The organism is Bradyrhizobium sp. AS23.2, assembly GCF_001908185.1.
Lineage (GTDB): Bacteria > Pseudomonadota > Alphaproteobacteria > Rhizobiales > Xanthobacteraceae > Bradyrhizobium.
In genome coordinates, this window is record NZ_LGHM01000034.1 from 1 (window position 1) to 55625 (window position 55625).

57 protein-coding genes, 3 pseudogenes and 1 riboswitch (1 of these 61 running past the window's edge) are annotated in these 55625 nt (G+C 62.9%); of the genes and pseudogenes, 33 read left to right on the forward strand and 27 right to left on the reverse strand.

Annotation, left to right across the window (positions count from 1 at the left end):
* The 3 genes and pseudogenes from AC630_RS07340 to AC630_RS07350 all read left to right on the forward strand — a co-directional run.
* On the forward strand, positions 1 to 188 hold a 188-nt coding region (locus AC630_RS07340; protein ID WP_143197878.1), incomplete at its 5' end, for a GrpB family protein.
* A 194-nt stretch (positions 189 to 382) separates the two neighbouring features.
* A complete protein-coding gene (locus AC630_RS07345; RefSeq protein WP_074117890.1) occupies positions 383 to 832 on the forward strand; it encodes a GNAT family N-acetyltransferase in 450 nt (149 codons plus the stop codon).
* A gap of 507 nt (positions 833 to 1339) precedes the next feature.
* Positions 1340 to 2076 (forward strand): annotated as a pseudogene (locus tag AC630_RS07350) (DUF3363 domain-containing protein).
* A gap of 72 nt (positions 2077 to 2148) precedes the next feature.
* Here AC630_RS07350 and AC630_RS07355 read toward each other — a convergent pair.
* From AC630_RS07355 to AC630_RS07370, 4 genes are all read right to left on the reverse strand, one after another.
* A complete protein-coding gene (locus tag AC630_RS07355) occupies positions 2149 to 2463 on the reverse strand; it encodes a hypothetical protein (RefSeq protein ID WP_074117834.1) in 315 nt (104 codons plus the stop codon).
* Positions 2372 to 4747 carry a T6SS phospholipase effector Tle1-like catalytic domain-containing protein gene (locus tag AC630_RS07360; RefSeq protein ID WP_074117835.1) on the reverse strand — a complete coding sequence of 792 codons (2376 nt, stop codon included), beginning with the start codon at positions 4745 to 4747 and terminating at the stop codon, positions 2372 to 2374. The genes AC630_RS07355 and AC630_RS07360 overlap by 92 nt, the downstream gene beginning before the upstream one ends.
* An 86-nt stretch (positions 4748 to 4833) precedes the next feature.
* A complete protein-coding gene (locus tag AC630_RS07365) occupies positions 4834 to 5349 on the reverse strand; it encodes a hypothetical protein (RefSeq protein ID WP_074117836.1) in 516 nt (171 codons plus the stop codon).
* A gap of 244 nt (positions 5350 to 5593) precedes the next feature.
* Positions 5594 to 6991 carry a GSU2403 family nucleotidyltransferase fold protein gene (locus AC630_RS07370; protein ID WP_074117837.1) on the reverse strand — a complete coding sequence of 466 codons (1398 nt, stop codon included), beginning with the start codon at positions 6989 to 6991 and terminating at the stop codon, positions 5594 to 5596.
* A gap of 422 nt (positions 6992 to 7413) precedes the next feature.
* Between AC630_RS07370 and AC630_RS07375 the strand changes: the two are divergent.
* The 3 genes and pseudogenes from AC630_RS07375 to AC630_RS07385 all read left to right on the forward strand — a co-directional run.
* Positions 7414 to 8139, forward strand: a pseudogene (locus AC630_RS07375) (type IV secretory system conjugative DNA transfer family protein); the annotation flags it as partial.
* A 258-nt stretch (positions 8140 to 8397) separates the two neighbouring features.
* Positions 8398 to 9219 carry a helix-turn-helix domain-containing protein gene (locus tag AC630_RS07380; protein ID WP_074117838.1) on the forward strand — a complete coding sequence of 274 codons (822 nt, stop codon included), beginning with the start codon at positions 8398 to 8400 and terminating at the stop codon, positions 9217 to 9219.
* An 82-nt stretch (positions 9220 to 9301) separates the two neighbouring features.
* Positions 9302 to 9967, forward strand: a complete 666-nt coding sequence (locus tag AC630_RS07385) for a DsbA family oxidoreductase (RefSeq protein ID WP_074117891.1) — start codon at positions 9302 to 9304, stop codon at positions 9965 to 9967.
* Here AC630_RS07385 and AC630_RS07390 read toward each other — a convergent pair.
* Both AC630_RS07390 and AC630_RS07395 read right to left on the reverse strand, forming a co-directional pair.
* Positions 9945 to 11144, reverse strand: a complete 1200-nt coding sequence (locus AC630_RS07390; protein ID WP_074117839.1) for a GNAT family N-acetyltransferase — start codon at positions 11142 to 11144, stop codon at positions 9945 to 9947. The genes AC630_RS07385 and AC630_RS07390 overlap by 23 nt on opposite strands.
* Before the next feature lie 227 nt (positions 11145 to 11371).
* Entirely contained in the window at positions 11372 to 11692 is a 321-nt protein-coding gene (locus AC630_RS07395; RefSeq protein ID WP_074117840.1) for an ArsR/SmtB family transcription factor, read from the reverse strand.
* Between the two features lie 99 nt (positions 11693 to 11791).
* Between AC630_RS07395 and AC630_RS07400 the strand changes: the two genes are divergently transcribed.
* From AC630_RS07400 to AC630_RS07410, 3 genes are read left to right on the forward strand one after another with little or no spacing between them, the layout of a single operon-like run.
* On the forward strand, positions 11792 to 12220 hold the full coding sequence (locus AC630_RS07400) for a YeeE/YedE family protein (RefSeq protein ID WP_074117841.1): 429 nt from the start codon (positions 11792 to 11794) through the stop codon (positions 12218 to 12220).
* Positions 12221 to 12225: 5 nt separating this feature from the next.
* Positions 12226 to 12693: a YeeE/YedE family protein gene (locus AC630_RS07405; RefSeq protein WP_074117842.1), complete on the forward strand. Its 468-nt coding sequence runs from the start codon at positions 12226 to 12228 to the stop codon at positions 12691 to 12693.
* A 20-nt stretch (positions 12694 to 12713) separates the two neighbouring features.
* Positions 12714 to 13070: a carboxymuconolactone decarboxylase family protein gene (locus AC630_RS07410; protein WP_074117843.1), complete on the forward strand. Its 357-nt coding sequence runs from the start codon at positions 12714 to 12716 to the stop codon at positions 13068 to 13070.
* Positions 13071 to 13149: 79 nt separating this feature from the next.
* Here the strand turns inward: AC630_RS07410 and AC630_RS07415 are convergent, their stop codons facing one another.
* Together AC630_RS07415 and AC630_RS07420 are read right to left on the reverse strand one after the other, a co-directional pair.
* Positions 13150 to 13479, reverse strand: a complete 330-nt coding sequence (locus tag AC630_RS07415) for a hypothetical protein (RefSeq protein WP_074117844.1) — start codon at positions 13477 to 13479, stop codon at positions 13150 to 13152.
* A gap of 115 nt (positions 13480 to 13594) precedes the next feature.
* Complete coding sequence (locus AC630_RS07420; protein ID WP_074117845.1) at positions 13595 to 13999, reverse strand: hypothetical protein; 405 nt, start codon at positions 13997 to 13999, stop codon at positions 13595 to 13597.
* 151 nt (positions 14000 to 14150) lie between these two features.
* Between AC630_RS07420 and AC630_RS07425 the strand changes: the two genes are divergently transcribed.
* Complete coding sequence (locus AC630_RS07425; RefSeq protein ID WP_074117846.1) at positions 14151 to 14384, forward strand: hypothetical protein; 234 nt, start codon at positions 14151 to 14153, stop codon at positions 14382 to 14384.
* Positions 14385 to 14458: 74 nt separating this feature from the next.
* Positions 14459 to 16429: a pyrroloquinoline quinone-dependent dehydrogenase gene (locus tag AC630_RS07430; RefSeq protein ID WP_074117847.1), complete on the forward strand. Its 1971-nt coding sequence runs from the start codon at positions 14459 to 14461 to the stop codon at positions 16427 to 16429.
* A gap of 44 nt (positions 16430 to 16473) precedes the next feature.
* On the opposite strand, the gene AC630_RS07435 is transcribed toward AC630_RS07430, so the two are convergent.
* Positions 16474 to 16716 carry a PilZ domain-containing protein gene (locus tag AC630_RS07435; RefSeq protein ID WP_074117848.1) on the reverse strand — a complete coding sequence of 81 codons (243 nt, stop codon included), beginning with the start codon at positions 16714 to 16716 and terminating at the stop codon, positions 16474 to 16476.
* Positions 16717 to 16898: 182 nt separating this feature from the next.
* Between AC630_RS07435 and AC630_RS07440 the strand changes: the two genes are divergently transcribed.
* Complete coding sequence (locus AC630_RS07440; protein ID WP_074117892.1) at positions 16899 to 17192, forward strand: HdeA/HdeB family chaperone; 294 nt, start codon at positions 16899 to 16901, stop codon at positions 17190 to 17192.
* Positions 17193 to 17315: 123 nt separating this feature from the next.
* Here the strand turns inward: AC630_RS07440 and AC630_RS07445 are convergent, their stop codons facing one another.
* Positions 17316 to 17780 (reverse strand): PaaI family thioesterase, encoded by a 465-nt coding sequence (locus AC630_RS07445; RefSeq protein ID WP_074117849.1) that lies wholly within the window; start codon positions 17778 to 17780, stop codon positions 17316 to 17318.
* A gap of 364 nt (positions 17781 to 18144) precedes the next feature.
* Between AC630_RS07445 and AC630_RS07455 the strand changes: the two genes are divergently transcribed.
* Entirely contained in the window at positions 18145 to 18435 is a 291-nt protein-coding gene (locus AC630_RS07455) for a hypothetical protein (RefSeq protein ID WP_074117894.1), read from the forward strand.
* A 104-nt stretch (positions 18436 to 18539) separates the two neighbouring features.
* Positions 18540 to 18794 carry a hypothetical protein gene (locus AC630_RS07460; protein ID WP_074117850.1) on the forward strand — a complete coding sequence of 85 codons (255 nt, stop codon included), beginning with the start codon at positions 18540 to 18542 and terminating at the stop codon, positions 18792 to 18794.
* Positions 18795 to 18846: 52 nt separating this feature from the next.
* On the opposite strand, the gene AC630_RS07465 is transcribed toward AC630_RS07460, so the two are convergent.
* On the reverse strand, positions 18847 to 19032 hold the full coding sequence (locus AC630_RS07465; RefSeq protein ID WP_074117895.1) for a hypothetical protein: 186 nt from the start codon (positions 19030 to 19032) through the stop codon (positions 18847 to 18849).
* 393 nt (positions 19033 to 19425) lie between these two features.
* On the opposite strand from AC630_RS07465, the gene AC630_RS43525 reads away from it, so the two are divergent.
* Positions 19426 to 19677 (forward strand): hypothetical protein, encoded by a 252-nt coding sequence (locus AC630_RS43525; RefSeq protein ID WP_208866970.1) that lies wholly within the window; start codon positions 19426 to 19428, stop codon positions 19675 to 19677.
* 109 nt (positions 19678 to 19786) lie between these two features.
* Positions 19787 to 20095 carry a DUF2798 domain-containing protein gene (locus AC630_RS07475; RefSeq protein ID WP_074117852.1) on the forward strand — a complete coding sequence of 103 codons (309 nt, stop codon included), beginning with the start codon at positions 19787 to 19789 and terminating at the stop codon, positions 20093 to 20095.
* Positions 20096 to 20863: 768 nt separating this feature from the next.
* Here the strand turns inward: AC630_RS07475 and AC630_RS43530 are convergent.
* The 3 genes from AC630_RS43530 to AC630_RS46770 form a co-directional block, all read right to left on the reverse strand.
* Positions 20864 to 21025, reverse strand: coding sequence for a hypothetical protein (locus tag AC630_RS43530; RefSeq protein ID WP_143197881.1), 162 nt, complete (start codon positions 21023 to 21025; stop codon positions 20864 to 20866).
* A 2964-nt stretch (positions 21026 to 23989) separates the two neighbouring features.
* The gene (locus tag AC630_RS07495; protein ID WP_074117855.1) at positions 23990 to 24217 is read right to left on the reverse strand and encodes a hypothetical protein; all 228 of its coding nucleotides are present in this window, start codon (positions 24215 to 24217) and stop codon (positions 23990 to 23992) included.
* A gap of 199 nt (positions 24218 to 24416) precedes the next feature.
* Entirely contained in the window at positions 24417 to 24617 is a 201-nt protein-coding gene (locus AC630_RS46770; protein ID WP_074117856.1) for a hypothetical protein, read from the reverse strand.
* 274 nt (positions 24618 to 24891) lie between these two features.
* Here AC630_RS46770 and recA point away from each other — a divergent pair, with 274 nt between their 5' ends.
* The 4 genes from recA (at position 24892) to AC630_RS07520 (ending at position 29068) form a co-directional block, all read left to right on the forward strand.
* Positions 24892 to 25980, forward strand: a complete 1089-nt coding sequence (gene recA, locus AC630_RS07505) for a recombinase RecA (RefSeq protein ID WP_074117857.1) — start codon at positions 24892 to 24894, stop codon at positions 25978 to 25980.
* 106 nt (positions 25981 to 26086) lie between these two features.
* Positions 26087 to 27073: a hypothetical protein gene (locus AC630_RS07510; RefSeq protein WP_074117858.1), complete on the forward strand. Its 987-nt coding sequence runs from the start codon at positions 26087 to 26089 to the stop codon at positions 27071 to 27073.
* A 12-nt stretch (positions 27074 to 27085) separates the two neighbouring features.
* The gene (locus AC630_RS45270; protein WP_074117859.1) at positions 27086 to 28084 is read left to right on the forward strand and encodes a hypothetical protein; all 999 of its coding nucleotides are present in this window, start codon (positions 27086 to 27088) and stop codon (positions 28082 to 28084) included.
* Between the two features lie 57 nt (positions 28085 to 28141).
* The gene (locus tag AC630_RS07520) at positions 28142 to 29068 is read left to right on the forward strand and encodes a hypothetical protein (protein ID WP_245330297.1); all 927 of its coding nucleotides are present in this window, start codon (positions 28142 to 28144) and stop codon (positions 29066 to 29068) included.
* Between the two features lie 196 nt (positions 29069 to 29264).
* On the opposite strand, the gene gcvP is transcribed toward AC630_RS07520, so the two are convergent.
* From gcvP to gcvT, 3 genes are read right to left on the reverse strand one after another with little or no spacing between them, the layout of a single operon-like run.
* Positions 29265 to 32147, reverse strand: coding sequence for an aminomethyl-transferring glycine dehydrogenase (gcvP, locus tag AC630_RS07525; RefSeq protein WP_074117896.1), 2883 nt, complete (start codon positions 32145 to 32147; stop codon positions 29265 to 29267).
* Between the two features lie 19 nt (positions 32148 to 32166).
* Positions 32167 to 32535 (reverse strand): glycine cleavage system protein GcvH, encoded by a 369-nt coding sequence (gene gcvH / locus AC630_RS07530; protein WP_074117860.1) that lies wholly within the window; start codon positions 32533 to 32535, stop codon positions 32167 to 32169.
* Between the two features lie 10 nt (positions 32536 to 32545).
* Positions 32546 to 33694, reverse strand: coding sequence for a glycine cleavage system aminomethyltransferase GcvT (gcvT, locus tag AC630_RS07535; RefSeq protein WP_074117861.1), 1149 nt, complete (start codon positions 33692 to 33694; stop codon positions 32546 to 32548).
* Between the two features lie 146 nt (positions 33695 to 33840).
* Positions 33841 to 33929, reverse strand: a riboswitch (glycine riboswitch).
* A gap of 233 nt (positions 33930 to 34162) precedes the next feature.
* Between gcvT and alaS the strand changes: the two genes are divergently transcribed.
* Together alaS and AC630_RS07545 are read left to right on the forward strand one after the other, a co-directional pair.
* Positions 34163 to 36841 carry an alanine--tRNA ligase gene (alaS, locus tag AC630_RS07540; protein ID WP_074117897.1) on the forward strand — a complete coding sequence of 893 codons (2679 nt, stop codon included), beginning with the start codon at positions 34163 to 34165 and terminating at the stop codon, positions 36839 to 36841.
* A 6-nt stretch (positions 36842 to 36847) separates the two neighbouring features.
* Positions 36848 to 38079: pseudogene (locus tag AC630_RS07545) on the forward strand (cyclic nucleotide-gated ion channel).
* A gap of 138 nt (positions 38080 to 38217) precedes the next feature.
* On the opposite strand, the gene AC630_RS07550 reads toward AC630_RS07545, so the two are convergent.
* The 4 genes from AC630_RS07550 to AC630_RS07565 form a co-directional block, all read right to left on the reverse strand.
* Positions 38218 to 38799, reverse strand: coding sequence for a putative immunity protein (locus tag AC630_RS07550; protein WP_208866971.1), 582 nt, complete (start codon positions 38797 to 38799; stop codon positions 38218 to 38220).
* Between the two features lie 27 nt (positions 38800 to 38826).
* The gene (locus tag AC630_RS07555; RefSeq protein ID WP_074117863.1) at positions 38827 to 39111 is read right to left on the reverse strand and encodes a DUF3303 domain-containing protein; all 285 of its coding nucleotides are present in this window, start codon (positions 39109 to 39111) and stop codon (positions 38827 to 38829) included.
* A 38-nt stretch (positions 39112 to 39149) separates the two neighbouring features.
* Positions 39150 to 39668, reverse strand: a complete 519-nt coding sequence (locus tag AC630_RS07560) for a DUF3455 domain-containing protein (RefSeq protein ID WP_074117864.1) — start codon at positions 39666 to 39668, stop codon at positions 39150 to 39152.
* 97 nt (positions 39669 to 39765) lie between these two features.
* A complete protein-coding gene (locus AC630_RS07565; protein ID WP_074117865.1) occupies positions 39766 to 40980 on the reverse strand; it encodes an NADP-dependent isocitrate dehydrogenase in 1215 nt (404 codons plus the stop codon).
* 338 nt (positions 40981 to 41318) lie between these two features.
* Between AC630_RS07565 and AC630_RS07570 the strand changes: the two genes are divergently transcribed.
* Both AC630_RS07570 and cynS read left to right on the forward strand, forming a co-directional pair.
* Positions 41319 to 42518: a TrmJ/YjtD family RNA methyltransferase gene (locus AC630_RS07570; RefSeq protein ID WP_074117866.1), complete on the forward strand. Its 1200-nt coding sequence runs from the start codon at positions 41319 to 41321 to the stop codon at positions 42516 to 42518.
* Positions 42519 to 42841: 323 nt separating this feature from the next.
* The gene (gene cynS, locus AC630_RS07575; protein WP_074117867.1) at positions 42842 to 43330 is read left to right on the forward strand and encodes a cyanase; all 489 of its coding nucleotides are present in this window, start codon (positions 42842 to 42844) and stop codon (positions 43328 to 43330) included.
* Between the two features lie 134 nt (positions 43331 to 43464).
* Here cynS and AC630_RS07580 read toward each other — a convergent pair whose 3' ends face one another.
* Entirely contained in the window at positions 43465 to 43788 is a 324-nt protein-coding gene (locus AC630_RS07580) for a DUF1476 domain-containing protein (RefSeq protein WP_074117868.1), read from the reverse strand.
* A gap of 309 nt (positions 43789 to 44097) precedes the next feature.
* Between AC630_RS07580 and purC the strand changes: the two genes are divergently transcribed.
* Genes purC through AC630_RS07605 form a run of 5 tightly spaced genes read left to right on the forward strand, consistent with a single transcriptional unit; the run spans position 44098 to position 47057 of the window.
* Positions 44098 to 44865: a phosphoribosylaminoimidazolesuccinocarboxamide synthase gene (gene purC / locus AC630_RS07585; protein WP_208866972.1), complete on the forward strand. Its 768-nt coding sequence runs from the start codon at positions 44098 to 44100 to the stop codon at positions 44863 to 44865.
* Positions 44866 to 44879: 14 nt separating this feature from the next.
* Positions 44880 to 45122, forward strand: a complete 243-nt coding sequence (gene purS / locus AC630_RS07590; RefSeq protein ID WP_074117870.1) for a phosphoribosylformylglycinamidine synthase subunit PurS — start codon at positions 44880 to 44882, stop codon at positions 45120 to 45122.
* An 11-nt stretch (positions 45123 to 45133) separates the two neighbouring features.
* Entirely contained in the window at positions 45134 to 45388 is a 255-nt protein-coding gene (locus tag AC630_RS07595) for a hypothetical protein (protein ID WP_074117871.1), read from the forward strand.
* Entirely contained in the window at positions 45385 to 46086 is a 702-nt protein-coding gene (gene purQ / locus AC630_RS07600) for a phosphoribosylformylglycinamidine synthase subunit PurQ (RefSeq protein ID WP_074117872.1), read from the forward strand. Before AC630_RS07595 ends, purQ begins: the two co-directional genes overlap by 4 nt.
* Positions 46083 to 47057, forward strand: a complete 975-nt coding sequence (locus AC630_RS07605; protein WP_074117873.1) for a tripartite tricarboxylate transporter substrate binding protein BugD — start codon at positions 46083 to 46085, stop codon at positions 47055 to 47057. Before purQ ends, AC630_RS07605 begins: the two co-directional genes overlap by 4 nt.
* A 115-nt stretch (positions 47058 to 47172) precedes the next feature.
* Here AC630_RS07605 and AC630_RS07610 read toward each other — a convergent pair whose 3' ends face one another.
* Entirely contained in the window at positions 47173 to 48138 is a 966-nt protein-coding gene (locus tag AC630_RS07610; RefSeq protein WP_074117874.1) for a DMT family transporter, read from the reverse strand.
* 75 nt (positions 48139 to 48213) lie between these two features.
* A complete protein-coding gene (locus tag AC630_RS07615; RefSeq protein ID WP_074117875.1) occupies positions 48214 to 48693 on the reverse strand; it encodes a PaaI family thioesterase in 480 nt (159 codons plus the stop codon).
* A gap of 182 nt (positions 48694 to 48875) precedes the next feature.
* Here AC630_RS07615 and purL point away from each other — a divergent pair, with 182 nt between their 5' ends.
* Positions 48876 to 51086, forward strand: a complete 2211-nt coding sequence (purL, locus tag AC630_RS07620) for a phosphoribosylformylglycinamidine synthase subunit PurL (RefSeq protein ID WP_074117898.1) — start codon at positions 48876 to 48878, stop codon at positions 51084 to 51086.
* A gap of 90 nt (positions 51087 to 51176) precedes the next feature.
* On the opposite strand, the gene AC630_RS07625 is transcribed toward purL, so the two are convergent.
* Complete coding sequence (locus tag AC630_RS07625; protein WP_074117876.1) at positions 51177 to 52364, reverse strand: acyltransferase family protein; 1188 nt, start codon at positions 52362 to 52364, stop codon at positions 51177 to 51179.
* 178 nt (positions 52365 to 52542) lie between these two features.
* Here AC630_RS07625 and AC630_RS07630 point away from each other — a divergent pair, with 178 nt between their 5' ends.
* Complete coding sequence (locus tag AC630_RS07630) at positions 52543 to 52716, forward strand: DUF1328 domain-containing protein (protein WP_074117877.1); 174 nt, start codon at positions 52543 to 52545, stop codon at positions 52714 to 52716.
* A 50-nt stretch (positions 52717 to 52766) separates the two neighbouring features.
* Here AC630_RS07630 and AC630_RS07635 read toward each other — a convergent pair whose 3' ends face one another.
* Complete coding sequence (locus AC630_RS07635) at positions 52767 to 53834, reverse strand: alpha/beta fold hydrolase (protein ID WP_245330298.1); 1068 nt, start codon at positions 53832 to 53834, stop codon at positions 52767 to 52769.
* Between the two features lie 101 nt (positions 53835 to 53935).
* Positions 53936 to 54295: a DUF427 domain-containing protein gene (locus AC630_RS07640; RefSeq protein WP_074117879.1), complete on the reverse strand. Its 360-nt coding sequence runs from the start codon at positions 54293 to 54295 to the stop codon at positions 53936 to 53938.
* A 195-nt stretch (positions 54296 to 54490) separates the two neighbouring features.
* Between AC630_RS07640 and AC630_RS07645 the strand changes: the two genes are divergently transcribed.
* Together AC630_RS07645 and AC630_RS07650 are read left to right on the forward strand one after the other, a co-directional pair.
* On the forward strand, positions 54491 to 54727 hold the full coding sequence (locus AC630_RS07645; RefSeq protein ID WP_074117880.1) for a BolA/IbaG family iron-sulfur metabolism protein: 237 nt from the start codon (positions 54491 to 54493) through the stop codon (positions 54725 to 54727).
* A 26-nt stretch (positions 54728 to 54753) separates the two neighbouring features.
* On the forward strand, positions 54754 to 55625 hold the 5' portion of the coding sequence (locus AC630_RS07650; protein WP_074117881.1) for a low temperature requirement protein A. It continues 322 nt past the right edge of the window; 872 of the gene's 1194 nt are visible here — the first part of the coding sequence; the start codon lies at positions 54754 to 54756; its stop codon lies off the right edge, out of view.

Genomic DNA, 55625 nt, shown 5'->3' on the forward strand with positions numbered 1-55625 from the left:
TTTTTCGCGACTGGCTTCGCCAACATGCGGATGATCGTCAGCTCTACGCCGATGCCAAGCTCCGGGCCACGAGCGGCGTGAATACGGCTCAAGACTATAACAAAAACAAGCAGTCGGTGGTGCTCGACATTTATCGCAAGATATTCGTCTCTTGGTTGGGTGAAGCTGGCCAACGAAGGAAACAATAATCATTGAAAGGGTAGAGCACCGACATCTCCCTCGGCTTCGTGATTGCTTTCCTTCGAGTGCGACGATATCTAATGCGAAATCTGTAGAAGGAGATTTATGCGCAGAAGCTGAAATTCGGACCGCATTTCGCGGCATTGTCGCCGGCTCCTGTGGCCGTGCGCTATCTGTGCATATTCAACACTACGGAACTATCTTGAAGAATTCGGAAGTCATTATCCGTGCCTACGAGGCATCGGATCTTCACGCACTTTCAACGATCTGGTTTGAAGCCTCTCGGCGCGTTCACTCGTTTCTGGGAGACGACCGTCTGCGGAATCAAAGAAAGTTGGTAGAATCTGTCTACCTACCAGAGTCCGAAACTTGGGTGGCAACTTGTAACGGCGCGCCCGTTGGGTTCATCGGACTGATCGACGCCTTCATTGGCGCCCTGTTTGTCTCAACGGAGCTTCAAGGCGGCGGGATTGGCCGCGCCCTTGTCGCTCATGCCCTGCAGCTCAAGCGTGAGCTCGAGCTCGAAGTTTATACGGCCAACGAAAGTGCTCGCTCATTCTACGAACGGCTCGGGTTTGTCGAGGTTTCTCGCACCGCTGAAGACGCCGAAGGCTTGCCGTTCGAAGTCGTTCGCATGCGGCTGATGCGCTGAACGCCAAGCGGCTAGTGCGCGCGCAATCCATCAACGACCTCGAATCAAAGAACGCTGGACGCGCGAATCCAGAAAAATCAACACTTAGAAGGTGTGTCTGCGTTCGGGGCGCCAGGATCAAATCGCAACCTGAACCGAATGTCGGTATCGGTGGTTGCGTCTCCAGGATTTGAACGTATTCGGGGACCATTTCTGATCAGCTCGCATTCGGCAGCAAGCGACACAAATCGTCAAGCTTTGCTTGGAGAGCGGGCATCGCGGGGCGTCCCTGACCACTGTTACTGGAGAGGGGCCACCAGAGTACTCCTTTGAACACGTCTCGGGGAGCATTGTTCTCGAATAGTTTGTTGGACAGATTGGGAGCAAGAGGCGGCCCTGGAACGAGTGGAGGCGAAGCTATGCACCGGATCTCAAGCGGCGTTTCCCGGTCCGGATCGGGGCTAGACAAAAGGAGGAGGTCACCTAAAGATCATACTTGGCGCGTCGTAGGGCGGGCTCTCGTGAACCGTGCCGCTTCGCGTCGCCGCCGTCCACGACGGCATCTACGGCGAGCGTCTGCATCGGGAATTCGACCCGCAAGCATCGGGCGAATTTGTCGGAACCCACGTCCGCCGTCTGGAGGCGATGCGACGGGAAGGCTGGTAAGCCGTCTTGCCGACGGTAGTTGGAGAGTGGGGCGGGATTATCTGGACCGGGCGCTTCGATACGAGAAACTCCAGCAATCGCGCAATCCGGTGCGGGTCGCGGTGCTGTCATGGCAAAGGCTTGAAGACCTCCCGCAGGCACTGGGTGCAACCTGGCTTGATCGTAAGCTCATTGGGAAGGAGCCTGATGAGCTTGCGTCAACAGGCTTTGGCGCGGACGTCGAAACCGCGTTGGGAGCGAGACGGCAGTGGCTGATCGAGCAGGGGATGGCGCGAGAGGAAGGTGGCCAGATGCGGTTTGCGCGGAACATGCTCGAGACGCTCGAGACGCGTGAACTGACGCGGACCGCCGCGGAGATATCCACCCGCACTGGACTTGAACACGTCGATGCCAAGTTCGGCGACAAGATCGACGGCGTTTACCGGCGCATGCTGACGCTGAACAGCGGACGCTTCGCTCTGATCGAGCGATCCCGCGAGTTCGTGCTGGTGCCCTGGCGGCCGGTGCTGGAGCGAGCGCGCGGGCAATTGGTCACCGGCAGTGTTGGCGGGGAGGGGATATCCTGGTCGATTGGCCTCAAGCGCGGCATCGGCCGGTGAGGCCGAGGCTGGGCTCTCTGGTACAGAGCATCCCTTCCGGGCGCGGTGCGGCAGAGTCTTCACCGCTTCAACTTATCGGCTTTCCACCGTGATCCTGGCCTTGCCGGTGCTGCCGATCCAGTCGGCAAGGTGAGATTCATAGCTCCACCAGCCGAGCATTGGCTTGTTCAGATAGACGAAGAGTTCGCCGTCGCGCTTTGGCGTGAGAACCTCGGCAAGCTGCTCAGGATCATCGGGAATAGCATACTCAACGTCGTTGACCCGAACGTCATCGTTCTGGTTGGGTGGCGCGCGGTCAAGGAAATCCTCCTCGTTGCCCCTCGCGCCGATGCGAAAGATGATGCTTCCCCATGGGCGGTCGAACGTGTGGCGGAACGGATAGAGCAAGGCCAGCGTCGCTGCCTTGAAGAATGGCAGGCGGCCTATCGGCTGTCCCCCCCATGTAGGACTCTTCGCCGAAGAAGCTCCACTTGCCGGATGGAGGCTTCGTCTCTGGAGCAGGGAGCCGCTCAACGACAATTCGATAGTCCTTGCCCGTCCTGACGAAAACGCCGGTCGAAATGCAGATGTTATTCGGTGAGTTGGTGGCCGAAGGCGATGTATCGAAGAGGACCTCCGTCTGTTGCTTCTTCGTGCCCTTTTCTGCCCTGCCGGCCAGTCCGGTCGTCTCCGTGCAGAAGCTGCCAAAGCCGTCGCGGATGTTGAACAGGTAGTGGCTGCCAAATGCAACGGCCAGATACAGGATTCCAATCGCGGATAGCGCAGGGGCGAGATAGAACTTAAATCCTCGAAGCAGCGCCTGATAGATTCTTGATTGCCGAAGCTTTCTGACGGCCACGCTGGGCAGGAAATAAAACACGAGGAATGCGCCAAGAACGTCGCGAACTGGCTGCGCGGTATAGGTCAGCAGGGCGTCCTCGTAACTCGCGGGCAGACGCAGCCAATCGAGCTGGGGTCGTTCGAATTCCGGGTACAGAAACAGATAGAGAATGGTGCCGGCAAACAGGATGGTCTGCACGGGCGAAGCGACTTTAGGGATCTTCGGTTCCTCGGGCTTGTTGCTGTCCGGCAGGAAACGCGTCCACAAGATTCGCATGCTGTCATTTATCGAGCCTTTCAGCCTGGCACTTACCGAGATGAGGAACGCGACAAGCGAGGCCCAGATGACGAACCATGCCGGATCCCGTGCATAGGCGTCGATCCAGCGCGAGGCCATGCCTGGCAGGAAATTGCCGATGATCCGGATCGTATCCGACAGGAATCGGAAGGAGGTGCGGAGCTCCTGGAATGGGTAGCTGTCCCGGAACAAGGGATAGAGCAGAAGGTAGCCGGTGACGAACACCGTCAGAAAGTAGATTGCCCGGCGCCGCCAGACGGTGTCCCAGATGCCTTCTTGCTCCTTATGCCGGTCTGTCGAGGGCTTTCCTTCAGAAACGGCTGAGTCATTCGGCTCGATCGTCACCGCGGTATTAGAGATCATTGGTCCCGACGGCCAATAGTTGACATAGGGGTCGGTCGTGCGGACGACCTCATACTCTTTGGGGAAGCCGATCGGCGCATAGAAGTGCGCGCCAAGCTTGATCCTGCCAAACACTGCTTCATGAATCTTCGGGACTGGTCTGGGACTTTGCGTGCCGTCGGACGCAATGGTTGCGGGCATCGCATCATAGAAGTCCTGGATCTTGCGAGGACTGTAGCGGTAATAGCCGCCAAGTCCGCTACGGGAGTCGTAGAGCCTGCCGTCCTTGTCCTTTGCGGAGTCGGTGCTGATGAGCGCGTCGGGCTCGGCGTCGGGCATGTCCTTGAAAACGAGGCCGGCCTGTTTGGCCTCGGACATCATCCAGGCCAGCGAAATGTTTGCGAGAGAATCGTCCGGATAGCCGCCGCCGACGTTGGAGTGAACACCCGTGAACCAGACCTGCAACAGCCGCTCACCATCGGATTGGCGGCTTGGGCCGCTCGCCTGCGTATTGGTCGTATCTTCATCCCAAAGGACGGGGTGGAATGTTGCTCGTTCGTCGTCGATTGCCAGCGCATGCCGCGCCTTGCGGATTTTGGGATTGAATCGCTTGTTCGGCAGCTCAAGCGGCCAAAGCCAATCGTTGACGCCGCGAGTCATTTCGTCGATCGGCAGGCCGTAGGCTGCAACCGTGTCCCACACGCCCACGAATTCGATGGAGTCGACCATGCGCTCGCGCGGCGTGTAGAATCGCTTGTCGAGCCAGGATTGGATGAGGCGAAATGGATATTGGAGATTCCAGACCGGATACTTGTCGTGACGATAGGCGCGATAGGCCGCACGCGCCTTCCTGTCGAGTTCTCCCTCGTTGGCGAATTTGACGAGGCCCTGATTGAGCACCAGACCAACGACGATCCGAACCGTGAAGGCACCTCGGCTGAAGCCAAATGCATAGATCTTGTCGCCGTCCCGGTAGTTGCGGCAAAGGAATTTGTAGAGGTTGATTACGTTGCGCTTCAGGCCATACCCAAATGCACCGCCGAGGATGGCCAGCGGCTTGAACGACGACGTGCCGACGCCGTCGTCATAGATTGCGATCTGATCGGACGTCTTCAGATCGAGCGATTGGAAGGTCCGCCAGACGTTTGTTCGCCAAACCTTGCCGGCTGCGTTGCCAGTACCGTCCGACAAGATCACAATCCGCTTTTCCATAGGACTTCCCCCGAGAATTCCTCTGCGGCACGATCAACGTACGATCTGGCAGCCCGGTGTCGCACGAGCCGCTATCGAACTCTTCTTCAGGTTGGCTTCGACGCCGGAAAAAAGAACAGCAGTGCATTCAGCGCGGCGAGGAAACCAGCTTGGCCAATTGCAATGCTGACGATTGCGAGTTTGACTGATGTCAATACACGCAGCAAAGCGTACGAGCCGTCAGTGAGCGGAATGAACGCGCGAAGTATCGCTGCGATCGTGCAGTCTTCTGCCAGGTCGGACAGCATGTAGAGGATCGGAAATGTCCACCAGATCCATGCGGGGACATTCGATAGAAATGCCATGCGACCGCTCAGGGCTGTCGAACCGAAGCCCAGCAACAGACCAAAACTGACAAGGAAGAGCAGGTCGAGCGGGATCAGCACGGGGTAGATGTAGCCCCGGATCGCCGATTCGTTCTCCTTGGCAGCGAGCCAACGGGCAAGCGTGGCCCGACTGAGAATGTCCGTCTGGGAAGGGACATATCGCAGCCGTTCGAGGAAGCGACCTTCAACATCCTTGCCGTAGTTCGGCGCGACCAAGAACTTGAGCATCAGCGTCAAGGCAAGCGTCAGGACAACTAAGACAGCAATCGTTCGCAAAACAACTGGCCTTCAAAAAGATCCGGGGCTTGGCAAAACCGAAGGTCCCACAGAGGGTGACTCGCCCCGCAGAAACGATAACCGATACTGGCACAGTTACAGGTTGCTTGGCTACAGGATTGCAGCCAAGATGGATTGGGCGCGGTTTCGCACGCGTGCGCCGCAGCAAGTGCTGACGCGCCGCCCGGTGCCATGAGCACCATGGTCACTTCGGCTTTGATTTGGCCGGTCGTCGTTTTTGGGGAACGGCGGATGCGGGCTTTCCCGTGGAGACGCGATTGGCAAAGTCGTCAACGCCCGACGTCTTGACCAGGACTGCTGCCGGCTCCTCTACGGGCGCGGACAGATACTTGGCTCGCGCGATCTGTTCGATCCGGCCTCTGTTTTGGTGGAAGGCTTCTAGGCGACCTTCTTGTCCGAGGTCACCGGCACCGAAATGGTCGTCCAGCGCTTCGCGGCTGACGGCGCAGTTCACGGCGCCGCCAAGCGCCTGGCCCTGGAACGTCACGACGTCGCGGCTGAAGTCATAGCGAGCGGGGGGATTGTCGAAGGAAAGATCGATCCCTGGAATGATCGAGCGAGGCGCGCCAATGGTCTTGAGCACCGCGTCCCGAACGGAGGCCGAAAGCAAAGCGAGCCCTTCGAGCATCAATTGGCGCCATTTGGGACCACGATCGTGAGCTTCCTGCCAAGCCGATTTCAGCTCATGGGGCCGCTTTTCGGCCAAGGCGGCAAGCAGAGCCTCGGACTGCTGCAGGTCCTTGTCGCGCTTTGCAAACCCCTCCGGGCGCCTGCGGGAGATGATGAGCTTGTGGACGGCATAGCGCGCCGGAGCCGGCACGTGCACGTAGACGCCGGCGCCATGTAGGATGATTGCGGGCTCGGGATCGCGGATCAGGAAATCCAGGAAGCGCAGCGGCTGGGCGTCCGTGTTCAGGGCAGGTAGCTTTTGGGGGCGAGCGGTCTCCTTGCCCTCATGGGGCGTGAGAAAGTCGACGCGGAAGCCACCCTTGGCGGCATAGCTGGTCACGCGCCGGCCATCAGATACGTGAGGGACGGCACGAAAGGATTTGTCGACTTCCTTCAGCACCTCCAGAACGGGCGGTGTGGAGTCCTCGACCGCCACCGAGACGTTCTTGAACTGGGCAATGTCGACGTCGCCGGTCTGGAGCGAGCCGGCGGAGAGGCGAACGCCAAGCATGGCAGCGTAGGTTTGGTAAACGATCGTTCCAACGAGCACGCCACGAAGGCGAAACACGCCGGCCTTGGCGAGCGCCGCGATGACGTCGCCGATCTCGGAAATGGGGCGGGGAAAGTTGAACGAGCGGACAAGGGTGGATACAAGCGCGCGGCGCTCGCGTTCATCCTCGCGAACTTCCTTGTGGTGGGCGATGCGCTCCAGGAGTTCTGGCGTCTCCGGGCCGACATAACGCTGCGAGCGCTCGGCGCCGGTGCCGGTCTGGAAGTACCAATATTTGCGGCCGTTGATGCTCTTGGCCGTGAACGAGCCGTTGTCAGCGAAGGCCTCCTGGAAAGCCGCATTGGCAGTGCGCTCCAGCAGCTCGGCATAGGTCGTCTGGGCAACCAGGGAAGGGGCGGGCATGGACGGTTCCGCATTATACTCAGTTCGCGGAGTGAGTATAATAGGAGCGGAACCCGGAGTCCAGTCGACTTATACTCACTTTGCAAAATGAGTATAACGAAAATTGACCCTAAATTTGAAGCCGAATCGGCGCGTCCGGCCCATCAATTGGCCGTTTGGCTGGTTCCGTCGCTGGTCTACGCAACCTGCGCCCCGCACGCTCCTGAGCGCATCAAGGATCATCCAGTTTAAGCCAGTAGCTCACCTTCTGTTGAAGCGCTGGATCATCCTCGCCGAGACTGGATGCAGATCCTTATCGCCGCCGCACGCCTGACCAACGTTGCTCCCGCTTCCCGGAAGCGATTTTTATTTCGATTGAACGCAAAGCGCATCCGCCCCTTCATCGCGCCGCTCACGTCGCGTGAGCAAGTGGGGCGAGCCGGATGTTTCCAGCAAAGATCTATGTCGGTCAGATCGCCGTCGTGCTCGGCATCGTCGTGGTGTCGACCTGGGGCGCCACGCAATGGACGGCTGCAGCTCTCGGCTATCAGCAGCGCCTTGGCGAGCCCTGGTTCCTGATCGTCGGCTATCGCATCTATCTGCCTTGGCGATTGTTCGAATGGTGGTTCGCCTATGAGGCCTATGCGCCCGAGATCTTCGAGGAGGGCGGAGCCATCGCGGCAGCCGGCGGCATCGCAGGCGCGCTGTTTGCGATCGTCAATTCGGTGTGGCGCGCGCGCCAGAGCCAATTGGTGACGACTTACGGCTCGGCAAGATGGGCGACGCCGAAGGAGATCAAGGCGGCCGGCCTGTTCGCATCGAAGGGTGTGTTTCTGGGGCGCCTCGAGAACAACTATCTACGCCACAATGGACCGGAACACGTCATGTGCTTTGCGCCGACTCGATCGGGCAAGGGCGTGGGACTGGTGTTGCCGACATTGCTGTCGTGGACGTCGTCGGCGGTGGTGCACGACATCAAGGGCGAAAACTGGGAATTGACCTCCGGTTGGCGTTCGACGTTCTCGCATTGCCTCTTGTTCAATCCCACGGACTCGCGGAGCGCCCGCTACAATCCGCTGCTTGAGGTGCGCAAAGGGGCGCCCGAAGTCCGCGACGTCCAGAACATCGCCGACATCCTGGTTGACCCCGAAGGGGCGCTTGAACGCCGAGTCGAAGCCGATGCGGGAGGCCTCGTGTCGGACGTGGGGATTGAGGGTGGTGGTTCGGGGCGTGATCCGTGATTTTTCGTGAGCAATCGCCGCGTCAAAGATTTTGTTGCTATTTGTCGACTTCGAGATGTTGGTATTTGTGTTGGTATTGGTCGGCTTCACGGAAAATAATTCTAGTTATTTCAAAAACTTAAGTGCCAATATCCACTACCTCGCGGGTAATGGAAGGCCTGAAATCCGCATGCTAGGTTTTCGACCATGAACGCACATGCATCCACGGCACAGGCCGAACGCAGCCAACCGGTCCATATCGGCGACCATTTGCGCGAATGGCGGCAGCGCCGCCGCATGAGCCAGCTCGATCTGGCGGGCGAAGCCGAGATCTCCGCGCGGCATCTGAGCTTCGTCGAGACCGGCCGTGCCGCGCCCTCGCGCGACATGGTGCTGAGACTCGCCGAGCGTCTCGACGTGCCCTTGCGCGAACGCAACGTGCTGCTGGTCGCGGCCGGCTACGCGCCGGCCTTCCCGCAGCGCCCGCTGGAGGATCCCGCCTTGAAATCAGCCCGCCAGGCGATCGACCTCGTGCTTAGGGCGCATGAGCCCAACCCGGCGCTGGCCTATGATCGGCACTGGAATCTGGTCTCCGCCAACCGCATGGTGGCGCCGTTGCTCGAAGGCATTCCGCAGCGGCTGCTCGGCCAACCCTTCAACGTGCTGCGGCTCGCCTTTCATCCGGAGGCGCTCGCGCCGCGCACGGTCAATCTCGCGGAGTGGTGCGGGCACCTCCTGGAGCGGCTGCACCGGCAATGCGAGGCCACCGCAGATCCCGAGCTGATCAAGCTCTACAATGATTTGAAGAGCTACCCGATCCCGGCGCGCTCGGCGCCGCTGTCGAGCGACAATGTCGCGATCCCGTTCAAGCTGCGCCACGACGGGGAGATCCTCAGTTTCTTCTCGACCACCATGGTGTTCGGCACGCCGGTCGACATCACATTGTCGGAGCTGGCGCTGGAGACGTTCTTCCCGGCCGACGAGCGCACCGCCGAGCGTCTCAGGCAGATGGCAGCAGCCATGACCTAGCGCCCTTGCCTCGGGATCGGTTCGGCTTATCTTTGGACGAACCCTGTACTGCCCGAAGGAGGCGCCCATGAGCACGTCTGACATGAGCACATTGAAGCCGCTCCGGATCGACGTCGTCTCCGACGTGGTGTGTCCCTGGTGCTATATCGGCAAGCACCGGATCGAGAGCGCGCTGGCGCTCGTCCCCGACGTTCCGGTCAAGCTCAATTACCGCCCCTTCTTCCTCAATCCCTGGGTGCCGCGCGAGGGCATCAGCCGCGAGGACTATCTCACCACCAAGTTCGGCTCGGTCGAGGCTTATAAGGGCATTGCCGGCCGCGTCGTCGCGGCGGCCAGCGAGGAGGGCCTCGTCTATCGGCCCGAGCTGGTAGCTCGCCAGCCCAACACGACCGACTGCCACCGCCTGATCCTTTGGGCCGAGGCGATCGGCAAGGCGCCCGAGATGAAGCAGCGCCTGATGGAGCTGTACTTCCGCGACGGCGGCGATCTCACCGACGTGAACGTGCTGGTGCAGGCTGCGGCCGATGTCGGCCTCGATGCCGACGACGTGCGCAAGCGCCTTGCCACCGACGAGGACGTTGCGCGCGTTTCGGCCGACGCACAGGAGGCCGCCGAGAAGGGCATCTCCGGCGTGCCGACTTACGTGTTCGCGCAGAAATATGCCGTCTCCGGCGCGCAGGATCCGAATCTGCTCGCGCGCGCCATCCGCCAGGTCTCGGCGGAGATCAACGCGCAGGCGGCGGAGTAGCTTTCGCTTTTTTGCGTAATAGGCGGACCACGCGCCGCGCGGCCTCGTGCGCGGCGTTGAGGCCAACCAATGCTGCGTGAATCAAGGCCACAACCGGATCGTTCCGCCGCAGCGGGATCAAGACGTCACCGATTGCAAGGCGTTCCCGCCAGATCGGATTGATCATGGGGTGATCGGCGCTCGCCGTGGAATCCGCGCTGGCAATGGCCGGATCGGCGCAGAGATGACGTGTGAGCTCGAGCGTGAGCTGCACGCCCGGTGAAAATCTTGCAAAGCGTTCGTCGATGCCGAGCTTGAAGAAGAAGGCGCGGTCCTGGTGGCGCAGCACGATGCCGGCGGCCAGCGGTGTCAAGCCGGCACGCAAGGTGACGATCTCGCATTGCGCGGTTTCTGCCAGAGCCGGGACAGCGCGGTGGATAAAGGTCGAATCGCCTGGGTGCTGGATCAGCGCGGTGCCGCGCTTGCCCTTCCAGCCGCTGGCTTCGAGCTGCAGGAATGTTTCGAGCGCCGGCCTGATTTCGTCCGGCTTGTTTGCAACCTCGAAGGCGACGGGGCCGTGCTCTTCAAGACGATGGCGCTGCCGGCGTAGCTCCTTGAGTTTCTTGGCGCCGAGCGCCTCTCGCAACACTGTGTCGCCGTCTTGCGTCGCATCGAGACTGGCGCGGATGTAGGAGCTGAGGATTCGCGGCTTCAGGCCGTCGCGATTCAGGATCTGCTTGAGGGAACTCATCGCCGCGCCGTCGAGCGCGACGTCATTCAGCACGAGCGCGTGCACGCCGGCTTCGCGCGCCTGCTGCAACAGACGCGTCGCTGCCTCGATCGGGGCGTCGCGGTCGATCAAAGGGCTGCACAGCGTGCCGTAGGGATGCGCGCTCACCAGCGCGGGCAGGGGGATCTTCCAGGCACGCCAGAGCGAGATCACCGGCATCAACCCGATCAGTCGCGACGAAGATCCGTCGAATACGCGAAGCGCCGAGGCATCAGTGCGGCCGCGCGCGGTTGCGCTGACGGCGAGCTCCCAGCCCGGCAGGTAATATCCATTTGGTTCGACCGCGCGCTGCGCGAGCGCACGCCATTGGCCGGGTTCGATCGCCGTAAGCGGGACGAGCGCGCGCGCCGCTGCGGCGCCCTTTGCAGGTGCCGGATTGATCGCTGCCTGGTGCGCGATGTCGACCACGTCCCGTCGTCCCCGTTCACGCAGGCAAAAGCCAGCGTTACGCCGTCATGCTTAGCGCAAAGATTGGAAAATACAGTTGGGACGACGCTTCAATTCGAGCGGTATTGTTAATGTCTCATTGACCATTCGCCCGGTGAGGCTTCGCCGGATGGGCTCGCTATTGGTCACCCGGCACGAAATGGTCACGGGCGCAGAGGGGCATTCCCCCGCGTTTGCGCCAACGTGTCCTATTCCGATGCGCAGAAGAGGCGGTACAGCGTCTGCAGCACCGCCCGCACTTCCCGGCTCGCAAGGCTGTAATATATCGTCTGACCCTCGCGCCGGGTCTTGACCAGGCTCAAAGCGCGCATCTTCCCGAGATGTTGGGATAGTGCCGCCGAGGACAGGCCGGCGATGTCGGCGAGTTCGCCGACTGACCTCTCGCCGTCCAGCATGTTGCAGAGAACCATGAGCCGCTTTGGATTGCCCATTGCGGCGAGGAGGCTGGAGACCTCTTCGGCCTTCTCCTCCAGAGCGATCAATTCCTGATTTCGGGGCTTGCGCGTCATGGCTGTCCTATATATTAGTATATTCGAAAATAATAAACAATGGAAATGAGAGGTATCCGGCGCCGCGCTTTGCGGACGCCCTCGATCCGGAGGACTACAATGACTGTCACGCCCTTCACGCCGATTGCTTCGCTCCTGGGTGGTGCGCTGATCGGCCTTTCGGCCGTGCTCCTGATGTGGGCGACGGGACGGATCGCCGGCGTCAGCGGCATCGCGGCGCGGCTGTTTCCGCCTTACGAGGACGGTGAATTCGCCGGCCGGCTTGCCTTTGTCGCGGGTCTTGTCGCCGCACCCGTGCTGGTCCGGCTCGCCACCGGAGGCCTGCCGGAGCAAACGATTGCGGCGGGAACGCCGGTCCTGATCGTCGGCGGATTGCTCACGGGCTTCGGTTCGGTGTGGGGCAGTGGCTGCACGTCCGGCCATGGCGTCTGTGGCCTGTCGCGGCTTTCCGTACGCTCGCTGGTCGCGACCGTCACCTTCATGGCGGCGGGCATGGCCACGGTCTTCGTGATGCGGCACTGGAGCTGACGGTCATGGCGATCCTCGTTCAATTCGCGATCGGGCTGATCTTTGGTCTCGGCCTCATCGTCTCCGGCATGTCGAATCCGGCGAAAGTGCTGAACTTCCTGGATGTCGGCGGGATTCCCGCAGGGACCTGGGATGCGAGCCTTGCTTTCGTGATGGCCGGCGCAATCGCTGTCACCTTCTTCGGATTTAATCGAGTCTTGAGGCTTGCGCGGCCGTTCTTCTCGGCTCGCTTCTACGTTCCGACACGAACGGATATCGATCCCAGAGTTGTCGTTGGTCCTGCCATTTTCGGCATCGGCTGGGGAATGGCAGGCTTCTGTCCGGGGCCGGCGCTGACCGCGCTTGGATTCGGTTCGCCATCGGCCGTTATCTTCGTTGCCGCGATGTTTGCCGGCATGGTGCTAGCCCGCTTCGTTTCTCACCTGCCGCCGTTGACGCGTTTCGTCACGCCGGCCGACCCGCTCGAAACCTGAGTAACCGCAGAGAGTCAGTCATGGACAAGAATTATCCCGAGATCGTCAGGCAAATCTCCGCCAACATGAAGAAGCTCCGCAACGATATTCCCGACACGATGAAGGGATTTGCCATGCTCGCGCAGGCCGCCACGCGGGACGGCGCGCTTGACAAGAAGACCAAGGAGCTGATGGCGCTGGCGCTCGGCGTTGCCGCGCATTGCGACGGCTGCATCGGCTTTCACACCGAAGCGCTCGTCAAGCTCGGTGCAACGCGTGAGGAGGTCGAGGAGACGCTCGGCATGGCCGTCTACATGGGCGGCGGGCCGTCGCTGATGTATGCAGCGGATGCGATTGCGGCCTACGAGCAGTTCCAGCAGCAAGCGGTCGCCGCCTGACGCCGATCCGCCGGCGCAGTCATGGAGACAGGACCGGGCAAGCTGTCTCGTCCGGTCCCGTCCGTTGTGGCCTTATTGCTTACCAGCGGTCGTGATCGACGCCGACGCCCACGCTGACGCCGGGCGCACGGATGCCCACACCCGGGCGCGGACCGTCATCCCAGTCGCGGTAGGTGCGATGCTCGTAATAGCGGTCGCGCGGCATTCTGGCGTAGGAGTCACGCACGATCACGCGCGCGCCGCCATGGGTGCGATAGCAATTGCCGGCGTCGTCGCAGACGAGCCGAACCTGCTGAACCAGATCGGGGTTGGCGTATTCGCTGGTCGTGTAGAAATCAGCAGCCTTCGCGCCGCTAGCCGCAGTGAGGGCTCCGACACCAGCCAGCAGTGCAATCGTAAACGTCCTCATCCTGTGCTCCTCCGATGCTGCCCTCGAGGGTGACAAGAATGGAAGGCGGGGATCGTTCCCGGCCATTCCGCACGTTTTTCCCGGAACCGGATCGCGTTTCGGCGCGAATGGGTCCCTAGATCGGCTCGTAGCTTTCCGACCCGCAGGTGTCGTCGGCTTCGGCACGACGGCGATCGATCACCTTTCCGCCGTTGATCGTCACGATGTAGGTCTGCAGGCCGAGCGCGGTGCCGGTGGCGGAGGTGAGCTGCGCCCGGACGCAGGCTGTCCAGCCCGGCCCCCGCACCTCGCGATGGGGGGCGGCGACGTGAACCTCGCGCGGATAGGACGTGTTGAGGAAGACGACGTCGATCTGCTCGCGCACCACGCGCTTGACGTCGGGGGGCGGTTCGGGCGGCGGCTGCTCGGCTTCCTTCATGCGCATGAATTCGGGCACCGGCGCACGGCTGTCGGCAAAGCCGCAAGCACCGAGCACAAGTGCGCTGGCGAGCAACGCCACATGAGCAACAATCCTCAACATTCCTGAAGGTCCCCTGCGGGCCAACAGATAGGCGCGAATGCGCCACGGCGAAGTCCCCGCCGATCAACATTTGCTGAAGCCGGGGAGCCCGCGGCATTTGCTATTACGGGATTGCAGGCTAGTTTGTATCCCCGACGAGGGGATTGCACCTATGAGGATTTTGGTCATAGCGGCCGCGGTGCTGGCACTGACTGTTGCCTCAGCGCAAGCGCAGATGGGTGGTGGCAGACGCCATCCTAATGAGGGCGGTCAGAAGGCCGACAACAAGCCCAAAGTCGACGACAAGGCTTACAAGGCCGCGCTCGAGCGCATTCCCGAGCCCAAGGAGAAGTATGACCCGTGGAGCGGGGCGCGTCCGGCTGACCCCGCCAAGAAGCCGAAATAAGCGAGTCGGGCGTGGCGATCCGCTTGTGCCATTCGGCTCTGATCGCGCTCCTCTTGCTGTTGCCACGGCCATGCATGGCCTGGGAGAGTTGGGGCGGCGATGCCGGCGGTTCGCGCTTCTCGGCGCTCCGAGAGATCACGCCAGATAATGTCGGTAATCTCGTTCAGGCGTTTGAATTCCATACCGGTGATCTCACGGCGCGCCCGCCTGAGGCGATGCGGCGAACCAAATTCGAGGCGACGCCGCTGTTCATCGAGGACAGCCTCATCTTCTGCTCGCCCTTCAACGAGGTCATTGCGCTCGATCCCGGCACGGGTGTGCAGAAGTGGCGCTTCGATCCGAAGATCGCCACCAATCAACGTCCCGCTAATCGCTACGTCTGCCGCGGCGTGACCTACTGGATCGATGATGAGGCGCCAGCAAATGCCGCCTGTCGATCGCGCGTCTTCATGGGCACGAACGATGTCCGCCTGATCGCGCTCGATGCGAAGACGGGAATTCCATGTGCCGGTTTCGGCAATGGCGGCCAGATCAGGCTCGATATTGGTACGGCGCTGGAATGGCCCGGCGAATTCCAGATCACCTCGCCGCCGGCCGTCGGGCGCGGTGTCGTCGTGGTCGGCTCCTCGATCGGCGACAACCGCCGCGTCGACGCGCCAAGCGGCGTGGTGCGTGCGTTCGATGCGCGGACCGGTCGAACGCGCTGGACGTTCGAGCCGCTCAAGCGCGACGGCATCGAAGCCGGCCACGCCAATGTCTGGGCGCCGATGTCGGTCGACGTGGCGCGTGGGCTGGTGTTCCTGCCGACGTCCTCGCCGTCACCGGACTTTTGGGGCGGCAAGCGGCCAGGCAATAACGAGCACGCCAATTCGGTGGTCGCGCTGCGCATCGAGACCGGCGAGCTCGTGTGGGCGTTCCAGACCGTGCATCACGATGTCTGGGATTACGATCTGCCCGCGCAGCCGACGCTCGCGCGCCTCGACACTGGTGATGGTCAGCGCGACGTCGTGATCCAGCCGACCAAGCAAGGTTTTGTCTTCGTGCTTGATCGCGACACTGGCAAGCCGGTGTGGCCCGTCGAGGAGCGCGCGGTACCGCAAGGCGGCGAGGAAGGTGAAAAGTTGTCGCCGACGCAACCGTTCCCGACGCATGTGCCGGCGCTGACATCGCAAAAAATATCGACCGGGGACGCACTCTCGATGTTGCCCGGCCTGCGCCGCTCATCTTGCGAGCGCCAGTTCGCGGAGGCCCGCAACGAGGGGCTGTTCACGCCGCCTTCGGTGCAAGGCACCCTGGAGTTTCCGTTCACCGGCGGCGGGGTGAACTGGGGGAGCGCGGCCTTCGATCCGGTCAACCAGATCCTCTACGCCAACACCAGCCGTGCCGTTCATCTCATCAAGCTGATCCCGCGCGCGGCGGCCACCGGATTCAATCCGCCGCCCGGTCACGATTTCGGCCAGCAGCGCGGCGCGCCGTTTGCGATGTCGCGTGCGGTCGTGATGTCGCCGCTCGGGCTGCTCTGCAACAAGCCGCCCTGGGGCGAGATGGTCGCGGTCGATCTGAAGGCCGGCAAGATTCTCTGGCGTTCGATCGTCGGCACCACCGAGGATCTTGCGCCGCTCGGTGTGCCGCTGCCCTGGGGGGCGCCGCTCGTCAACGGGCTCGCGGTCACCGCAGGCGGTCTCGTCTTCACCGGCGCGATGGATGCCTACCTGCGCGCCTTCGATGCGCGAAGCGGCAGAGAGCTGTGGCAGGGGCGACTGCCCGTGCCCGGCGTCGCCAATCCCATGACCTATCTCTGGAAGGGCGAGCAATATGTCGCAATCGGCGCTGGCGGCCACTCCGAGGCAGGCACCTCGATCGGCGACAGCGTCGTTGCATTCCGTCTGGCGCGGCCGGGCGAGGCGCCGTCACTGTGGTCGCGCACGATCGATCGTCCCGGCGGACGATTCTTTGCGGCGTCGTCGGCGATCGTACTCGCGATCATCGCGCTCGTGGTCGCAAGCCTGCGCTGGCGTCGCAGTCATCGTATCAAGCAATCATAAACGTGTTGTGCATGCGATGCGAACAGTCGTTCACATCGTGCGCGCTATTGCACGAAAGCGAGGCCGACGCGCTTGTCATTGCGCCAGACCGTGCGACAATTCCGCACGAAATTGTCGCGCGCGATCGAGAGCGTGAACGATTGCGGTAACGTGACAGGGTTTTCGAGGTCGATCGCGGCGCCGCTTGCCGAGATGTTTCGTACCGTGCACGCAATGCCGCCGTCTTCAAAGGTGATCGCTCCACCCTTGAAAACACGGTAACGCTGCGCGGTACGCTTCTCGATCATCCACGTTAATCCATAATGACGATTGTGAAGTAGTGCATAGAAATTACGTTGAACTAAACTCAATACTGGCGCTACTTGCACAGCGCTTCAGACTTCGTTTACGACGTTGGAGCGATGAGCCACTCCGCCGAGTTTCCCCACAAGCCTTTCCTTTATGGCGTTACGCGCCGATGGAGATATTGATGAAGACCACGATTTCGCTTCTGTTCGCTGCAGCGCTCTCGCTGTCGTCCATGCCCGCCCATGCCACCAAGCTCGATCTCGCGACGATGAGCTGCAAGCAGTTCCTCGAGAGCGGCGACGATACCATCAAGATGGTGCTGACCTGGATGGACGGCTGGTACAAGGGCGACGAGGACAATGCGATCTTCGACACCGACGTGTTCGTCGAGAACGCAAAGAAATTCGGCACCTATTGCGGAACCAATCCGAACGTCAGCATCGTCACCGCGGCCGACGAAGTGCTCGGCAAGTAACTTCCGAAGCGTGGCGAGGGAAGCGTGACGGCATCGCGCTTCGGTCTCCTGCCTCGCCCTGATCGTCATCGAGAGCCGCGGTGCGCGTTGCGCTCACGCGGCTCTCCTCTTTTCGGATGATGCTCAGCCCGGCAGCATCGCGAACGCGCTCGACACCATCGCGACCGGTTTGTTGTCTGTGGCGGATAGCAGCGTGACGCGGCCAAAGCTCATGGTGCGTCCAAGCCGCACCACGCGCGCGTCGGCGAGCACATCCGACGAGGAGACCGCGCGCATGAAATGCGTGGTCTGGTCCACCGTCGTCATCGGACGATAGCCGCGGTTGGCGGCGAGGTTCGCGATCACCATCGCGGTGTCGGCAAGCGCCATCAGCGCCTGGCCGCAGACCACGCCGCCGTGGCGGCACAGCCGCTCCGAGAATGGCATGCGGAGCAGCGCGCCCGGTTGCCAGTCCGGCGTGTCCGCTGGCTGGGCGTGCTCGATGCGCTCGACCGAGAGGTTGAGATCCTGGACCCAGGGCGCAAAGACCTCGCCGAGTATGCGTCTGGCGTCGGCGATACCGAACTCGGCTTCTGGCTGCAATGGCATTGCTGTCGTTTCCTCCTTTGTTGCCGCATGTTTCGGCCATTCTGCGCGGATCGGCGCGGCAAAGTCACCCGGTCTTGCGCAGGTCCCGTCGGCTTGAAAATGCCTGACTTCGCCCGATATGATACCGCGCTTGGGAGCAGGTGGACGATGTTGCGTCGGTATGTCCTCATGTTTTGGCTGGTCGCGCTCGGCCTCGCGCTGAACGGGTGCACCCGGTGCGGCCCGATCTGGGATGACTGGCTGCACGCACCGAAATCGTGCAGATCGGATCGGCTCTAGCGAGCCTTGCGGCCCGGGGCGGGCCGTTGACAGAGATGACAAGGCGCGGTTGATCTGCCCCTAATGGATGATCAAGGAGTGAATGATGAAGCTTTTCCGTATGGCGGCGGTGCTGGCTGTGCTGGCGGGACCGGCCTATGCGCAAATGCCCAATATCAATCTGCTGCAGGAAGGTCCGAGCAAGACCCCGGAAGAAAAGGCCGCAGATGCCGAGCGTGACAAGGCCTACAAGGAAACGCTGAAGAAGATTCCGGACTCCAAGGCGTCCAACGACCCCTGGGGCGGCATGCGCTCAGATCCGCCGAAGCAGGCTGCACCGAAGGCGTCGGCCGCAACCAGCGCGACGAAGAAGAAGGCCGGCACGACCGCCAACTGATCGTATCGCCCGGTCGGGGCGGCCATGTGCCTCCGGCCAGGACTTCTCTTCGCCCGGTCCGCTCCCTACATTCTCAAACGCGTGTTGCGTAGAGGAGGCAAGAGATGGCCGATCGTCCGCGGGATCTCGCCGAGCGGATGGCGCGCCGGCGCAAGATGGGCGGCAAGCCGGGCGAAAGCAGCGGCGACGGCTATCTGCGTGAGACTTTCACTCTGCCACGCTTGGCGGCCCGGGCGAGGGCTCAGGCCTTCTTCGCCCGCTATCCCAAGGCCGGCTATATGAGCGCGGTCGAGACTTGGCGCGAACTGCCCGGCGGCGACATCGAATTCACCATGAGGCGCCTGCCCAGCGCGGACTAGGGCCGGGGCCTCGCTAGCGCTGCGTACAAAGGGCGCCGTAACACCGCCGATCTCAATCCGCTTGCCCGATGGCTTTCAGCTCACGATCGATGCGCAGCTGCACCCGCCGGATCGCCAGCAGATCGATCTTCGTCTCGGTCTTGCCCGTCTTGACCTGCTCACCGATGCGGAACTGCCACTGCCAGATTCCCGGAATCGCCGTCTCGGCAACGGTGAACTCCACGCCCCTGTGATTCATGGTCGCCTCCCACGATTCACCTTCCCTGACTGCAAACATGTTGGGCGTTTTAGTATTCCAGGGACAAGTAAAATCTTTCGGTCAGCCCTGGACAGTTCACGGAAATCCCGAAAGCGCGCGTGCGCCGAAATAAACGAAATCGGATTCCGAAAGACACCGCCCTCGAAGCGGCGCGAGAACATCGCGCGGCGCGTTTGAGGAACCTTGTTCAGGGGCGGAGAACCACGAGCAGTGCGGTTCCATCGCGCATCGTGGAACCGCAACAGCGCCGCCGGACATTCGAAGCGCATGTTCTGATCTTTTCCACTGTTGCGTGCTGCCCATCTATGCTCTGTTGATGCTCTGCTGGCGTAGGAGGGGGGCCTCGAGCGCGACGCCGGCGAAGAGGAAGGCGTGAACTTTCTAAGAGATCTTGTGTTGCGCTGGAGCGCGCGGAATTTCTCGCTCGCTTGTCCGCATTGCCGGCACCCCGCGTCTTCCCTGACGTTCAGGCGCGCGCGCTTCATGCTCGGTGATGAGAAGCTCGTCTGCGAGCAGTGCGGCGAGACCAGCGTCGTCACCTTCTGGCGCTTCGAGGGTCTGTCATGCCCGTCCGATCGCGCCGAGGCGAGGCGGCGCGAGCCGCAGCACCACTCGCGCCACTGATTCACGCCGGCGATGCAGATCGAGCGGGAGGATGTCCCCAGCTTGTCTCCATGCGAGCAACGGCACGTGCCTTGCTTGGCATGATGACGGCAAGCAACATGGGCGCGTCATGCTCGGCATTCCCCGCCGCTACAGTCATTTCGTCTTCGGCATCATCCAGTCCGGACTGACCTCGCTGATCGCTGCGGGGATCGCCAGCTTTCCCGCAGGCAGCGCGATGGTTTTTCTCAGGCACTGGATGGTGTCGTGGCTGTTCGCATGGGCCGCGATGCTGCCGATCGTGCTGCTCGCAGCGCCCGCGATTCGCGCCTTCTCGCTGCGGCTGACGCAGGAGGAGGGGCTCGTGAACCGGGTCGGGAGGCATGAAAAAACCCCGCCTGGACAGAGCCAGGCGGGGCGGAAGGTTATTGGAGGCTGAGGTGCTGGGCTGCAACACCATAGCCAAACAACCCTAGACGGCTCAGCTTACGGCAGCCTGACAAGTCCAGGAACCGGATCCGGGCCGCTGTCTGGCCAGTCCGTGCCCGCAAACAGAAAACCCCGCTCGGGGCAGAAGAGTGGGGTTCTCGACTGGGTATGGAGGCCCGGTGTTGGTTCACCGGGCACAGCGACATTAGGAGAGTCGGCTTACAGGCCCCTGACGGCCGCCGCGGTTGCCGCTCTCCGAGGGCCGCATACTGGCCCCGCACCCGTCCCAATTTCGACATCCGATCGCACAACTGAGGACACACCGGCAGGCGAGATTCCATCCGTTCGGTGCAGCCATGGGGGAAACGTGGCGCGCCGGCAACGGGGTGGCATCATGGACAACGTAGAGCGGTCATTCGCCGCCGCGACGGTGGCTGGCTTCGTGGTGCTGGTGATCGGCATCATCCTGCTGGCGTTGCTGTAGGCAGACACGATCGCCCCGCAGCAGACTGCCGCCGACGATCGACGATGAGATCCTGAGCGGGGGCTGAGCCAGGCCCGCGTGAGGCGACCGGTCGGGGTCGCATGTGATTTCGCAAAAAATCGAAAAACAACCCCATGCAAAGTAGGGTCGCGGCCGGTGGCCGGCGACCAGTAATGCCGATTAGGTATTTTTATACCGCGTAGAGATCGCAAGAATCTTCGAAGGAGGGACCGACGGAGGTGGGGCCGGTGCGGCTCCGCTTGGTCTAGCGAGCCGCGGAAACTGTCGGTGCGCCTAATGAACCTTGAGCGCGTTCAGGGGAAGATGGAGTTCGGCGGCGCGTTCCTCGCGGTCCTTCTTCCGGAACTCGTTTTCCTTCCGCTCGAACTTCACCATCTCCTCCTGCGCCGCCTCCAGCAGGAGATTGCGCCTATCGGGATGCGTGTTTTCCGTCATGACAGAAGCCCCGTTGTAGCAGTGTCGATCTCAAGTAATGCCGGACACCGCGGAAAGGTTCGGTGCCGCAGGATTGCGGAATTATGACGGCGCTCAGTTTGCGCGTCTTTGTTGCGCGTCAGGTTCGGAGGATGAGGAGGGGCGTGAAAATTCAACTTGGTGAGCTGCAAATGCACGCAGCTAAAAAGGGGCGCCACTGATGCGGCTTCGTCCGCGCGCGATTTGGGGGCTGCTCTACGGCGTAACGTAGCGAAGGACGGTGCGGCCTCACTTTTTGCGGAGGGCAGCAGCATGAGTTGCTCGCATGCTATCGTGCTGGGCCACATCGGAGATGGCCATGGGCTATTGGCTTTTCGTCATCATAACGACCGGATCGATACCGCTCGCGGGCGCGATGGCACGCGAGCGCAACAGGTCGTCGAGGAGGTGGCTTTGGGTCGCCGTTGCCGTCGGACCCCTGGCGCCTTTGGCGCTGCTAATTCTGGGGGACGCGAAGCGCCCGGCTCAAGCCAATTGAGGCAGCCCTATAGAAGCATCGAGACAATGGCGAGCAGGCCGATACAGGCCAGCGTCCACGCCAGAGATTGGACCATCCACGGCCGCACGCGCGCCCCGCTCGGGTTTCCTGCCCCTTCGCAGACTGGGTCCGAACGGCGCGTGCGATTTGAGATAGATCAATGGGTAAGGATCAGCGCCGAGATGGCGGCGACGGTGAAGACACCGGCCGCAATGGCAACCACGCGTACAAGAAGCTCATGCGCCATGCCCGAAACTTAACTTAAGTTAGGGCCGCAAGCCTATGCAGTTTCTGCCACTTCCGATTACGGACAATGCGGATTTTCGAACTGCGCTTGAAATAAAAGAGGCACCGAGGCGGCCTCTCGTCATTGCCGACCGATCTGCCCTGGTGGCACGGTTTGCCCGACATCTGGGAGGACCGGCTATGGCAGCCGTCGTGCAGCCTGGGTTTCTTCGTGGTCGCCGCGCCAGCTTTTGGTGCGCGCGTCGTGGCGGTGGCGTCTGCAAGCTGAGATCAGTCTTCAAGCAGGCAAAATCCAGCGCTCAAATTCAAATTGGGAGCCCCAAAGTGAGCTCAGGGCAGGGGGCAAATCCGGACAGTCCTCACATCTGGCACTGTCCAAATTCTCCTCTACGGGCACATGGGAAAGGCCCCAGCGTCGCTTGCAATGCGCGGGGGCCTCTATTCCCATTCCGCGCCAGTCCGCGCACGGTATAGGACCGGCTCCTGAGCTTACGATTTTGGGAAAGAGTAGCAAGCTCCTGATCAGGACACTTGCAATTTGAAATTAGGACAGCGTTACGCACAGTAGTTATCCGGAATCGCTCCGGTCTCTTGTTGCATTTAACGTGTCTGTTGCCGGGGCTGGCATTTCATCCCGAACAAGATTGCAACCGGCAAGGGGGCCGCCGCGAGGTGGCCCCCTTTCGACTACATACAGCATTCGCAGGGAGGATTTAGGACACTCTAGATCCGCTTGATGATCTCGGATGCCAAGTTGTCGCCCCGGTGCGCACTCTCGGATTCGACTTGGGACTCTGTTAGAATCCGCAATCTGCGAAGCTCTTGCGAGCTAAACGGTAGTGCGATCCGACTTCTACGAAATCGACATCAAGGCACTTGCGGCCTTGGCGGAAGTCGCGGGCAAGCCCTTCGCAGTACAGATACTCGATATTGATGCGCCAGCGTCGCTCCTGCGGATTATAGGTCGCGAAATCATGCTGCGCGCTGGCTGGTCCCTTGCAAAGTCCAGCAATGTATTGTCGGACCTCTGGTGGCAGGTTGGAGATGTGGTGCGGGTCCCAAGGGTCCCCCTAGTTCAAGGAGGCGGCTTGGACGATTGATGCCTGACATAGCAGGAGAGCGAACAGGCAGCAGCGCCAGTGCATCGGCGAGTCTCCCCGAGGTCGTTTCAGGAGAGATTATTCTGACAGCACATGGAGTCCAGACGCGGGTGCTGTCCCAATTGGGACACCCGCAGGGGGAATGAGGACACCCCTCCAATGTTAAAGACCAACTTTACATTTGTAGCTTAGCGTTCAGGGGCCGATCCCATTACCGCGCGTGGATCGGCTTGGAATGGGAATAGGAGCCCCGGCGCATGCAAGCGACGCTGGGGCCTTTCCCGTGCAGATGCGGGGCCGCCCCTTAGGCACCGAAGCAAAAACGCCGCCCGCTTAAATGTATCGCGGGCGGCGGCTTTCCAGCCCCGGGAGGGTGTGACGCAAAACCCCGGTGACGGGTATCTTGCACAAGTTGTGCCAAGGTTTTGTGTCGCGTAACGGGGCACCCGCAGAGGGGCAAACAGGAAACTTGTCCAGGAAGCCATAACGCTCCCGGCAGAGTGCATCGAGGTTGGCTTTCCGCTACGTGATGTCAAAACGAACGAGGCCGCCAACCGAGGGGGCCATCCTGCATCAACAGGAACACAAAGCCGCCAGCCAACACGGCCAGATCAGTGAGAGCCGGAAGCAAAGCTTGCTAAGGTCCATGATTGAAGGTCGGCGGACGGAGGCGGGCGCTATGTGTGGCTCAACGGCGTGCCGTTCGGTCACACCTTCTCGGGTCGCAAGTCGGACGGCTGGACCGTGAGCCGATAGGCGATCTCGGCGGAGCCGTCGAACATTTCTAGAACTCGGTCGCATACGAGGCACTTTTAATGTCCCGGCTTTCCCTTCCGGGACTCAAGTTCAATCCGCCGATATCCGGCCGAGCAGTCAGGACAGGTCACGTCGCCCTTCTTCATATGACAACTCTGCGACAGGCTGCCGCGGGTGTCTAGACGAATTAGGCCACTCCAAAAATCAAAACCGGCCAGCGCCGATTTTTGGGAGAAAATGGATGTCGCCTATCCTAAGTTGAACGACGCCAATCTGCTTCTGCCGTTCGACGATCTCCCGAGGCGGGGTAGGCCGAAATGAAAGAGGCTGCCAACCGAGGCGGCCTTACGGAAGGCGAAGCTGCTTGAGGGCTAGCTTGGCGATCTCCATCGGATCGCGAAACGTGCTCGCGCCGACTTCGATTATCTGCCGCGCGATTGTTTCTATGAGGGGGTCGGGGGCATTGCGGTCGCACAAGTTCAGCGAACGCAAAGCCTGGTCAAAGGCTCGGGTCAGAATATCGATTTCATCCGCCGCTAACGTGCTGCTCTCGAGCAGCCGCCTGATCGGCATAATGCGCCGCCTCGCTGTTGCAGGCGGGAGCGCGATTGGTCTCTCAGCCACCGGGTGCCTACGGACAGAGCGTTGCCGGTGATGCGCGGGAGTCTGCGCCTCCGAGAGCCGGATAGCCAGTCAAATCAGGACACCGCGAGATTCAACTTAGGGCACCTGGGGTCAAATACGGACAGCGCCTGAGGCGGCCTTACTCTGATCACTTCGGCGGTTGTAGACCGGGGGATCGCAGCCACTCGCTTATGTGCGAGCCGGTTTCCGCCTGTCGGGCCTTTCGCAGCAGCTCCTCGCGAGCCGCCCCAGGTGGAAGTGATTTGGCTTTCTCACGTAGGCGAGTCGCTTCTTCGGCAAGACGGGCCTCTAGAATGTCTGTTTGTTTGAACCGATGCCGCTCACTCATCGCGCAACCTCCAAATACGGGTCCTAATCCGTGGGGCTTAATCGCTTAATCCTAAATACGCAGATGCGCGGCCGTCGGTTCCAAAGTGGACAATTCAAATCAGGCCACTGCAAAAATCAAAACCGGCCACTGAGGTCGGAAACAGGCCAGTGCCCGGCCCCGCAAAAGAACATATTGCGAACTTGGAACAAATAGGGTACATTGCTTTTATCGGCCTCCGCCTCGCCAACCGTTTGTCCCTCGCGCGAATCCTCGCCATAAGGAGCACGACCCAATGTCCACCACTGCCCTGCGTATCGTCGAAGGATCTTCCATGGACAAGAGTAAAGCTCTGGCCGCCGCGCTCTCCCAGATCGAGCGCCAGTTCGGCAAGGGCTCGGTGATGAAGCTCGGCAAGAACGACCGTTCGATGGACATCGAGGCGGTGTCCTCCGGCTCGCTCGGGCTCGATATCGCGCTCGGCATCGGCGGCCTGCCCAAGGGGCGCATCGTCGAGATCTACGGGCCGGAATCCTCAGGAAAGACCACGCTGGCGTTGCATACGGTGGCGGAAGCCCAGAAGAAGGGCGGCATCTGCGCCTTCATCGACGCCGAGCACGCGCTCGACCCGGTCTATGCCCGCAAGCTCGGGGTCAATATCGACGAGCTCCTGATCTCCCAGCCCGACACCGGTGAGCAGGCGCTGGAGATTTGCGACACGCTGGTGCGCTCGGGCGCGGTGGACGTGATGGTGATCGATTCGGTCGCGGCGCTGGTGCCGAAGGCCGAGCTCGAGGGCGAGATGGGCGATGCGCTGCCGGGTCTGCAGGCCCGCCTGATGAGCCAGGCGCTGCGCAAGCTCACGGCCTCCATCAACAAGTCCAACACCATGGTGATCTTCATCAACCAGATCCGCATGAAGATCGGTGTGATGTACGGCTCGCCGGAAACCACGACCGGCGGCAACGCGCTGAAGTTCTATGCCTCCGTCCGCCTCGACATCCGCCGCATCGGCGCGATCAAGGAGCGCGACGAGGTGGTCGGCAACACCACGCGCGTCAAGGTGGTGAAGAACAAGCTGGCGCCGCCCTTCAAGCAGGTCGAATTCGACATCATGTACGGCGAGGGCGTCTCCAAGATGGGCGAGATCCTCGACCTCGGCGTCAAGGCCGGCATCGTCGAGAAGTCCGGTGCCTGGTTCTCCTACGACAGCCAGCGTCTCGGCCAGGGCCGCGAGAATTCGAAGGCTTTCCTGAAGGCCAACCCCGATATTACCGCCAAGATCGAGACCGCGATCCGACAGAACTCCGGCCTGATCGCCGAGCAGATTTTGGCAGGCGCCCCCGAGCGTGACGCCGACGGCGAGGAGCCGGCGGACGAGTAAGCCTTAATCAGTAGAGTTTTCGCGAGGAGCGGGCGCTGAGGACGTTGAGTTGCCGACGTCTTCAGTGCCCGTTTCTTTTTGGGCGATTGTGATCGGGGGGGGGGCGATGAAGCGTTTGATTCTGACCAGCTCGTCCGGCTTTGCTCTCGCCAAATCGGGGCTGGCCGAAATTGTCGTTATGTTCTCTTTTCGCTTCCAGTGGGGACCGGTACCCCCACCTGAAATGCTTGCAGCATATTTTGCGGCGCGTTCGGAGACTCTTCCGCCCGGTGGTCACTGGTCGGACTGGGGCATCCGTTGGCCTCGCGCCATCAGGGACCGCAAAGATTTATCCTTTGTCGATTTTTGCGAACTGTACGACGTAGTCGAGCTCTGGTTCGACCCGAATCCCGAAGATCAGTTGCAGCTGATCTGGTTGCTCGATTCCCTCAGCTCTCATTCAGGGACGGCGCAAAAACTCAAATTGCGCCTAGTGACGGACGATCTGATCATGATGAGAGGCGAAGAACTGGGAAAGTCAGTGTCGCATATTCCCGTCTTTGATGTCACTGCCAGGGAATTCGAGACTGCCGAGACGGCGTGGCAGGCCTATTGTGAACCGACACCGGAAGGCTGCTCCAACCTCATCCGCAAGGACCTCAGTGCATTGCCGATGCTGAGGCCGGCTTTGCTCGATCTCTTGGCAGAGCTGCCGTCGCCTTCAACAGGGCTTGGTGCGACGGAGATGCGATTTCTGGATATCCTCGCAAGAGGATTTAGGGGCACAGGCGCCTTGTTTCACTTGCGCTCGCTTCGGGACACGCGTGCGTTTGGAGAAATTGAGCTGGGATGGTTGCTTGACGGGCTGGCCCAAGGTCCCAGACCTGTGGTGGCAGGACTGGACGACGAGTTGCGCACGATCGACCGCCAGAATCACAGGGATCGGCACGCCGCATATCTACGCAGCCGGTTGTCGTTGACCGAGTTCGGGAAGGCTGTCCTGGCCCACCAGGAGGATTTCAGCCGCTACAATCCCATCGATCGCTGGTGGGGTGGCACGCGGCTCACCAACGATCGGCTGTGGCGCTACGGTCCTGTTTTGATGAAACCTTGAGGCTACGCAAGCATGACGCGGCTCATTGTGAAAACAGACGCGTCATCCGCCGGCGCACTTCAACGCGCCGGCCTTGCCGATCTCGTGATTGCGATCGAGCGCCGGCTAGTCTGGGCGCCGTTGCCGTCCGATGCGGAGATTGAGGCATTCTTCGCGCCGCGTACGACCCAGCCATCCGGTCTTCACTGGCTGGACGATACGCCGTCCTGGCGCCTGGAAGAGTCGGGAGCGAAGGGGCGCGGATTAATCGCCCTGTCTGCAGAACATGACTCGGTCGAGCTATGGATGGGGCCCGAGCCGAATGCGCAATTGATTTTGCTCTGGCTGCTCGACCATTGTAGCAGCGAGAGCGTGGCGGCTTCCAAAACCGTGATGCGTCACCTCGACATTGCCGTTGGCGACGCCGATCCAGAACAACTTGCGAAGCTAAGCCCGTCTGCCGTCACACTCACACAAAATTACCTTGAACTGGCCGGTCGTGCGTGGCGGGCCTATCGCGCGCCGACGCCGCAGAGCTGGCTCGACCTCCTCAAAGCGGATTTGAATTGGCTGCCGCGGCTCGGTCAATGCGCTGTGGACCTCCTCGAAGAGCTTCCGCGCGTCATCACCGGTCTTGGAACCACGGAAACGCGGATATTGGAGCTGATCGCGCCGGGCAACGTGCAACCCTTTGACGTCTTCCCGGGACATCAGAAGCGCAATGAACGACGCGTTTTCGATTACTGGGAGGTAGGTGCGCTGCTTGACGGACTCGCGCGATGTCCGGTGCCGGCCGTATCGGGGCTGGAGGAGGGGCCATTCTCGCTCGACTTGCATAACGATGCCCTCCGTCATGCACGATACAAGCGATCCCGATTGCCGCTCACTGAACTCGGGAAAGCGGCTCTGGCAGGAGAAGCGGATTTCCATCGCCACAACCCGATCCACCGCTGGTGGGGCGGTACTGAACCGACCGGCGAACGGCTCTGGCGTTGGGATCGCGAAAGCCGCTTATTGGTCGCGCCTGCCTAATGCATGCATATTGCTCGACATGTTCTCGTATTGCGTATCCAACTTTGAGAGGCGACCGTGTCACATTTGATTTTGGCCACGAACGATCTCGCGGCAAACACGCTTCGCCAGTCAGGTGCGGCGAACATCGCGCTCGGGTTCTATCTACGCTTCGTCTCGGGGAAATTGCCCTCCGAGGAGCAACTTTTGATGGGGCTGGAGCGGCGATCGGCAAAGCACTGCAATCCAGGCGATCATTGGCTCGACGACGTTTGTCGCGGCTCGCTGGACGGTTTCGGCACGCGCGATATCGGTTTCTTCGAGCTATGTGCGAAGTTCGACTCGATCGAAGTGTGGGTCGACCCCCTGCCCAACGATCAGCTCGTGCTCGTCTGGCTGCTCGACCTGCTTCGCCCCTACAAGGAGATCACGACGAAGCTGAGCCTGGTGCACACGGATGACGCCGTTTGGAAGTACCACCCGGATGCTGCGGCCAAATGGAAATTGCCCGTGTTCAAGGTCACGGACAGTCACTTGACGATGGCTGGACACGCCTGGCGTGCTTGGCGCGCGCCGGCGCCCGAGCCCTGCTTCGACCTGCTCACGAAGGATCTGACCATGCTGCCTCGGCTACGGTCGGGCCTTATCACCATGTTCGAAGAGTTGCCTGATGTGAAAACGGGGCTCGGCGAAAACGAGATGGGTATGCTGGGGTGGATCGAGGACGAAGGTACAGAACCGCAGGAGGTGCTTCGTGCGGCCGAATTCCGCGGGGTGTACGACGAGCGGGAAGCCGATGTTCTGCTCTATTCGCTCGGGCATTGTGAGGCTCCTGCATTCGTTGAACTTGGCGGGGGAGCGCTACACGCGGACGAGGAGCGGCGTCCTGATCAATACGGGGGCGGGCGGCTCGCGCTTACCGAACTGGACGCGCCATTATGGCCGGCGAAGATGACTTCTCCCGGCATAACCCGATCCATCGCTGGTGGGGTGGGACTGAATTGACCAACGAACGGCTGTGGCGTTGGGACCCACGAAGCCGTTTGCTGGTGGCGCCTTAAGTCGGGACGGTAGGGTGGGCAAAGGCGCGCAAGCGCCGTGCCCACCATGTTTCAACGCGCACGAGGGCGGTGGGCACGCGCAGCCTGTCATCGGGCGCGCATTCGCGCGACCCGTTGGCTTTGCCCACCCTACAAATCCGTCACTCCGCGGCTTCCGCGTAGTCGCTCACCGGCGGGCAGGAGCACACCAGATTGCGATCGCCATAGACATTGTCGACGCGGCCCACAGGGCACCAGTATTTGTCGGTGCGCGAGGTGCCCGCGGGGAAGCAGCCCTCGGCACGGGTGTAGGCGCGATTCCAGCCGTCATCCGCGATATCGTGGACCGTGTGCGGGGCGTTGCGCAGCGGCGATGCCTCGATCTTGAAGCGGCCGGCCTCGACCTCGGCGATCTCCTTCCGGATGGCGATCATCGCGTCGCAGAAGCGGTCCAGCTCCGCCTTCGATTCCGATTCGGTCGGCTCGACCATCAGCGTGCCCGGCACCGGGAAGCTCATGGTCGGGGCGTGGAAGCCGTAATCGATCAGGCGCTTTGCGATGTCGTCCACGGTGACGCCGGAAGTAGTCTTCAGCGGCCGCGGGTCGACGATGCACTCATGCGCGACGCGTCCCCTGGCGTTCTTGTAGAGCACCGGGAAATGCGCATCCAACCGCGCCGCGACGTAGTTGGCGTTGAGGATCGCGATTTCGGTGGCGCGCTTCAGCCCTTCACCGCCCATCATCAAAATGTAGATGTAGGAGATGGTCAGGATCGAGGCCGAACCGAACGGCGCGGCCGAGACCGGGCCGACCGGTGCATCCGCTCGCGTCGCGCGATGGCGATTTTCAGGATGACTTGGCAGGAACGGCGCGAGATGCGCCTTGACGCCGATCGGGCCCATGCCGGGGCCGCCGCCGCCATGCGGGATGCAGAAGGTCTTGTGCAGATTGAGGTGGCTGACGTCGGCGCCGTAGTCGCCCGGCCGGGACAGGCCGACCTGCGCGTTGAGATTGGCGCCATCGAGATAGACCTGGCCGCCATGGTCATGCACGATGTCGCAGATCTCGCGGATGTGCTCCTCGAACACGCCATGCGTCGAGGGATAGGTGATCATGACAGCGGCGAGGTCGTTCGAATGCTTCTCCGCCTTGGCGCGAAGATCGTTGACGTCGGCGTCGCCGTTCTTCTCGCAGGCGACCACCACCACGTCCATGCCGACCATCGCGGCCGAGGCCGGATTGGTGCCGTGGGCGGAGGAGGGGATCAGGCAGATCTTGCGATGCGACTGTCCGCGCGCGGCATGATAGGCGCGGATCGCGAGCAGGCCCGCGTACTCGCCTTGCGCGCCGGAATTCGGCTGCAGCGAGATCGCGTCATAGCCGGTGATGTCGCACAACCACTTTTCGAGCTGCGCGAACAGCGCGTGATAGCCAGCGGCCTGCTCGCGCGGGGCGAACGGGTGCAGGTTCGCAAACTCCGGCCAGGTCAGCGGCATCATCTCGGTGGTCGCGTTCAGCTTCATCGTGCAGGAGCCGAGCGGGATCATCGCACGGTCAAGCGCGAGGTCGCGATCGCTGAGCTTGCGCATGTAGCGCAGCATCTCGGTCTCCGAGCGATGCGCGTGGAAGACCGGATGGGTGAGGAACGCGGTGGTGCGCTTCAAGCCGTCCGGCAGCGCCTCGCGCGTCGAGGCGTCGATCTCGGCATAGGCGAGCTGGCCGCCGAAGGCGCGCCAGACTGCTTCCACCGTCGCTTGTGTCGTGGTCTCGTCGAGCGCGATGCGCAAGCTGCCATCGCCAACGCCAAGATTGATCTTCTCGGCGGCCGCGCGTGCGACGATCTCGGCACGCTTCGTGCCGGCGTCCACGCTGAGCGTGTCGAAGAAGCTGTCGGACTGCGGCGCAAAGCCGAGCTTGCGCAGGCCGGCGGCGAGCACGGTGGTGCGGCGATGCACATTGCGCGCGATCTGCGCCAGCCCTTCGGGGCCGTGATAGACCGCGTACATCGAGGCGATCACGGCGAGCAGCACCTGCGCCGTGCAGATGTTGGAGGTCGCCTTCTCGCGGCGGATGTGCTGCTCGCGGGTCTGGAGCGCAAGGCGATAGGCCGGCGCGCCGCGCGAGTCGACGGAGAGGCCGACGATGCGACCGGGCAGCGAGCGCTTCAGCGCATCGCGCACCGCCATATAGGCCGCGTGCGGGCCGCCATAGCCCATCGGCACGCCGAAACGCTGGGCGGAGCCGATGGCGATGTCCGCGCCAAGCTCGCCGGGCGAGGCGAGCAGCGTCAGTGCCAAGAGATCGGCGGCAATGATCGCGAGCGCGCCCTTGGCGCGCAGGGTCGCGATCGCGGGCCTGAGGTCGCGCACGGCGCCCGAACTGCCCGGATATTGCAGCAGCGCACCGAGCACATCCGTCTTGTCGAGATCGGCGAGGGGATCGCCGACGATCAGGTTCCAGCCCAGCGGCTCGGCGCGGGTGCGCATCACGGCGAGCGTTTGCGGATGCACGTCCTTGTCGACGAAGAAGGCTTTCGCTTTCACTTGCGAGTGCCGCTCCGCAAGCGCCATGGCCTCGGCCGCCGCGGTCGCCTCATCGAGCAGCGAGGCGTTGGCGACGTCGAGCCCGGTGAGGTCGCAGATCATGGTCTGGAAGTTGAACAGCGCCTCCAGCCGGCCCTGGCTGATCTCGGGCTGGTAGGGGGTGTAGGCCGTGTACCAGGCCGGGTTCTCCAGAATGTTGCGCTGGATTACCGCGGGCAGGATCGTCCCGGAATAGCCTTGGCCGATCAGCGAGGTGAAGACCTTATTCTGGGCGGCGAGCTCGCTCATGTGCGCGATCGCCTCGGTCTCGCTCAGCGGCTTGCCGAGATCGAGCGGGGATGCCTGCCGGATCGAGGCAGGCAGCGTTTCTGCGATCAGCGCATCAACGCTCTTGGCGCTGACGGTCTCCAACATTGCGGTGACGTCGCGCGCCGACGGGCCGATGTGGCGGCGAGCGAAATTGGCGGCGGTCTCGCCGCTGGATTTGCGGTGCGCGGTCATCGCTTGCTCCATCGTCTTTCTAAGCCGTGTGGGCCTTGTAGGCGGCTTCATCCATGAGGCCACCGAGCTCGCTCTTGTCAGCAATCTTGATCTTGAAGAACCAGGCCGCGCCTTGCGCATCCGAGTTCACCAGCGCCGGCTCGGCGGCGAGCGCTTCATTGGTCTCGAGCACTTCGCCTGATATCGGCGCATAGACGTCGGAGGCGGCCTTCACCGATTCCACGACGGCGGCGGCCTCGGTCTTCTTCAGCGTGCGGCCGACCTTGGGCAGTTCGACGAACACGACGTCGCCGAGTTGCTGCTGGGCGTAGTCGGTGATGCCGACGGTGGCGACGTCGCCGTCGATGGCCAGCCATTCATGGTCGGAGGTGTACAGGGTCGTGGTCATTCACAGATCCTCAGCGTTTGTAGGTGTTTTTCACGAAGGGCATGGCGGCGACCGTGAGCGGCAGCCGCTGGCCGCGCACCTCGGCGAAGAGTTTTGTGTCGAGCGCGCTCAGGGCGGTGGGCACATAGCCCATCGCGACGGGCGCATTCAGGCTCGGGCCGAAACCGCCCGAGGTGACCTTTCCGACCGGTTCGCCAGAAGTTTCATCCGCAAACAGCAGCGCGCCCTCGCGCACCGGTGCGCGGCCTTCAGTGCGCAGGCCGACGCGGCGGCGGGCCGCGCCCTGATCGAAATGGGCGAGAAGTTTCTCAGCGCCGGGAAAGCCGCCGGTGCGGGCGCCGCCGGTGCGGCGGCTCTTCTGCACCGACCATTCCAGCGCGGCCTCGACCGCCGTGGTCGTGGTGTCGATGTCGTGGCCGTAGAGGCAGAGCCCGGCCTCGAGCCGCAGGCTGTCGCGGGCGCCAAGGCCGATCGGCAGCACGTCGGGATTTTCAAGAAGCGTCTTGGCGAGGCGTTCGGCATCCGCAGCGGGGACTGAAATCTCGAACCCGTCCTCGCCGGTGTAACCGGAGCGCGAGACGAAGCAGTCGAGGCCGGCAACCTTGTGCGGGCCGGCGTCCATGAACTTCATGGAAGGCGCCTCTGCACAAAGTTTCGCCAGCGCGGCTTCGGCCTTCGGCCCCTGCAGCGCTATCAGCGCGCGGTCAGCGAGCGAATCGATGATGCAGTCGTCCGAGAGATGCGCGCGCAGATGCGCCTCGTCCTCGGCCTTGCAGGCGGCGTTGACGACCAGGAACAGGTGATCGCCGAAATTGGCGACCATCAGGTCGTCCAGGATGCCGCCATCGGCGTTGGTGAACTGGGCGTAGCGCTGCCGTCCCGGCGCAATCGCCACGATATCCTGCGGCACCAGCCGCTCCAGCGCACGGGCGGCGTCCTCAACCTTGCCGGATTTCGGCCGCAAGCGAAGCTGGCCCATATGGGAGACATCGAACAGGCCGGCTTTGCTGCGGGTATGGAGGTGCTCCTTGAGGACCCCGGCCGGATATTGCACCGGCATGTCATAGCCCGCGAACGGCACCATCTTGCCGCCGAGCGACACATGAAGGTCGTAGAGGGGGGTACGTCGGAGAGAATCTTGGTTGTCGCGCGCTAGCATCACGGGGGGCCCTCGGCGGTTCCCCGGGGACGATTCCCCTGAGGACACCAATCGAAGCCCCATCTGTCGCTGTGCCTGAGAGTATTATCCCGTCGGCGGACGCCATCCGGACCTAAGCCCGTCGGCGCCTCTTTCCAGATGCTGTCAAAGCCACGCGGTCCTTTTGCCTGAGAGTTTCCGGGGCGGTTGCTCCTTCGGCGCCGGCAGTGAAGCCGGTCTCTCCCGACGTGGCCGTACGATAGAGATAGGTACAGACCACAGCCCGGCCAAGCCTGTCAACGCGGCTTCTGTGCCTTTCAACGGGATTGAGCGCCTGCGGCAACCCACTGATCTGCTTGCACATCTCCTTGCACAGTTTCTGGACAGTGAAGCTGGCCTTGTCTAAAAGCGCTTTGGCCCGCAGATATCAGCCTAAATCACAGGTTTTGATGGCCTTTGGCGGGTCCAAGCACACCCGATTGGATGAACATGAGCGGCGTCAACGAGATCAGGTCGACCTTTCTGAACTTCTTTGCCGAGAACGGACACGAGATCGTGTCGTCCTCGCCATTGGTGCCGCGCAACGATCCGACGTTGATGTTCACCAATGCCGGCATGGTGCAGTTCAAGAACGTCTTCACCGGCGTCGAGAAGCGGTCCTATCAGCGCGCCACCACGTCGCAGAAATGCGTGCGCGCCGGTGGCAAGCACAACGACCTCGATAATGTCGGCTACACGGCGCGCCATCTCACCTTCTTCGAGATGCTCGGCAACTTCTCCTTCGGCGACTATTTCAAGGAGCGCGCGATCGAGCTCGCCTGGACGCTAATCACCCGGGACTTCGGGCTGAAGAAGGACAAGCTGCTCGTCACCGTCTATCACACCGACGACGAGGCGGCCGGCCTCTGGAAGAAGATCGCCGGCTTCTCCGACGACCGCATCATCCGCATCCCGACCTCGGACAATTTCTGGGCGATGGGCGATACCGGCCCGTGCGGCCCGTGCTCGGAGATCTTCATCGACCGCGGCGATCACATCTGGGGCGGCCCTCCGGGCTCTCCGGAGGAGGACGGCGACCGCTTCCTCGAATTCTGGAACCTCGTGTTCATGCAGTACGAGCAGGTGACGAAGGAGGAGCGCGTGCCGTTGCCGCGTCCCTCGATCGACACCGGCATGGGCCTCGAGCGCATGGCCTGCATCCTGCAGGGCGTCGACAGCGTGTTCGAGACCGACCTGTTCCGCCAACTGATCGATGCGACGGCCTCCGCGCTCGGTAGCGGGCCGAACGAGCAGACCTTGGCCTCGTTCCGCGTCATCGCCGACCACTTACGCTCCTCGGCTTTCCTCGTCTCCGACGGCGTGCTGCCCTCGAACGAGGGCCGCGGCTATGTGCTGCGCCGGATCATGCGCCGCGCCATGCGCCATGCGCAGCTGTTAGGTGCGAAAGAGCCGCTGATGCATCGCCTGGTCTGGGCGCTGGTGCGTGAGATGGGCCAGGCCTATCCCGAACTGATGCGCGCGGAAAAGCTGATCGAGGAAACGCTGCGCCTGGAAGAGACCCGTTTCCGCAAGACGCTGGTGCGCGGCCTTGCCATCCTCGACGAGAAGAGCGCGTCCCTGAAGAAGGGCGACATGTTCGACGGTGACGTCGCCTTCACGCTGTACGACACCTACGGCTTCCCGCTGGACCTGACGCAGGACGCGCTGAAATCGCGCGGCATCGGTGTCGACCAGTCCGCCTTCACCGACGCGATGGAGCGTCAGCGCGAGAAGGCGCGGGCGTCCTGGGCCGGTTCGGGCGAGGCGGCGAGCGAGGCGATCTGGTTCCCGCTGCGCGAGAAGTTAGGGGCCACCGAATTCCTGGGATACGAGACCGAGAGCGCCGAAGGCGTCGTCGCGGCGCTGGTGAAGGACGGCAAGGAAGTCGCCAGCCTCAAGGCCGGCGAGACCGGTTCGATCGTGCTGAACCAGACGCCGTTCTATGCGGAGTCCGGCGGCCAGGTCGGTGATACCGGCGTGCTGCTAGGGGAGGGTGGCGTCAAGTTCCGCGTCACCGACACGCAGAAGAAGCTCGGCGATTTCTTCGTTCACGTCGGCACGGTCGAGCAGGGCGAGCTGAAGGTGGGCACCGCGCTGCAGCTCGAGGTCGATCACAGCAGGCGCTCCTCGATCCGCTCGCATCATTCGGCGACCCATCTCATCCACGAGGCGCTGCGCCAGGTGCTCGGCGACCACATCGCCCAGCGCGGCTCGATGGTCGCGCCCGACCGCCTGCGCTTCGACTTCGTGCATCCGAAGCCGATCACGGCAGAGGAGCTGGCCCGCGTCGAGGACATCGCCAACGACGTGGTGCTGGAGAACGACGAGGTCACGACCCGTGTCATGGGCGTGGACGAGGCCCGCGAGGCCGGCGCGCGCGCGCTGTTCGGCGAGAAGTACGGCGACGAGGTCCGCGTCGTCTCGATGGGCAAGACCGCGCGCGAGCGCGGCGCTAATGCGCTCGGCTGGTCGGTCGAGCTCTGCGGCGGCACCCATGTGAAGCGCACCGGTGACATCGGCCTGATCACGTTGACGGGCGAGAGCGCGGTTGCCTCGGGCGTTCGCCGCATCGAGGCGCTGACCGGCAATTATGCGCGCAAGCATGCCAACGAGACCATGGCGCTGGCGAAGACTGCGGCAGGCGAGCTGCGCACCTCGATCGAGGACGTGCCGGCGCGCATCGCCGCACTGATGGACGAACGCAAGAAGCTGGAGCGCGAGCTCTCCGACGCCCGCAAGAAGCTCGCGATGGGCGGCGGCGGGTCCGCCGGCAATGGCGCAGCCTCAGGCGTGCGCGAGGTCGGCGACGTCAAGCTGATGGCGCGCGCGGTCGAGGGCATCGAGATGAAGGATCTCAAGAGCCTTGCGGATGACGGCAAGAAGCAGATCGGCTCCGGCGTGGTCGCCATCGTCGGCGTCACCGAGGACGGCAAGGCCGGCGTCGTCGTCGGCGTCACCGCCGATCTGACCTCACGCTTCAATGCCGTGAATCTCGTGCGCGTTGCGTCCGAGGCGCTCGGCGGCAAGGGCGGCGGTGGCCGGCCCGACATGGCGCAGGCCGGCGGTCCCGACGGCGCCAATGCCAACGCCGCCCTCGCGGCGATCGAAAAGGCGATGGGAGGCGCTTAAAGAGCCATGCGCCTCGTTCCGCGAGGACGTGGTTTGCGCGATCCCAACTTAAGGGATCGTCTGTACGAATTGCTGGAGCACGATCCGCTGGCCTACGCGGTCGGGTCGCGCTTCATCCAAATCATCATTGGCGTCATCGTGCTCAATGTGGCCGCGATGATACTCGCCTCGGTGCCGGAGTTCGACGCGCAGTTCGGTACGCTGTTCTCGGCGATCACCATCCTCGCCGTGATCGTGTTCGCGCTGGAATATGCCGCGCGGATGTGGACGGTGGCAGGCCATACGCCTAGCAGGGGCTCGCCGCTTTCCGACCGGCTCGGCTATGCCTTTTCCGCGCTCGGCATCATCGACCTCATGTCGTTCCTGCCCGCAGCGGTCGTGCTGGTCACTGGCCGGCATGCAACGCTGGCCGCGCTCGGCGTTCTGTCGTTCTTCAAGCTGATCCGCTATTCGCCGGCGATGCGCTCGCTGCTCGCTGCCGTGCACGCCGAGCGGCGGGCGCTGATCGGCTGCATCGTCATCCTGACCGGCGCGGTGCTGACCTTCGCTTCGCTGCTCTACGCCATCGAGCGCGATGTGCGCCGGACAAGCTCGGCACCATCCCGCAGGCGATGTGGTGGGCGATCGTGACGCTGGGCACCGTCGGCTATGGCGACGTCGTGCCGGTGACGCCGCTCGGGAAAATCATCTCCGTGTTCACGATCATCGCGGGCTTTGCCATGATCGCGCTGCCGGTCGCGATCATCTCGACCGCCTTTGCCGAAGAGGTGAAGCGGCGCGACTTCGTCGTCACCTGGGGCATGCTGGCGCGCGTGCCGCTGTTCTCACATTTGTCGGCAGCGGAGATCGCCGACATCATGCGGCTGCTCAGGGCCCGCACCGTCGAGCAGGGCGAGGTCTTGGTGCGGCGGGGCGATGTCGCCTCGTCGATGTATTTCATCACCGCAGGCGAGGTCGAGATCGCGCTGCCGAGCCAGCAGGTGCGCTTGGCCGACGGCACCTTCTTCGGCGAGATCGCGCTGCTGCACAAGACAAAGCGCAGCGGCACGGTGACGGCGACACGCAAAACGCGGCTATTGCTGCTCGACGCCCAGGACTTTCACGCCCTGATCGAGCGCATGCCGACGCTGGCCGCCCACGTCCACCAGACCGCGAAAGCGCGGCTGGAAGAGACTGGCGATCTCGCCGCGGCTGAACTGGCGCAGGCCGAACAGGACGACGCACGCCGCGGCGCGTAGCCGCTAGAGCCATTTCCGTTCCGATCAAATCGAAACGGGGCTCTGGGGGCAGGACCCGTAAACTGAGTGCAAGCGCCCGCCGACGGCTTTGATCCGGAAGCGATCTGTGTTGGCCATGAACTTGCGCCCAAGAAACGATCAATCATCCTCGCCATCGGAAAGCGGCGCTCGAAGCTTCGCATCGAGAGCATAGAATAGTCGACCGAGACGAGTCGTGCCCGGTTGCTGCGGTGGCATCCGACGAATCAGTTCCAGAACTTCTGGAGGTGCCGTTCTCACTGCGAAGGAAATGACATCGTTCGCCACATCGGTTGGACTGGTTGCTTCCAGTTCAAGCGCAAGTGCCGCATAGACGATTGGTCCCAGCAGGTGCCGCGCCTGACGAATTCCCGGCAAGCCTTGGGCCAGATCGGTGTGGGTGTAGGCGACAGCGGCGGTTAGCATCGCTGAGCGAGCCGCATACTTTGCAGCTTTGTCCTCAGCCTCTTTGGCTGCCGAGTGCGCGGCCCAGGCGAGAGTTCGCAGCGCCTTGCCGCGCCGCTTGCCGTGACCGAATTCACGTCCGCCGACGACGGCATTCCGTGGGCGCTCATCATTTGGAGCGCGTCGGACGAAAGCCGGCAAAGCCAGCGCAGCACAATCTGCCGCCCACAACGCGGCTGGCCGCAAGAGCCCTTCTTCTGCGGCCGAATTGCCCAAAGCGCCAATTTCTTTACGCAAACCGGTATCCACCTCGCTCGAAAACGTCTAGTCCCGGTCGAGGAAGGGCGCCACGACCTCGCGCGTCTCCTTGCTGGGCACGACCGGCACGATCTCGAAGGTCATGCCAAAGCCCTGGCAGTTCAGCACCCATTCCTGCAACAGGCGGGCGTCGTCGCATTCCATGAGCTGGAAGCAGCGGTCGAAATTGGGCTCGATCCAGCTGCCGAGATATCTGAGCCCGTCCGGGAATTTGACGCCCTCGTCGCGCACGCGTCGATAGACCGGAATGGGATCGCGGTCTTTGAAGCGTTCGATCACCATGAAGAGCATCGACAAGACCTCCGTGTGGCGGCGCGGCTCAGTCTATATCAGCCTTTCTTCAGGAAAACGTAATCAGCCGAATAGGGGACGCTCCTAAAGCTGCCGGCCGGATCGCAGGGGGTATCGTCCAGCCAGCCGCCGTGCGTATGAATACGTTGTACCGTCGTGATGTCGCTCAGAACGCCGGTGCCTCGGCGGGAGATCACCTCCAATCTCAGCCACGGGATATCTACCGTTTGGCCTGACGTCTCTCCGATTGCCAGCCTGCCGGTGATCTTGCCCGCCACTGCGCTGCCGTCGATGTGCTCCCAGTTCGGTCCGGCATAGTGACGACCAATCGTCTTGCCATCGGCGAGCAGTGTTGCGATGGGTTCGCGGAACGTCCAAGCAAGTTTGCCTTCCTTGCCCGCCTTGCACTCATAGACCTGCGCGCCCTCGGCGTGGACGCTGAGCACGACAGTCTCGCCGGGGGCGGTGATGGCCTCAGGAAGCGGGTCGGCGGCTCTGGCTTGCCCGGCGATGGCCGAGAGCAGCAACAGGCAGGAGACGGCAAGCTTGATCGACATGGTTAGTCTCCGCGCAAGGTCACAAAACAAAAGGGCCGCGCTTTGGCGCGGCCCGTGATGATGTCCGACCCAGTCGGGCGAAATTGCGGATGACAGCTTAGGCCGTCAGCGCCTTCGTCAGGTTCTCGGCGACCTTGTCGAGGAAGCCCGTGGTCGAGAGCCAGCGCTGGTCGGCGCCGACCAGGAGCGCGAGGTCCTTGGTCATGTAGCCGGCCTCGACGGTGTCGACGCAGACCTTCTCGAGGGTGTTCGCGAACTTGGCGAGCTCGGCATTGTTGTCGAGCTTGGCACGGTGCGACAGGCCGCGGGTCCAGGCGAAGATGGACGCGATCGAGTTGGTCGAGGTCTCCTTGCCCTTCTGGTGCTCGCGGTAGTGGCGGGTCACCGTGCCGTGGGCGGCTTCGGCTTCCACGGTCTTGCCGTCCGGGGTGAGCAGCACCGAGGTCATCAGGCCGAGCGAGCCGTAGCCCTGCGCGACCGTGTCGGACTGCACGTCGCCGTCGTAGTTCTTACAGGCCCAGACATAGCCGCCGGACCACTTCAGGGCCGAGGCCACCATGTCGTCGATCAGGCGGTGCTCGTAGGTCAGGCCCTTGGCGTCGAATTCCTTCTTGAACTCGCGGTCGAAGATGTCCTGGAAGATGTCCTTGAAGCGGCCGTCATAGACCTTGAGGATGGTGTTTTTGGTCGAGAGATAGACCGGATAGTTGCGCAGCAGGCCGTAGTTGAAGGAGGCGCGGGCGAAGTCGATGATGGAGTCGTCGAGATTGTACATCTCCATGGCGACGCCGGCGCCCGGAGCCTTGAACACTTCCTTCTCGATCACGGTGCCGTCCTCGCCGACGAACTTCATCGAGAGGGTGCCCTTGCCCGGGAACTTGATGTCAGTGGCGCGGTACTGGTCGCCATAGGCATGGCGGCCGATGATGATCGGCTTGGTCCAGCCGGGAACGAGGCGCGGCACGTTCTTGCAGATGATCGGCTCGCGGAAGATCACGCCGCCGAGGATGTTGCGGATGGTGCCATTCGGCGACTTCCACATCTGCTTGAGGTTGAACTCCTTCACCCGGGCCTCGTCCGGGGTGATGGTGGCGCACTTGACGCCGACGCCGACCTTCTTGATGGCTTCGGCGGCGTCGATGGTGACCTGATCATTGGTGTGGTCTCGGTGCTCCATCCCCAGGTCGAAATAGAGCAGCTCGACATCCAGGAACGGGTTGATCAGCTTGTCCTTGATGTACTGCCAGATGATCCGGGTCATCTCGTCGCCATCGAGTTCGACGACGGGGTTGGTCACCTTGATTTTTGCCATGATCGGGGAAGCCCTCTTGGGAACGGCGCCGCTGGCGCCAACTGGAATATCCGGGGCCTCTTAGCACTCGACAGCGGCGGGCGAAAGCCAAGTGATTATGCACTTTTAGCCCATCCAGCTTCCACAGATGGGGGGCGGGAGCGGCCCTGTCGCACGCGCGGTGGTGAAGTTACAGGCGAGATTCAAAAGTCGAATCTAACCCCGTTATTTCCCTTGAGAATTTTGTCAGGACAGGCAAACGACAGGCGACCGGGCAAGCTGGCCCTATGGCCGGCTTTGAATCAATTCCTAAGAGCGCCTCTGCAAGGCCTTGAGAACCAGTGTGAAAGCGAAACGAGATGTCGGGGACTGACAAGAGCAAGGCGGGCCTTTCCCTCGACGGACCCATCGTGATCCTGGTCGAGCCGCAGCTCGGCGAAAACATCGGCATGGCCGCGCGCGCCATGGGCAACTTCGCGCTCGGGCGCCTGCGCATCGTCAACCCCCGCGACGGCTGGCCCAACATTGCCGCCCAGCGCGCGGCGGCCGGCGCCGACCACATCCTGGAACGGGTCGAGTTATTCGATACGGTCGAGCAGGCCGTCGCCGACCTCGACCTGCTGTTCGCAACCACCGCCCGCGCCCATGACCAGGCCAAGCCCGTGGTCGGCCCGGAGGCGGCAGCAAGAGAGATCTCGGGTCACGTCGCCACAGGGGGCAAGGCCGGCATCATGTTCGGCCGGGAGCGCTGGGGGCTGACTAACGAGGAGGTCGGGCTCTCCAACCGCATCATCACCTTCCCGGTCAATCCGGGCTTTGCCTCGCTGAACCTCGCCCAGGCCGTGCTGCTGATCGGCTATGAATGGTTCAAGCTGATGACGTCAGGTGAGCTGCCGCACGGCATGCCGGAGCGCTCCGAGCGCGCCTCGCAGCACCAAATGCAGGCCTTCTTCGACAACCTCGTGCGCGAGCTCGACCGGGTCGAATTCCTGCGCCCGGCCGAGAAGCGCGACACCATGCTGGTCAACCTGCGCAACATCTTCAGCCGCATGGAGCCGACCAAGCAGGACATGCACACCCTGCACGGGGTCGTCATGGCGATCGCCGAGGGGCGCAAGGGCCCGGCCAAGGGCGGCGTGCTCGACGGTGAGCAGGCAACGCGCCTGCGCGCGCTGCTGGCCGAGCACGGGCAGGGCGGCGGAGTGCCCGACAGCGGCAGCACGGTGCGCGGCCTCGCCCGCCTGCTTCGCCGCAACCCCACCGACGCCGAGCGCCTGCTCTGGCAGGCGCTGACGCGCGACCGCCGCTTCGCCGGCCAGTTCAAGCGCCAGACCCCGGTCGGCCGCCACATCCCGGACTTCGTCTCCTTCCCGCACCGGATCGCGATCGAGCTGGTGAACCCGGGCGAGGGCGAGACGATCGCCGCCGACCGCGCGGCAAGGCGGGCGTGGCTGGAGGCGCGCGATTATCGCGTGATGGAGATTCGGGCGGCGGATGTGGAGCGCGATCTCGATGCGGAGCTGGTGCGACTGCAGGGGATGATGTCGCGGAGCGCGTAAGTCTCGTAGGCTGGGCAAAGCGACTTGTCCGCCGTAGCTCGATGAGCGAAGGCGGAAGCGTGCCCACCATGTCGATCAACGCAGCAGAGACAGACATGGTGAGCACGTGCTGCGCGCCTTTGCTCGCCCTACGAGATCCGGCGGCGATCAAGCGATCTACTGTCGATTTGTCGCGCGAGGCGAGGGCGCGGGTGTGGGGCCTGACCTCATCCATTGGCACGTTTCGTGCCTCCCAAAGCGGCACGCAACGGCATGGCTTCTATCTCGCTTCCCTCGAGGGAACGGACCGGCGCGACACAATGCGTAGCCAAGGGAGACTTGACATGAAACGCGAAGACCTCACCGAAAAGCTGCTCGACATCAAGCGCGAGAAGGGCTGGAGCTGGAAATACATCTGCGACAAGGTCGGCGGCTATTCGGAGGTGCTGATCGTCGGCGCGATCCTCGGCCAGATGAAATTGACGAAGCCGCAGGCCGCCAACGCAGGCGAGCTGTTCGGCCTGTCGAAGGCCGAAACCGCGATGCTGAACGAGGTGCCGATGCGCGGCACCGGGACGCCGATGCCGCCGACCGATCCGCTGATCTACCGCTTCTATGAGATGGTGATGGTGAACGGTCCGGCCTGGAAGGCGCTGATCGAAGAGGAATTCGGCGACGGCATCATGTCGGCGATCGACTTCGACATGGCGCTGGAACGCATCGCCAATCCAAAGGGCGACCGCGTCAAGATCACCATGAGCGGCAAGTTCCTGCCGTACAAATATTACGGCGCCAGCGGCAACGTGCCGGAGTATGGGTTCAAGGAGGGGTGACAGACCCCTCGGTCATTCCGGACGCCGCGCCAGCGGCGATCCGGAATCTCGAGATTCTCCAATGCGCAATTGCGCATTGGAGTTCGGTCCTGCGGACCGCCCCGGAATGACGGTGCGTGTGAGGACGCTTCGCGTCACTTCCCCGCCTTCACCTCGGCCGCCGCCACGGCGATCAGCTCGTTCATCTTGGTGCGGATCGCCTGCTCGGTGACGGCGACGTTCTTGGCGGCGAAATCGGCCATGACCTTGCGCAGGACGTCGCCGTCGCCGGCTTCCTCGAAATCGGCCGCAACCACTTCCTTGGCGTAGGCCGTGGCGGCCTCGCCGGTGATTCCGAGCTTCTCGGCAGCCCAGAGCCCAAGCAGCCGGTTGCGGCGGGCTTCCGCCTTGAATTTCTGCTCCTCGTCGAGGGCGAACTTCTTCTCGAAACCTTCCTCGCGCTTGTTGAACTCGCTCATGCCTCTTCCAATTCCCTGCTGACCGGACCCGGCGGGCCCTCGTTGCGGGGGCCCCGGCGCATGCCTAGATAGAGGGCACGAATCGGCAAAACAACGAGCCGTTAAGTCGCAGGCAAAACGGTATAAGTTGGCGCCGGACGGCTGGATCGATTGTGCTGGGACAGCCAATCGGATAGGTTGCCTGAAGGCTTGGTTCCCGTTCTGTTTCCGCGGGTTCCGGGCCGTTCACGGCAGCTCCGCTGTGGGTCGTAATCCTAGTAACCGGAGCACACCAAATACATGGATTTCAACAAAACACGGTACATCCCCATGAGCCGTCGGCGTCGCATTTATGAAGGCAAGGCAAAGGTTCTCTACGAAGGCCCGGAGCCCGGTACCCTGATCCAGCACTTCAAGGATGACGCCACCGCGTTCAATGCGAAAAAGCATCAGGTGATCGAGGGCAAGGGTGTCCTCAACAACCGGATCTCGGAGTACCTGTTTCAGCACCTCAACGACATCGGGGTGCCGACCCATTTCATCCGCCGGCTCAACATGCGCGAGCAGTTGATTCGTGAGGTCGAGATCGTGCCGCTCGAGGTGGTGGTGCGGAACGTTGCCGCCGGCTCGCTGTCACAGCGCCTCGGCATCGAGGAGGGCACGCAGCTGCCCCGTTCGATCATCGAATTCTACTACAAGAACGACCAGCTCAACGACCCCATGGTGTCGGAAGAGCACATCACTGCCTTCGGCTGGGCGACGCCGCAGGAGATCGACGACATCATGGCGCTCGCCATCCGTGTCAACGACTTCCTCACCGGTCTCTTCCTCGGCATCGGCATCCGGCTCGTCGACTTCAAGATGGAGTGCGGCCGTCTGTTCGAGAACGAGATGATGCGTATCATCGTCGCCGACGAGATCTCGCCGGACTCCTGCCGCCTGTGGGACATCAAGTCGAACGAGAAGCTCGACAAGGACCGCTTCCGCAGGGATCTTGGTGGGCTGCTGGAGGCCTATACCGAAGTCGCAAAACGTCTCGGCATCCTCATGGAGAACGAGCGGCCGGTGGGCTCGGGCCCGGTGCTGGTGAAGAGCTAAGAGGGATTATCGACGTGAAGGCACGTGTCACCGTTACCCTGAAGACGGGTATCCTCGACCCGCAGGGCAAGGCCATCGAAGGCGCGCTGAAGTCGCTCGGCGTCGACGGCGTCGCCAGCGTCCGCCAGGGCAAGGTGTTCGACATCGAGCTTGCCGGCGCCGACAAGGCCAAGGCCGAAGCGGCGCTGAAGGAGGCCGCCGACAAGCTGCTCGCGAACACCGTGATCGAGAACTACGCGATCGAGTTGAAGGCTTAGGAACTGACAGCATGGCCGACGTCACAGCGGAACTGATGTTCGAGGTGATAAAGTCGATTCAGGCTCGGCTCGCGCAGGTCGATGGAAAGATCGACGAGCTCAAGCAGGAAATGCAGGCCATGCGAACGTCTCAAACGGGCATCCGCCACGAAATCACCAGCGTTTTTCAGGAGATTTCAAGCGTTCATGCCACTCTAGTTCGCCACGAAGGTCGCTTGGACCGTATTGAAACCCGCCTCGAGCTGAACGACGCACCCGCCCAATGAAAGCCGCCATTCTCGTCTTCCCCGGAATCAATCGCGATCGCGACATGGCTCGTGCGCTGAAGCTCATCTCGGGCCATGAGCCCGCGATGGTCTGGCACGCCGAAACGTCGCTGCCTGTTGGCACCGACCTCGTGGTGGTGCCGGGCGGCTTCTCCTACGGCGACTATCTTCGCTGTGGCGCGATTGCTGCGCGGGCGCCGGTGATGGATGCGGTGCGTGACTATGCGGCGAAGGGCGGCCTCGTGCTCGGCGTCTGCAACGGTTTCCAGATCCTCTGCGAGTCCGGCCTCTTGCCGGGCGTGCTGATGCGCAATGCGGGGCTGAAATTCATCTGCCACGACGTGCATCTGCGCGTCGAGCGCTCCGACACGCCGTTCACCCGCGGTTACAATGCCGGGCAGGTGATCCGCGTGCCGGTCGCCCATGGCGAGGGCAATTACGAGGCGGATGAAGAGACCATCAAGCGGCTCGAAGGCGAGGGGCGCGTGCTCTACCGCTACTGCTCCGCTGACGGCGTGGTCGACGAGGCCTCCAACATCAACGGCGCCGCGCAGTCCATCGCCGGCATCGTCAATGACAGGGGCAACGTGCTCGGCATGATGCCGCATCCCGAAAACCACGTCGAAGACATCATGGGCTGCACCGACGGCCGCGGCCTGTTTGCCGGCCTTGTCCAGCATCTGGAAAAGGCCGCGTGATTTCATTCGTGGTGAAGCGGTCTCTGGTCGCGATCGCGGCGCTTTCGCTGGCGACTGCCGCGTTCGCGCAGGATTTCCCCAAGCGCCCGATCACCATGATCGTGCCGTTCGCGGCCGGCGGCACCTCGGACGTGATCGCGCGCACGGTCGCCGAGCAAATGGGTATTGCGCTCGGCCAGACCATCGTGATCGAGAACGTCGCCGGCGCCGGTGGCTCGACCGCGCTGGCGCGTGCTTCCCGCGCCGAGCCGGACGGCTACACCATCGCAATCGGCAATGCCGGCACCAATGCCGCGACCTACACGATCTATCCGAAGCTCCCGTTCACACCGGACTCCTTCCTGCCGATCGCCATGGTGGCGAAGACGTTCGGCATCATCGCGCTCCGCAAGGATTTTCCGGCGAAGGACCTCAAGGAGTTCATCGCCTACGCCAAGGCCAATCCCGGCAAGATCAATCTCGGCCATGCCGGCGTCGGCTCGTCGAATTACCTGATCTGCAAGAGCTTCGTCACGGCCGGCGGGATCGACGCGACGCTGGTCGGCTATCGCGGCGCGGCGCCCGCGCTGACCGACGCGGTCGGCAGCCAGATCGACGGTGTCTGCGATGCGGCGGCCTCGGTTTCGCAGTCGATTAACGAGAAGCTGGTGAAGGGGCTCGTGGTCGGATCGACCGTACGGCTCGCCACGCTCCCGGAGCTGCCGACATCGGCTGAAGCGGGCCTCCCCGAATTCGAGGCGCAGGGCTGGAACGGCCTGTTCGCGCCCAAGGGCACGCCGCCGGCCGTCATCGCCAAGCTGAACGCCGCCGCGCGGACGGCGGTGGAGACCGACGCGGTGAAGAAGCGTTTTGCCGATCTGTCGACCGTTGCGCCCGATCCCGACGAGCACACGCCCGAGGTGCTCCAGAAGCTCGTGACGCGCGACGTCGAGAAGTACCGGAAGATGCTGGCGGACGACGCCAAGCCGTAGCGTTTTTCGCTAGAGCCATTTCCGTTCCGATTCCATCGGAACGGAAATGGCTCTAGATTCCTGTTTTGACGCGTTTTCTTTACGCGAACCGGTATCCACTTCGCTCGAAAACGCTCTAGCGCCACTTCAATCGCTCAGCCGGCACCGTCATGGCGGCGACGCCAGCCATGACCAGCAGCAGGCCCAGCGCCAGGTTCGACGGCACGCTCTCGCCGAGCAGCAGCACAGAAAGCCCCACGCCGATCGGGATGCGCAAATAGCCTTGCGCGTTCGTCGTCAGCGTGCCGAGCCGGCCCAGGCACATGTAGAACAGCAACAGCCCCAGCGCGCTGGAGACGATCCCCATGACGATGGTGGCGACGATCGCCGTCGGCGTCGGGTGCAGCGTCCAGGGCTGGTCGATGATCAGCGAAGGCGGCAGCAGCACGAGGCCGCCGAACAGCAGCGAGCCGGTTGCCACCACCATCGGATCGTACTCGGACAGCCGCAAGCCGAAGATCGTCGCGCAGGCAAAGGAGATGGTGGCGAGCAGGATCGCGACCTCTGCAATGATCTCGCTGCCGAAGCCGCGCAGCGCATCGAGGCCGACGATGACGATTGTGCCGGCAAGGCCCAGGATCGCGCCCGCAAGTTTCAGGAGCGTCGCGGGCTCGTGCCGCGTGATCAGCGAGGTGATCAGGAAGGCGAAGATCGGCGTCGTCGAGGCCAGCACCACCGTGTTCGACGCGGGCACATATTGCTGCGACCAGGTGATGATGAGGAACGGGACCGTCGAGTTGATCAGCTGCTGGACCGCGAACAGCTTCCAGGCCTTCACATCTGTCGGCAGGCTGATGCCGCGCATCCACAGGATCGCGAACAGGAAGGCGGCGGCGATCAGCGAGCGCACCGAGATGAAGGTGATCGGCGGGATCGCGTCCAGCGCGAGCTTGGCCAGCGGATAGGTCGAGCTCCAGCAGCAGGCGAGCGCGAACAATAGCGCGTAGTCGCGCCAGTTGCGCGCGCCGGCGGCGGTGATGGATGGCAACGGCGCTGATGCGGAGGCCGCGGTGCGGCCCGTCGGCGATGTGCTCTGCGGCACCTTGTACTTGCTCCCCGGCGCGAAAGCGCTCGGCGCAAGTCTGGGCGAGGGGGCGCGAAAAGGGAAGGTGTCGAGCTATGCGTTTGGCTGCAGTGCCGGCTTCCGCTTCACCCGCTTGATCGTCCCGGAGAAGCTGAACAGCGGCCGTCCGGCCGATGTCAGCTTGCCGCGCAGGAAGATCAGCGAGCCGCCGGCGCGGGACACTTCGCCCACACATTCGATCAGCTCGCCCTCGCGTGCCGCGTCGAGGAAATCGCAGGCGAAATTGGTGGTCACCGCGGACCCATCCAGCTCGTGGGTGGCGATTGCGAACAGGCAATAGTCAGCGAAGGCCATGAAGCAGCCGCCATGGACGTTCCCGGCGCCATTGAGGTGCTTTTTCTCGACCCGGAAGGCCGAGCGAACGCTGCCGTCGTCCTCGATCTTGTGCCAGAACGGGCCGATATGGGTCTCAAAACTGTCGCGAATCCAGGTCCGCCAGCCCTTGAACTCACCTTCGGTGGCCACGTGCAGGTCGGGGCGGCGGGTGGAGGGGACTTTGGTCAATTCGTGCAAGGAAATGGGCCTTCAATTACGGGTCTTTTGCCCTTAAATCCGATCCGTCAGCGCCTTGCAATTCCCGTTCCCGCCGACCCCGCCTGCAAAACGTGGGACAGCGGGAAAATGCGTCATTAAGGGCTTTTCCAAGCCCCTCGATGTTCCTAAGAACGGCCAACCCCGCCGAAAGCCTCGAATCCATGAAGAATGAACCCAAGATCACCCCCGAACTGGTTGCCGCCCACGGGCTCAAGCCCGACGAGTACGAGCGGATCCTGAAGCTGATCGGGCGGGAGCCGACTTTCACCGAACTCGGCATCTTTTCGGCGATGTGGAACGAGCACTGCTCGTACAAGTCGTCGCGCATTCATTTGCGCGGCCTGCCGACCAAGGCCCCCTGGGTGATCCAGGGCCCCGGCGAGAATGCCGGCGTGATCGATATCGGCGACGGCCAGGCGGTGGTGTTCAAGATGGAGAGCCACAACCACCCGAGCTACATCGAGCCCTATCAGGGTGCGACCACCGGCGTCGGCGGCATCCTGCGCGACGTCTTCACCATGGGGGCGCGCCCGATCGCGTGTCTCAATGCGCTGAGCTTCGGTGCGCCCGAACATGCCAGGACGCGGCATCTCGTCTCCGGCGTCGTGGCCGGCGTCGGCGGCTACGGCAATTCCTTCGGCGTGCCGACGGTCGGCGGCCAGGTGCGCTTCCACACCCGTTATGACGGCAACATCCTCGTCAACGCGATGGCCGTCGGTCTCGCAGATGCGGACAAGATTTTCTACGCGGCGGCGTCCGGCGTGAACATGCCGATCGTCTATCTCGGCTCCAAGACGGGCCGCGACGGCATCCACGGCGCCTCGATGGCCTCGGCCGAGTTCGACGACAAGTCCGAGGAGAAGCGCCCCACCGTGCAGGTCGGCGATCCCTTCGCCGAGAAGCTGCTGCTCGAGGCCTGCCTCGAGATCATGGAGAAGGGCTGCGTCATCGCGATCCAGGACATGGGCGCGGCGGGCCTGACCTGCTCGGCGGTCGAAATGGGCGCCAAGGGCGACCTCGGCGTCGATCTCGATCTCGACGCGGTGCCGACCCGCGAGACCGGCATGAGCGCCTACGAGATGATGCTCTCGGAGAGCCAGGAGCGCATGCTCATGGTGCTCAAGCCCGAGAAGGAAAAGGAAGCCGAGGCGATCTTCCAGAAGTGGGGCCTCGATTTCGCCGTCGTCGGCTACACGACGCCGAGCAAGCGTTTCGTGGTCAAGCATGGCGGCGACGTCATGGCCGATTTGCCGATCAAGGAGCTCGGTGACGAGGCGCCGGTCTATGATCGTCCCCATGTCGCCTCCGCTGCGCTGCCGATCGTGCATGCACGCGAAGTGGAGGCGCCGATGGGCGTCGGTGCGGCGCTCGAGAAGCTGATCGGCACACCTGACATGTGCAGCAAGCGCTGGGTCTGGGAGCAGTACGACCACGTCATTCTCGGCAACACCTTGCAGCGGCCCGGCGGCGATGCCGCCGTGGTGCGCGTGCAGGATGGGCCGAAGGGGCTCGCGCTGACCGTCGACGTCACGCCACGCTATTGCGAGGCCGATCCGTTCGAGGGCGGCAAGCAGGCGGTCGCGGAAGCCTGGCGCAACATCACCGCGGTCGGCGGCAAGCCGCTCGCGATCACCGACAATCTCAATTTCGGCAATCCGGAGCGGCCCGAGATCATGGGCCAGTTCGTCGGCTGCCTGAAGGGCATCTCGGAAGCCTGCCGCACGCTCGACTTCCCGGTCGTGTCCGGCAACGTCTCGCTCTACAACGAGACCAACGGCCGCGCGATCCTCCCGACGCCCTCGATCGGCGGCGTCGGCCTGCTCGACGATTTCACCAAGTCCGCGTCGCTGGCCTTCAAGGCCGAAGGCGAGGCGATCCTGCTGGTCGGCGAAACCCATGGCTGGCTCGGCCAGTCCATGTACCTGCGCGACATCTGCGGTCGTGAGGAAGGCGCGCCGCCGCCGGTCGATCTCGCCGCCGAGAAGCGCAATGGCGACTGCGTGCGCGGCATGATCCATGCGGGCACGGCAACCGCCGTGCACGACCTCTCCGACGGTGGCCTCCTGATCGCGCTCGCCGAAATGGCGATGGCGAGCGGCATCGGCGCGAAGCTGCTCGCGGCGCCGGCCGCGCTCGTGCCGCAGGCCTATTGGTTCGGCGAGGACCAGGCACGCTATCTCGTCACCGTGCCGGAAGCGGAGGCCGGCCGCGTGCTCGCCAAGATGCGCGGCTGCGAGGTGCCTTGCGTGCGGATCGGCACCACCGGCGGCGACGCGATCGCGATCGCGGGTGAAGCGCCTGTTGCGATCGACACGCTGCGGAAATCGTTCGAGCGCTGGCTGCCGGAATATATGGGCGGGAAGGCGGCCTGATAGTCATTCCGGAGCGCGCGAAAGCGCGGACCCGGAATCTCGAGATTCCGGGTTCGATGCTACGCATCGCCCCGGAATGACCCAACTCAATCACAACACGTGCGACGCCCCCGGGATCTTCCGCAACGCCGCCGTCAGGCCCCAGCTCAGGATCACCGTGAGCACGAAGCCGATCGCGGCCTTCACGATCGCCGGCAGTCCGTAGTCGAACAGCGCGTACTGGATCCACAGCGCGATCGGGTAGTGCACCAGGAACATGCCGTAGGCGTCCGCCTGCATCCGATCGAGCAGGTTCGGCCCCGGCGACTTCGAGTGCAGGAAGAAGGCGAGGATCGCGAGCAGGATCGCGGCCGAGAACAGCACGAAGAACGTGCCGTAGATCGCTTGGTACCAGTGCGGCAGCACGTCCGGATTTCCCAGGATTCCTCGCTTGATGTAGATCATGCCCCACATCAGGCAGTAGGGGATCAGCGTCGCGATCACCCACAGCCACCGGCTCCTCGGCAATTGGCCTGCCGCGCTGAGCACGCCGCGGTCGAAGTTCGCGGCACCGACGCTCACGCCAATGAAGAAATAGGCGAAGTAGAGCAGGATGCGGCTCGCCTGCACCGAGAACGGGCCGAAATCGAACCACCTGTTGGCACCGAAATAGACCAGCGCGGGCACGTAAACGATGGCCGTGACGACGACGAGCAACAGCCAGAATACGGCCGGCTGCTCAAAACCTCGAACTGACACGCGGTTGACCGGATCGACCAGATGCGTGGAGACACGGTAGAGCAGGCTGGCGGTCAGGTCGAACGCGAGCAGCACCCATACGAACCAGATCGGGCCGCTCGGCCACGGGCCCACCGTGACCGTCTTCCACCAGAACGCAGCGAAGGTCAGCTCGGTATTCTGCTGCAGCGCGATCGCGTAATAGGCGAGCGGGATGACGGTGAGGGCCGCGATCGCGAACGGCAGTCCGAGCCGTAACAGGCGATCGCGCAGGAAGACCTGTGGCGCCTTGCGCGCGATGCCCGGCCACGTGAACAGTCCCGACAGGAAGAAGAACATCGCCATGAAGAAGCTGTCGGTGGCGAGCACGACGACGTCGAAGCCGATCCAGGACGCCGGATCGGTGTGACCGAAATGGGTGTAAGGGATGACGGCGTGATGCAGCAGCACCACGAGTGTCAGGAAGGTGCGGACGCGGTCGAGCGACAGATTGCGCGCCTTGCTCTTCGGTGCGGCGTGCGCCTCTGCTCCGATTGTCGCGGATTGTGACATCGTCATCATGGTCGCCCCGATTGCGCTCCTGCCCGGGCCGGACTGTGCCGCCGGGAACCCGATTCAGCAAGCGCAGTTTGTGCCGTGGCCTGGCGGTGTGCAGCGCCAGGAACCAGTTCCACGCAGCGAAGTTAGCGTCCACGTACAGGTTGAGGGCCGTAAGCTGCGGCCTTAGTCGGAGTTGCCGATGACGATTCTGAAATGGGCGCTGGTCTTCCTGCTGATCTCGATCGTCGCCGGCGTGCTCGGCTTTACCGGCGTCTCGGCCGCCTCGGCCGATATTGCCCGCTTCCTGTTCTATATCTTCGTCGTAATCTTCCTGGTGCTGCTGATACTGGGGCTCACCATATTCAGGGTGTAGCGGGCAAGCCGCTCGATCGGGGCTGCGCGCCGGCTCCCGGGCGCAGGCCGTCAATTGCGTGCGAACGGTCTTACGCGGGCCAAAAGCTCCGCCAAGAAATCAGCGGGACGATCAAACGGAACGAAATGATCGCCGCCGCGAACCCAAGCAAATTCCTTATGTGGGGCCATGATCTGATTGAAATATTGCTCGGCAGGTCCGCCTGGCGTCACGCCATCCGCATCGCCCTCAATGAAGAACATGGGTATCGAAAATTCGAACCCCATTGAGGCCATGTCGTGCTGAAACATCGGACCGTCCCTTCCGGTCAGATACTTTGCGGAGAAGGCGGCGCCTTTGCGCCAGTTGTACCAATCGCGCAGCGAGAAATCCGGCATGAAGAGGGGCGGGACCGGGCCGGCCAGCTGAAAGGCATCCGCGGGCGGCAGGGCGAGAGCTCTGCTCCACTTGTCGGCAATCATGCGATTTTCCTGGGTCATGGTCGGCCGTGCGGCGACGGGCGCCAACTCCGCCAGCGCCTCGTTGTTGTTCGCGGACGCCGCCTGTGTTTGCAGACGCGCGATCGTCAGCTCGAATGCCTTCTCGAAGGTCGTCCTGCCAACCACCTGGCCCGTGCCGACATAGGCATAGAACAGATCCGGGCGTTGCTTCGCCATATGAATTCCCAGGAATGAGCCCCAGGAATGCCCGACCAGGACAATCCTGTCCTTGTGCAAATGCGTCCGCAGATACTCGGTCAGCTCGACACCATCCTGCGTCATTCGCTCCAACGTCATGGTTGGAGCGAGCGTGTCTCCAGCGGCACCATAAGTGCGGCCGGTCCCGCGCTGGTCCCACTGCACAACGGTGAAATGCTCTTCCCAGGGCCGCCAGCCCGAAGAGATCGGCAAGGTGGAGCCTCCGGGCCCGCCGTGGACGAACAGGAGAACCGGGTTATCCCGATCCTCGCCGCGGATTTGAATCCATTGCTTGATGCCGCCGATGTCGACGAACGCTCCCTCCTGCACTCCCCTAGGTGAACGGATGGCGAGAGTTTCCGCAGCAAGATGCTGGCGATAGGCTCGAAAACCAACCCCGGCGGCGACCACTGCGATGAGGACGCCGGCCGCTCCCAGCAACGAGATCCCAATAAGTCTTCCGGCCCTGCGCGGCATCGGTGTGCCTTGCTTCGACTGGGAGGAGGCGACCCATGATCGCCCGGCGCCACAGTGCCGTGAGCCTACCCCACTTCCTCGATCTTCACCTTGTCCGGATAGAAGGCAAGGTGGCCGGAAATCTCCGTCATCGCCGGGAAGGGCGTCTCGTAAGTCCAGATCGCGTTGTCCAGCGTCCTGCCGTCAGCCTTGATGCTGTAATAGCTCGCATCGCCCTTGTACGGGCAATGGGTCGTGCGGTCGGTGCGCTCGAGCAGTGCCATATTGGTGTCCTCCCGCGGCACATATTGCACCGCCGGATATTTGGCCTCCTTCAGCGTCAGCGCCTTGGTGGTCTCCGCGATCACGACGTCGCCCGCCGTGACGCGGACGCGCCGGGGGTTTTGGGTGATGGTGATGGGGTGGTCGGGCCCTGGAAGCTTCATGACTTCACGCCTTTTCGATCAATCTGCCGCGCGCGGCACTTTGTCGTGCCTTTATCCCGGTGGGATCACGGATATAGTGCCTCAAGGCGTGACGTAGAAGGCCGTTCACGCTAAGTTTGGCCCTGCCGGTCCGGGGACCCGGCAGCGATTCGACGACGAGGCTGATTCTCAGCCGAGACAAGGAGCAAGACCCGAATGCCCATGGACGCCCACGATATCGAGGCGATGATCAAGGCAGCGATCCCCGATGCCGAGGTGACGATCCGTGACCTCGCCGGTGATGGCGACCACTATGCCGCGACCGTGATCGCGGAATCCTTCCGCGGCAAGTCCCGCGTTCAGCAGCACCAGATCGTCTATCAGTCCCTGCGCGGCCAGATGGGCGGCGTGCTGCACGCGCTGGCGCTGCAAACCGGCGTGCCCGGGACCTGATCTGACGGCGCCGCGAGGGGACGACGATGGCTGCGGACAATCCGCGGGGCGCGATGTTTCGTGTCATCTTGCCGAACCAGCACAGCCGCGTCACCAATGCCGAGCTGTTCTTCGACCTCGTCTTCGTCTTCGCCGTCACGCAAATCTCGCACGCGCTGCTGCACCATTTCACGCCGCTCGGCGCGGTCGAGGTCACGCTGCTGTTTCTGGCGGTATGGTGGGTGTGGGTCTATACGGCCTGGGTCACCAACTGGCTCAATCCCGAGCTGACGCCGGTCCGCATCCTGCTCTTCCTGATGATGCTGGGCGGCCTCGTGCTGTCGACCACGATCCCGACCGCCTTCGAGGGGCGGGGCCTGTGGTTCGCAATCGCCTATGCGACCATGCAGGTCGGACGCACCGCCTTCTGGCTGTTTGCGACCCCGCGCCATCGAACGGCGGTCCGGCACAACGCGATCCGCATCCTGGTCTGGCTCTCCGGCTCCGCGATCTTCTGGATCCTCGGCGGTCTCGCGCACGGGGAGGAGAGGCTATGGTTCTGGATCGCGGCGGTGACGATCGAGTACGTCTCGCCGGCGGTTCGCTTCTGGGTCCCGAATCTGGGGTTCTCGTCGGTCGAGGCCTGGGCCGTCGAAGGCGGCCACATGGCCGAGCGCTGCGCCGGCTTCATCATCATCGCACTCGGTGAAGCCGTCGTCGTCAACGGCGCGACCTTTGCCGAGTTGGATTGGACCACTGACAACATCCTCGCCTTCGTCTCGGCGCTGGTCGGCGCCATCGCGATGTGGTGGGTCTATTTCCACAAGGGCGCGGAGGCCGGCTCCGAGCGCATCTCAAAGTCTGCCGAATCCGGCCGGCTGGCGCGGCTCGCCTACACCTATCTGCACATGCCGATCGT

Bases quoted from the DNA above. Each gene is read 5' to 3' on its own strand.
- AC630_RS07360 (WP_074117835.1), bottom strand. From the start codon at position 4,747: ATGGAAAAGCGGATTGTGATCTTGTCGGACGGTACTGGCAACGCAGCC.
- AC630_RS07370 (WP_074117837.1), bottom strand. From the start codon at position 6,991: ATGCCCGCCCCTTCCCTGGTTGCCCAGACGACCTATGCCGAGCTGCTG.
- AC630_RS07380 (WP_074117838.1), top strand. From the start codon at position 8,398: ATGAACGCACATGCATCCACGGCACAGGCCGAACGCAGCCAACCGGTC.
- AC630_RS07385 (WP_074117891.1), top strand. From the start codon at position 9,302: ATGAGCACATTGAAGCCGCTCCGGATCGACGTCGTCTCCGACGTGGTG.
- AC630_RS07395 (WP_074117840.1), bottom strand. From the start codon at position 11,692: ATGACGCGCAAGCCCCGAAATCAGGAATTGATCGCTCTGGAGGAGAAG.
- AC630_RS07400 (WP_074117841.1), top strand. From the start codon at position 11,792: ATGACTGTCACGCCCTTCACGCCGATTGCTTCGCTCCTGGGTGGTGCG.
- AC630_RS07405 (WP_074117842.1), top strand. From the start codon at position 12,226: ATGGCGATCCTCGTTCAATTCGCGATCGGGCTGATCTTTGGTCTCGGC.
- AC630_RS07410 (WP_074117843.1), top strand. From the start codon at position 12,714: ATGGACAAGAATTATCCCGAGATCGTCAGGCAAATCTCCGCCAACATG.
- AC630_RS07415 (WP_074117844.1), bottom strand. From the start codon at position 13,479: ATGAGGACGTTTACGATTGCACTGCTGGCTGGTGTCGGAGCCCTCACT.
- AC630_RS07420 (WP_074117845.1), bottom strand. From the start codon at position 13,999: ATGTTGAGGATTGTTGCTCATGTGGCGTTGCTCGCCAGCGCACTTGTG.
- AC630_RS07425 (WP_074117846.1), top strand. From the start codon at position 14,151: ATGAGGATTTTGGTCATAGCGGCCGCGGTGCTGGCACTGACTGTTGCC.
- AC630_RS07430 (WP_074117847.1), top strand. From the start codon at position 14,459: ATGGCCTGGGAGAGTTGGGGCGGCGATGCCGGCGGTTCGCGCTTCTCG.
- AC630_RS07435 (WP_074117848.1), bottom strand. From the start codon at position 16,716: ATGATCGAGAAGCGTACCGCGCAGCGTTACCGTGTTTTCAAGGGTGGA.
- AC630_RS07440 (WP_074117892.1), top strand. From the start codon at position 16,899: ATGAAGACCACGATTTCGCTTCTGTTCGCTGCAGCGCTCTCGCTGTCG.
- AC630_RS07445 (WP_074117849.1), bottom strand. From the start codon at position 17,780: ATGCCATTGCAGCCAGAAGCCGAGTTCGGTATCGCCGACGCCAGACGC.
- AC630_RS07455 (WP_074117894.1), top strand. From the start codon at position 18,145: ATGAAGCTTTTCCGTATGGCGGCGGTGCTGGCTGTGCTGGCGGGACCG.
- AC630_RS07460 (WP_074117850.1), top strand. From the start codon at position 18,540: ATGGCCGATCGTCCGCGGGATCTCGCCGAGCGGATGGCGCGCCGGCGC.
- AC630_RS07465 (WP_074117895.1), bottom strand. From the start codon at position 19,032: ATGAATCACAGGGGCGTGGAGTTCACCGTTGCCGAGACGGCGATTCCG.
- AC630_RS07475 (WP_074117852.1), top strand. From the start codon at position 19,787: ATGCTCGGCATTCCCCGCCGCTACAGTCATTTCGTCTTCGGCATCATC.
- AC630_RS43530 (WP_143197881.1), bottom strand. From the start codon at position 21,025: ATGACGGAAAACACGCATCCCGATAGGCGCAATCTCCTGCTGGAGGCG.
- AC630_RS07495 (WP_074117855.1), bottom strand. From the start codon at position 24,217: ATGCCGATCAGGCGGCTGCTCGAGAGCAGCACGTTAGCGGCGGATGAA.
- AC630_RS46770 (WP_074117856.1), bottom strand. From the start codon at position 24,617: ATGAGTGAGCGGCATCGGTTCAAACAAACAGACATTCTAGAGGCCCGT.
- recA (WP_074117857.1), top strand. From the start codon at position 24,892: ATGTCCACCACTGCCCTGCGTATCGTCGAAGGATCTTCCATGGACAAG.
- AC630_RS07510 (WP_074117858.1), top strand. From the start codon at position 26,087: ATGAAGCGTTTGATTCTGACCAGCTCGTCCGGCTTTGCTCTCGCCAAA.
- AC630_RS45270 (WP_074117859.1), top strand. From the start codon at position 27,086: ATGACGCGGCTCATTGTGAAAACAGACGCGTCATCCGCCGGCGCACTT.
- gcvP (WP_074117896.1), bottom strand. From the start codon at position 32,147: ATGACCGCGCACCGCAAATCCAGCGGCGAGACCGCCGCCAATTTCGCT.
- gcvH (WP_074117860.1), bottom strand. From the start codon at position 32,535: ATGACCACGACCCTGTACACCTCCGACCATGAATGGCTGGCCATCGAC.
- gcvT (WP_074117861.1), bottom strand. From the start codon at position 33,694: ATGCTAGCGCGCGACAACCAAGATTCTCTCCGACGTACCCCCCTCTAC.
- alaS (WP_074117897.1), top strand. From the start codon at position 34,163: ATGAGCGGCGTCAACGAGATCAGGTCGACCTTTCTGAACTTCTTTGCC.
- AC630_RS07555 (WP_074117863.1), bottom strand. From the start codon at position 39,111: ATGCTCTTCATGGTGATCGAACGCTTCAAAGACCGCGATCCCATTCCG.
- AC630_RS07560 (WP_074117864.1), bottom strand. From the start codon at position 39,668: ATGTCGATCAAGCTTGCCGTCTCCTGCCTGTTGCTGCTCTCGGCCATC.
- AC630_RS07565 (WP_074117865.1), bottom strand. From the start codon at position 40,980: ATGGCAAAAATCAAGGTGACCAACCCCGTCGTCGAACTCGATGGCGAC.
- AC630_RS07570 (WP_074117866.1), top strand. From the start codon at position 41,319: ATGTCGGGGACTGACAAGAGCAAGGCGGGCCTTTCCCTCGACGGACCC.
- cynS (WP_074117867.1), top strand. From the start codon at position 42,842: ATGAAACGCGAAGACCTCACCGAAAAGCTGCTCGACATCAAGCGCGAG.
- AC630_RS07580 (WP_074117868.1), bottom strand. From the start codon at position 43,788: ATGAGCGAGTTCAACAAGCGCGAGGAAGGTTTCGAGAAGAAGTTCGCC.
- purC (WP_208866972.1), top strand. From the start codon at position 44,098: ATGAGCCGTCGGCGTCGCATTTATGAAGGCAAGGCAAAGGTTCTCTAC.
- AC630_RS07595 (WP_074117871.1), top strand. From the start codon at position 45,134: ATGGCCGACGTCACAGCGGAACTGATGTTCGAGGTGATAAAGTCGATT.
- purQ (WP_074117872.1), top strand. From the start codon at position 45,385: ATGAAAGCCGCCATTCTCGTCTTCCCCGGAATCAATCGCGATCGCGAC.
- purL (WP_074117898.1), top strand. From the start codon at position 48,876: ATGAAGAATGAACCCAAGATCACCCCCGAACTGGTTGCCGCCCACGGG.
- AC630_RS07625 (WP_074117876.1), bottom strand. From the start codon at position 52,364: ATGATGACGATGTCACAATCCGCGACAATCGGAGCAGAGGCGCACGCC.
- AC630_RS07630 (WP_074117877.1), top strand. From the start codon at position 52,543: ATGACGATTCTGAAATGGGCGCTGGTCTTCCTGCTGATCTCGATCGTC.
- AC630_RS07640 (WP_074117879.1), bottom strand. From the start codon at position 54,295: ATGAAGCTTCCAGGGCCCGACCACCCCATCACCATCACCCAAAACCCC.
- AC630_RS07645 (WP_074117880.1), top strand. From the start codon at position 54,491: ATGCCCATGGACGCCCACGATATCGAGGCGATGATCAAGGCAGCGATC.